Below are 44,587 nucleotides of genomic sequence, written 5' to 3' on the forward strand. Positions count from 1 at the left end.
AAAATTTCTTGTTTTAAAACTCTTCGACCTTAAACGCAGGAAAATTTTTAAGATTTTTAATGCGAAGGACGAAGTCAGGCTGACGCCTTACGAGGACGACAAATTAAAAAGATTGGAATTTAACAAGTTTAAGGCATATTGTGTTCAAGTACTACTGCATTATGGTAAATAATTACGGGGGTGAAATTATGACAGAAAGAGTTAAAGAACTTATTGCCGAACAGTTAGGATTACAACCTGAAGACATCAGACCTGAATGTTCACTTACTGACGATCTTGGCGCAGATTCACTGGATTTGGTTGAACTTCTTATGGCTTTCTCCGATGAATTCGATATAGAAATTGATGATGACCAGGCAGAAAATATTGTTACAGTCAGTGATATTTTAGATGCATTAAGAGAAAACGAATAATACTACATATAAAAAAACCTGAGTTTTTATCTCAGGTTTTTTTATTGTAGAGAAAAACAACAAGGTTCTTAGAAAAACTCGAACTTTAAGTTCGATAGTTTTTCGTGAGGTTCTTATTGTAGAGAAGCACAACAAGGTTCTTAGAAAATCTTAAGCCTTTGGCTTTTAGATTTTCGTGAGGTCCTTATTACTTATATATAACTTTTGCAAGAAAATGTTTTTTTAAATTACTCTCTCCCTTTATAAGATATTCTTTGTCATTTTTACATAAGAATATTTCAACACTGTCATCAGGCATAATTTCCTGAATATAGTCTATCTGAAGAAGGTCTATCTCCCCTGTAAACCCACCAAGAGCATCTTTTATAAATGTTGTATAATGCTTATTGTTTACATGAGAGTTTGAATCGATATGGTTTTTATTTATAGTTACAGAGTATACTTTTTCCATTATAGAAGTTTCTCTTAATCTTGGTATTTTTTTGCCAAAATTAAGTTCCTTTGAAAACTCCATTTCGGGAAATACCCTCTCCCCTATTTTTAACTTTCGATCATCACGCGATATTGTAAGCCAGTTGGCACTGCCCATAATAAGAGTTTCGCCTAAACTATCTAAAATTAAATATTCTCTTAAAAATCCTATTCCTGACGGTTCTATGGGCCATGTTTTTAAAACTACTCTGTCTTCTGGCTTAGGGTTTTTTATAACCTTATACTTTATCTGCGAGATAACCCAGAAAAGATTTTTTTCGCTCATAGTTTTCTCCCCTACGCCGAGCAGTTCTCCGTGAGTAGCTGCGCCATTTTCAAAAATATCAAGCACTTTAAAGGGCAAAAGATTTCCATAAAGGTCAAAATCTTTTTCTTCTAATAAAAATTCTTTAATGTAATACATTTTATCCTCTTATTTCTGCAATATCTAAAATTAAACGCTCAGTTTTTTCCCAGCCCAGACAAGGGTCGGTAATAGATTTTCCGTAGATACCCTCGCCTATTTTCTGAGCACCGTCTTCTATATAACTTTCAATCATAAACCCTTTTATAAGTTTATTTATCTTCTTACTTTCTTTGCAAAAAGTAAGCACATCTTTTGCTATTCTTATCTGCTCAAGATATTTTTTCCCTGAATTGGAATGGTTGGTATCTATTATTACTGCCGGGTTTTTAAGACCGGATTTTTCATATACTTTGCTTAAATATGACAAGTCGGAAAAAGTATAGTTAGGTACCGGCTCTTTGTTTTTATTAACATATCCTCTAAGAATCGCGTGGGCGTATGGGTTTCCATCAGTATTTACTTCATAGCCCCTGTAAATAAATGTATGTTTATGCTGAGCAAAATTAACAGAATTCATCATAACCGTTAAATCTCCGTTGGTTGGGTTTTTCATACCCACAGGAATATCAAGTCCGCTTGAGGTTAAACGGTGCTGTTGATTTTCTACTGAACGCGCCCCCACTGCAACATAGCATAAAAGGTCGTTTAAATAACTGTCATTCTCAGGATATAACATTTCGTCTGCACAAGAAAAGCCTGTTTGGCTTAATACTCTTAAATGCAGTTGTCTTGTTGCTATTAACCCTTTATACATATCAGGCTTTTCAACAGGATCGGGTTGATGAAGCATACCCATATAACCGTCGGCTGTTGTACGGGGTTTATTTGAATAAAGTCTTGGTATTATAAAAATATTATCCCTTACTTTTTCCTGAACTTTTCTAAGCCTTAAAATATAGTCGATAACACTGTCTTCATTATCGGCAGAGCAAGGGCCTATGATAAGAATAAGTTTATCTGACTTACCCAAAAAGATATTTTTTAATTCTTCCCCTCTTTTTTCAACTGTTTTTTTAAGTTCTTCCGATAAGGGATAAAGTGTTTTAACCTCATCAGGAGAAGGTAGTTTTCTTACAATATTTATACCCACTTAAATAAAACCTCTTTCACTTGTTATTTCGTATATAATAAAAAATGTATTGTTGAGCAAACCCTGAATAACTGCCAAAATTTAACCTGCTGTAATTGGGAATTTCCTTTTCTTTTACATTATAAAGCCCTTCCATAGCCTTTTTTATCCAGGTGTCTACCGGAAATGCCTCAAACTTGTTTAAGGAAAATAAAAGTACACAGTCGGCAACCTTATCCCCCACTCCGCTTATGGTCTTTAAAATTTTTTTGGCTTCAGTATATGGCATATTAAAAAGTTTATCTTCATCAATCTCTTTAGAGTTGACCTTTTTAATTGCGTCTATTATATATTTATCACGATAGCCGATTTTTAAAGGAGCAAGGTCTGAAACTGTAAGGTTTAAGAGCATATCAGGTGTTGGAAAAGTGTAATATTTCTTACCATTTAATTCCTCTTCTTTGCCAAAAAGAGTGCAAAACATTTCCACCGTTTTTTTAATTTTGGGTATACTGTTTTGCTGTGAGATAATAAAAGAAATAAGGCACTCAAAAAAGTCCTGCTTTAAAATTCTTATACCTCTGCCAAAATCAATGGCTTTTTTAATTATCTCATCCTGACTAAGTTCGTTTTTTATTTTAGTATAGTCCCTTTCTAAATCTAAAAAGTCAACCCACTTTTCTAAAAACTCGCTTTTTTTAAGATTAGTGATAACTATATCTTTATCTTCTTTATAAAGTTCCACTGCTCTCCCAAATGCAACGCCTTCAAAATGGTCTTTTTCTATCATATTAAAACGAAAACTCTGGCCGCAGTCAAAGGTGTGGCTTAAGGAAAAATCATTAACATTTTTTATGACTACTCTGTCATCTAAAAAAACATATTCCACCTTACACATCCTCCAGTTTTTTTGACGGTTTTTCAAATTCCCCGTTTAAAAATTGACTCGCCCTAAGAACTGTATCGCCAGGTGCTATGCAAGGTTTACCTGCGTTTTTATAATCAAAACTTTCTATAAAGGTTTTTATATCTGATTCGTATTTTTCAAATTTCTTCATCTGCACAGAATGTAGAATTTCGCCGATTTTTAAAAAATCTTTTTTAGATAATTTTTTCACACACGAATCTATAATCTTTTCATAATGAGGCATACAGAAACCGTCGCAGTTTTTAACTTTTTCTAAAAATTCTTTATCCTTTAGCATATCGACAAAGGTATCGACATATCGTAAAAAATGACGGTTGATTTTACTGCATATTGCACACTCTGAGTTTAGTTCTTTAAGTTCTTTAGCATATTCTTCTCTTTTATCATCACTTTTTTTAAATAAAGGTTTTTTATCCTTCATTTTAAAGTCAAATTTTAAAGTGTCTTTAACTTTTTCAAAATGAGATTCGATAACCAAAGAAAGAGCCAATGCTTTCGGAAGAGCGTTCACTTTATGCATATGACGCTCACAAAAACCTTTTTCATTGGTAACTGCACGGTAATCAGGCTCCATCATTGCAGGGCCTAAAGCATATTTTACTTCTTCTTCCTCAAGCCTTTTAAAAAGAGAGCAAAAAGGACAAAAGCACTCCTTAATAAACACTTCATTAACAGGAATTGTATATATCGTTTCTTTCATTAAAACCACCTTAAATTACGCATAATTACTAAGTATATTATACTTTAGAAGAAAGAAAAAAACAATATTAAATTGAAGTTTTGTAACTTTTGGTATATAATTAGTGCGAGGGGATGAAATGTATGAGTTTTAAAAGAGTATATATAGAAATAACAAATGTGTGCAATCTTAACTGCAGTTTTTGCTCACCAAGCACAAAACCTAAAAGGCATATGTCAATACCTGAAATTGAGCATATTTTAAAAGACTTAAGTTTTAAAGATGCTCATATCTACCCTCACATTAAAGGCGAACCTCTTATGCATCCCAAGTTCAAGGAATTTATAGGGCTTATAGATAAGTATAATTATAATTTAAATATTACGACAAATGGTGTATTTATCAGAAAATACAAAGATTTGCTCTTAAAATATGCAAGACAGGTAAATATATCTGTTCACGCTCTTTTAGACGGGCAGATAAAGGATAAAGAAACCTACATAAAAGATATTATAGATTTCGGGCTTTGTGCAAAACAAAAAGGTACGCCGAACGTAAGTTACAGATTATGGCTTGAAGAAAAAGACAAGGCATTTAGCGACGAAAGTTATGAAATTTTAAAGATTCTTGGCAATGCTTTTAATACGGAAATTACAAGAAACATTGAAAAAGGAAGAAATGCAGTTAAACTTGCAGATAATATTTATATAAGCCTTATGAATAAGTTTACATGGCCGACACTTTCGAAAGATAATGAGAGGAAATTCGGCAACTGCTTAGGCGGAAAAGATATGATAGGAATTTTATCGGACGGAACGGTTGTTCCCTGCTGTCTTGACAGTTTAGGGATAATAAATCTTGGAAATATATTTACAGATAATATTTCAGATATACTAAAGAGCGAAAGATTTATAAATCTCGTTGACGGGTTTTCGGGAAAGACAATATCGGAAAATCTTTGTAAAAAATGTACATTTTACGATACAAGAAAAAAATAACAGTGCAAAAACACTGTTATTTTTTTATGTATTATTTTTTAAGTAAATCTCTGATTTCAGTAAGAAGTTTAATATCTTCAGGAATTTCAGGTTCTTTAACTTCTTCTTTAACTTCTTCTTTTGGCTGTCTTTTTAATTTTGCTATAAATTTAATAAGCAGGAATAAAACGAAAGCAGTAATAAGGAAGTTAAATACCGCCTGAATAAGAAGTCCGTACGCAATAGATGTTTCCCCCACTGTAAATGCTAAAGACGAAAAGTCCTTGCCACCCATAAGAAACCCTATAAACGGCATAAAGATATCTTTTACCAGTGAATTGGTAATAGCGTTAAACGCAGTGCCTATCATTAAACCTATTGCAAGTTCAATCATATTGCCTTTTACTGCAAATTCTTTGAATTCTCTTAAAAACTTTTTCATTTTTTTCTACCCCTTTTTCTTTAGTTTATATTTTATTTAATTCCAAGCCAATATTCAAAATAAAGTTTTAAAATATGTAATAAGTTTCTTTTATTAACTTTAGAGTCAGATACAAGTTCTACCTCGCCCATAACGGTATCCCCTTTTTTAACACGCATTACACCTAATTTATGCCCTTTTTCAAACGGTGCTTTTATGGACTCTGCAATGTCAATTTCGGTAGTAAACTCGCCCTTTACATTCTTTATATCAAAAATAGCGCAATCATTTTTTGCAACAGCGTTAACTGTTTCCTTATTCCCTTTTATAACAGGGATAGTTTTAATAACATCGCCCTTATTTATCATTTCTTTAAATGTAAAATTTTTAAAACCGTAGTCAAATAAAATTTTTGCTTCATCAAATCTTAAATCTGAATTCTGTGCACCTAAAATAACAGTTACAAGCCCCACTTTATCTCTTTCGGCAGTAGCAGAAAGGCAATGAAGCGCACTGTCTGTATACCCTGTTTTAAGACCTGTTGCCCCCTGATAGCCGATAGTAGGTGCAGGAGACATAAGTTTATTGGTGTTTGATAAAAGAAGCTCTCCTCCTCTTAAAGAGTCCATCCAGATAGTTGTATATTTTTTTATGTCAGGATGGTTTTTCATAAGTTCTCTTGACATTAATGCAACATCTCGTGCAGTAGAATACTGATTATCTTCAGGAAGACCATTGGAATTTCTAAACATTGTATTATTCATTCCAAGTTCTTTTGCTCTTACATTCATTCTTTCAACAAAGGCTTCTTCACTGCCTGAAACGTGTTCTGCTATTGCAACTGCTGCGTCATTGCCTGAATTTATCATAAGCCCTTTTAGCATATCATCAACGCTCATTTGTTCTCCCACTTTTAAAAAAAGCTGAGAGCCTCCCATTGATTCAGCATATTCGCTTGTTGTAATCATATCGGTATATTTTATGTTCCCTTTATCTATCTCTTCCATAAGTAAAAGCGCTGTCATAATCTTTGTAACCGATGCAATTTCGCACTTAAAATCTGCATTTTTTTCGTAAAGCACCTTACCTGTAGCCTGGTCCATCATTATTATACTGCCTGACTCAAGATTGGAAATATCTTTGGAAAAAACACTTACCCAGTTAAAAATAAGCGTAAAAATAACAAGTGTGCAAATAATTTTTTTCATATTTTAAATCTCCTAATCTATCTTGCTTTTGGGTGGGCATTTTTATATATCTGCGTAATTCTCGAATTGGTAAAATTATTGTAAATCTGAGTGGTTGAAATGTCCGCATGGCCTAACATCTCCTGAATAGATTTTAAATCTGCTCCGTTCTGAATAAGGTGGGCAGCAAAAGAATGGCGAAGAGTATTAGGCGTAATCTCTTTTTTGATTTTCGCTCTTTTCGCATATTCTTTTATAATCTTCCAGAACCCCTGCCTTGAAATAGGGTTCCCCTCACTGTTTATAAAAATAAATTTACCCTTTTTAAATAATTCCTTATAGGTTTTAAGATAAACCTTCAGGATATCTATTGCCTCATCGTGAAGAGGAATAATTCTTTTAGTTCCCTTTTTATCGCAGGAGATATACCCCATTTTAACATTTATGTTTTCACTCTTTAAGCCTATAAGTTCAGAAACTCTTATCCCTGTTGCATATAACACTTCAAGCATGGCTTTATCTCTTAACCCTTTAAAAGAGTTTATATCCGGCTGGGAAAACAGTTTATCAATCTCTTTGCCTGTAAGTATGCCGGGAATTTTTCTTATATTTTTTTCATACTTTAATTCTTCGGCAGGATTTTTCGATATAACCGATGTATTATGTAAATATAAGTAGAACGCTCTTAAAGAAGCAACATTTCTTGAAATTGTAGATGTTGCCTTACCAATTTTCTTAAGATGCTCTATATACTCTAAAACTGTTTCTTTGCTTACCTTTGTATATTGTATTTTTATAACATCAAGATATTCAAAATATAACCTTAAGTCTCTTTTATAAGACATAAGCGTATTTTCACTTAAACTTTTTTCCTCATACAGATATTTTGCAAATGAGGTAAGAACCTTTTCCATTGTTAACCCTCTTTTATTACTGATTTATAAGTGTAAACCCTTTTTAAATACAAACCGCAAGTTCCTTTATTTTATGACAATTTCGGTCATTTGTCAAGTTATTATGTAAACTATTTTGTAAAAAACATATACTTTTTTAAAATTTATTTTATTGAAAAATACCATTTTAATATATTGCCTGTAAAATATGCTTCAACAAATGAATAGATAATTAAAACTATAATTGAAATTATTAAAATTACAAGGTATAAAAGCATATGATTTTTCAAGTTTAATTTATAGCGTATCTTCCCTCTTACCATTCTTATTAAAAGGTAGGATAAAGATATACTGTATGTTGATACTGCCATCATAAGAGGAATTAAGATTACAGTCTGCGAAAAAATAAGTATGATATCAAGAAGCAGTGAATTTTTAAAATTGGATAGTATAAAGTTTGAAATAAGCCCTAATATAAAACCTTTTTTTAGTATTATAAAAAACACAAGGGGAATTCCTAAAACGGTAAAGCCCATTATCCACAATAGAAAAATATTTTTAAAAGAGGATAAAAACGAGTTTTTAAAAATACTTAAATAGTTGACAGGGTTTTTAATATACACATCTTTTGCATCAAGAAAGAACTCATTAAGATAATTTACATCTTCTGTTTTATATAAATTAAATATGTATGCACCTCCGACTACCCCTAAAGAAAACATAACCACTAATATTATATAGGAAATCATATTTTCCCTTATATGCTCCCTCACCTTATCGGATAGTATCTTTAACATTTTTTTCATCCTTTCATTAAAACTCTAAGATATATTATGTAAAGAAATACCAAAATATGAAAAATAAGGTGTTAAAAAAGTCTGGAACGCAAAAAGTGGGAAATATTATGTATTTATATTTTATAATGTTTATAATAATTTTAATAAGGTAAAGAATTTTAAATAAATTAAAAATTCTTTGAAATTTAAAACTTTTTGCTATGAACAAACTTAGCCACTCGCTGTATCTCATACAGCTTCGGGTTACCCAAAGCAAAGCTTTGGCTAAGTTTGTCCATTCCAAACATTTTTACCTATCTTAATAAAGGGTATAAAAAAGTTAAGGTGTTTAAAAAAGTTTTACTTTTTTTAAACACCTTTTTTTATAATATCTTTTCCATCCATATATGAGGGCAGTTTTCTTCATATTCTACTGACGAATATTCTATAAAGCCTAATTTTTTATAAAAGTCTGTTGCGCTAAGTTGAGAATGAAGTATCAGGCGAAGAGCGCCTTTATTTTTTACATGGTTTAAGGCTTTATTAACCATTAAACTTCCAATGCCTTCCCCTCTTAACTCTTTTTTTACTGCAAGTCTTCCAAGGACATAACTTTTTTTATCCTCTCCTAAAAAGAGCCTTAGGGTAGCAACAGGTTCTCCCTTTCTAAAGGCAACAAAATGAGTGGCAATTTTATCAATATCGTCATACTCACTTACAAACCCCTGCTCTTTTATAAAAACTTCTTCCCTTATCTTTTTAGCATCAGGAGTAATCTTATCATATATGCTTATACTTATTCTGTTATCTGCCTCTTTTTTAGAATAAACACATCCGCAGTAGTTTTGCCTGTATAAGCCGAACTTTTTTGAAAGATCGCAGGACATTTTATATCCGTTATCCTTCTTAAAATCGGATACTAAGTATTTAACACCGTATTTTTCGGATAAGTTAACACCCAATTCATTTAAAAGATTTGCATTTTTATAAGGGCTTACAGACAAGGTGGTGGTAACAAAGTCAAAATTATTTAACCTTGCATATTCAAAGGTTTTTTCAAGCCTTAACTGGTAACACTTTTTACACCTTAGCCCACCCTCTTTTTCAGATTTTAGACCGTCTGCTATTTCTTCAAACTCGAAGTTATCATACTCTTTTAATGCAACCTTTATATCGGATAAATTTAATTTCTCTAAAAGCGCCTTAACCTCATTAAGCCTTAGATCAAACTCTTCTTTAGGGCTTATATTGGGGTTATAGAAAAATAAGGTAATATCAAAAAAATCTTTTATTTTATCTATTACACCGCTAAGACAGGGCGCACAGCATACATGCAGTAAAAGTTTTGGTTTGACACTTAAATTTGAAACTTTTTTAATCTCGTCTTTAAAGACTTTATTAAAATTTATCTGCATATGCCTGAACTGTTAATATATCTTTACAGGTTTTTAATACACTTTCGGTAGAATTTAGCGATTCTTCGCCTTTAATGTCTTTTAAGAATTCTTCTAAACCTGTTGTATTATAACCTTCGCCGTCATAAACTTCAAAACCGTTTCCACCGTCTAAGGCAACCTGTAATAAAGATCCGTCAGAACTGTCAATACCAACTTCTTTTTTGCCGCCCTTTAATTTATATTCAACAACGCCTTTTGTGCCCCAGATAGTAATTCTCCAGTATGTTTCAAGATTAAAACCGCAACTTGCAGGAGCAGCATAGGAAACATCGCCGATAAACCCTGCACCGTTATCAAGTTCTATCATAAACTGACCGCAGTCTTTAAAAGATTTCACTTCTTTTGAAAAATGGTTCCATGTTCTTGCGCATGTAACATTTTTAAGGCCATAGCCTGTTAAGAAACGAATTAAGTCTACACCATGAATTGCTATATCATTGATTGTTCCACCGTGTTTGCCTTCTTCAAAGTACCACATAGGGCGAACACCATACTGAAGAGGGTGTTGCGCTGTCATATTAACTGCACCGATTTCCCCTAATTTTCCGTCTTTTATAAGTTCACGGATAGTTTTCATACCTTTAGAAAATCTCATTGTAAAATAACATCCTACTTTAAGACCTTTTTCTTTTGATAGTTTTTCTATTTCGTAAAGTTCTTCTAACGATGTACAGATTGGTTTATCCCCGTAAACGTGTTTTCCTGCTTTAAGCGCTGCGATTGCTTCCTGACCTCTTTCGCCATAGCATCCGCCAAGGCAAATAGCGTCTACTCTTTCGTCGTTTAAAACATCTTCTAATGTTTCATAATTAAATTCAATGCCAAGCCCGTCTGCAAGTTTTTTACCGTCTTCGGTATCTTCCCATGCACCTAATACATTAATATCAGGGTTTGCCATTGCTTCGTGATAAATTTCTCCGGTATGTCTGTGTTTAAAACCAACAAATACTAAATTCATAGTAGTAACTCCTTTATATTTTTATATTAAAATCTGAAATCTCTTTCTCCCATTACAATTTTTCTGATATTTTCTTCTGCAATTTTTCTTGTTTTTTCGTTAGGGATATTTTTAAGTTCTTTTTCTATCATCTTATTTCCTGCCTTGATGGTATCGGCTGATGCATAATCTAAAAGGTATTCCTGTAAGGTCATTAGAGCATTAGGATGACAGCAGTTTTGAATCTGTCCGTTTTTTGCAAGGCTCATAAACCTGTCCCCTGTTCTTCCCTCTCTGTAACACGCAGTGCAAAAACTTGGGATATATCCTGCCTTTATAAGCCAGTTAACAACCTCGTCAAGAGTTCTGTTATCGCTTATGTCAAACTGGGCAGAATCTTCGTCTTCATGCACATTATCAAGTGAATATCCACCAACACTTGTTTTAGATGCTCCGCTTATCTGGGATACACCAAGTTTTAAAACCTTTTCTCTGATATTTTTGCTCTCTCTTGTGGAAATAATCATTCCTGTATACGGAACGGACACACGGATAAGAGCGCAGATTTTAGCAAAAGTATCATCGTCTATCCCATTGTCAAACTGAGTTGTATCAATGCCTGTTGCTTTTTTTATTCTCGGAACGCTTATTGTGTGAGGGCCTACGCCAAATACTGCTTCTAAATGCTCTGCGTGCATTAAAAGCGCTGCAAGTTCATATCTAAAAAGTTCAAGACCAAATAACACGCCAAGGCCGACATCGTCTATACCACCCTCCATGGCTCTGTCCATCGCTTCGGTATGGTAAGCGTAATTATGCTTAGGGCCTGTCGGATGAAGTTTCTCATAACTTTCTTTATGATATGTTTCCTGAAATAAGATATATGTTCCTATTCCCGCTTCTTTTAGTTTTTTATAATTTTCAACGGTGGTAGCAGCGATATTAACATTTACTCTGCGTATTGCACCGTTTTTATGCTTGATTTTATAAATTGTATCAATAGATTCTAATATATATTCAATAGGGTTATTAACAGGGTCTTCCCCCGCTTCTATGGCAAGTCTTTTATGCCCCATATCCTGAAGCGCTATAACCTCTTTTTCTATTTCTTCCTGAGAAAGTTTTCTTCTTGCTATGCATTTATTGTTATAGTGATACGGACAGTAAACACATCCGTTAACACAATAGTTGGAAAGATACAAAGGGGCAAACATAACTATACGGTTTCCGTATATTTCTTCTTTTATTTTCTTTGCCAGAGCATAAAGCCTTTCATTTACCTCTTTGTCTTCACACGCTAAAAGAACACTCGCTTCCCTGTGATTAAGGCCCTTTTTTTGTTCTGCCTTTTTTAAAATTTCGTCTATTAAATTAAGGTTTGATTTATTGTCATCTGCATACTTTAATGTTTCAATTATTTCTTCATGACTTATAAATTCTTCTGCTTTTTTAGATTTTACATTATACATAAATATTCCTCTTCTTACGCCCTGTGCTAAACTTTAAGTTCCATAACATAATCGTCCATAACAAACCCTGAGCCGATATCGGTTACTTCTTCTTTTGCCACTCTAAAGCCTAAATGGTTATAAACCTTTATAGACTCTTTGTTATTTTTATTAACTGTTAAGTATATTTTATCTAATTTATTTTTCTTTGCATATTCTAAGATAAAGTTAAGTACAGTTCTTGCTATTCCCTTTTTCCTATGCTCTAAAAAAAGATAAAGTTTACTTAAAAACAGCGCTTTTTCTTCTTTTTTTATTGCAAAATATCCGCAAGGCGTATTGGAATCTGACAGTTTATAATATTCATACCCCTCGTATAAAACCTGATGCTTTATATATTTTTCTGACTGAAAATTAAGTGTCATATAGTCTATCTGGTCTTTAGTAAGAATTTTAATATAATGCTCATTCCATATTATACGGGCATACTCTTTAATATCAAGAAAGTCTTTATCACTTTCTGCCTTTATAATTTCAACTGCCAATTATAATTCCTTCTTTACTTTTTCTATTATTCCGTCTTTTGAAAGACCGAATTCTTTAAGAAGTTCTGTTGCAGGTCCGGACTTTCCGAACACATCCAAAACGCCTACTCTTACAACCTTTACAGGATATTCTTCACATACTACCTGAGAAACTGCATCTGAAAGTCCGCCGATTATATTATGCTCTTCGCAGGTTACTAAAAATTTAGTTTCCTTTGCGGCTTTTAAAATCAGTTCCCTGTCAATAGGTTTAATTGTATGTATATTTATAACTCTTGCAGATATACCGTCTTTTTCAAGTTCTTCTGCTGCTTTTAACGCTTCGCTTACCATAAGGCCTGTAGCAATAATAGCAACATCATTTCCCTCTTTTAGGGTAATACCTTTACCAAGTTCAAATTTATATGAAGGGTTATCGTTTATAACATCAACTGCAAGTCTTCCGAATCTTAAATAACAAGGACCATTATGTTTATATGCTGCAATAGTTGCTTCTTTTGCTTCGATAGCGTCAGACGGTGATATTACAACCATTCCTGGAATACTTCTCATTATAGCAAAGTCTTCGTTACATTGATGACTTGCTCCGTCTTCCCCAACGGATATACCCCCATGAGATGCGGCAACTTTAACATTTAATTTTGTATAACCCAAAGAGTTTCTGATTTGCTCAAATGCTCTTCCTGCAGCAAACATAGCAAAACTTGAAGCAAACACTACCTTACCTGTTGAAGCAAGACCTGCCGCAACGCCAATCATATTGCCTTCTGCTATACCACAGTCAAAAAATCTTTCAGGGAATTCTTCTTTGAATTTTATTGTCTTAGTCGCTTCTGCCAAATCAGCATCAAGGACTATTAAATTATCATACATTTTGCCAAGTTCTTTTAAACCGTCTCCATAGCCTTCTCTTGTAGCAATTTTTTTAACTTCGCTCATTATAATTCAACCCCTTCCAACTCAGCCATTGCTAATTTATATTGCTCTTCATTAGGTGCTTTACCATGCCATCCGCAAACATCTTCCATAAATGAAACGCCTTTTCCTTTAATTGTTTTTGCTATGATGGCTGTTGGCTTAGTGTTACATTCACTAAAATTATTTAAAGCCTTTTCAATATCATAAAAATCATGACCGTCTATTTCTACTGTGTTAAAGCCGAACGCTTCAAATTTTTCTTTTAATGGGTACGGAGAGTTAACCTCGCTAAGTCTTCCGTCAATCTGTAAGTCGTTATTGTCAACTATAACGCATAAATTGCTAAGCCCTTTTGCCGATGCAAATAAAAGCGCTTCCCAAACTTGTCCTTCAGAAATTTCTCCGTCTCCCAAAACTGTATATACATTAAATTTATTATCGGAGATTTTAGAAGATAATGCCATACCTGCTGCCGCAGATATTCCCTGACCTAATGACCCTGTTGACATATCAACGCCTGGAACTTTATTCATATCAGGATGCCCCTGAAGATATGAGTTTATCTTTCTTAGAGTTTTTAAATCTTCTTTTGGAATAAAGCCTACCTCTGCCAATACTGCATATAAAGCAGGTGCACAATGCCCCTTTGATAATACAAAACGGTCTCTTTTATCCCATTTAGGCTCGTCCACCTTTATATTCATTTTTTCAAAGTACAGATAAGTTATAATATCTGCACAAGAAAGTGAGCCTCCGGGATGACCGCATTTTGCATTGTATGTGGACTCAATTATTCCTTTTCTTACTTCGTTTGCTGTTTTCTTAAGCGCATTAACATTCATCGTAGAATCCCCCTAATTCACTGTATTAATATCATATGGCGTGGTTTGATATACATAATAGTTAAGCCAGTTTGAGAAGAAAAGACTGGCATTTGCTCTCCATTTAAGCACCGGTTTTTTCAAAGGGTTATCCCCAGGAAAATAGTTTTTCGGAATTTCTATACTAAGCCCCCTGCTAACATCTCTTTCATACTCTAATTTTAAAGTATCTGCATCATATTCAAGATGACCGGTTATAAAAATCTGCCTGCCTCCCTTGTTTGAACAAAGAAGAACACCTGCTTCTTTAGACTCCGCAAGAATTTTTAATTCTTCATGCTTTTTTATATCTTCTTTCTTTATATAAGTGTGTCTTGAATGAGGGGCTAAAAAGACTTCGTCAAACCCTCTTAAAAGTTTATTATATTTTCTGTTTATCTTATGCTCAAATATGCCAAACATTTTTTTATTAAGCGGATACTTATCTATACCGTAATGATAGAAAAGCCCTGCCTGAGCACCCCAGCATATATGAAGTGTGGAATGAACATTGGTTTTTGACCATTCCATAATTTCGCAAAGTTCGTCCCAATAGTCTACCTTACAAAAATCCATCTGCTCAACGGGAGCGCCTGTTATAATCATCCCGTCAAACTTTTCATTCTTAAAATCGTCAAACGTTCCATAGAAATTTATAAGATGCTCCTGAGGAGTGTTCTTCGATTCGTAGGACTTAGTTGTCATAAAAGATACTTCTACCTGCAAAGGACTGTTCCCAAGCAGCCTTAAAAGTTGCGTTTCGGTAACAATCTTTGTGGGCATCAGGTTAAAAAGCAATATTTTAAGCGGTCTGATATCCTGCTTTAAGGCACGTTTACTGGTCATAACGAAAATATTTTCGCCCTCTAAAAGTTTTCTTGCAGGAAGATTATCAGGTATTTTTATAGGCATATAATCCCATCCTTATAATTAGTTAATTATATTATACTATAAAGAGACCCTTTTTTCAATATTAAAAAGAGAAAAGAATTGTATTTCTTTTCTCTTTTTTTTGGCAATTATTTTTTTATATTAAACACACACTCGCATCTAAAAATCGGAAAACCCTGTGAAGAAAAGTTTTCTTCATACTCGGTCATAATATTCCCCTCATATCCTGAATTATGAAGGTCTAAAGATATATTTTGCATCTTTAAAGGAAAGGCTGCAAAGGAATTTAGAGAAAACTCAAAAAGTTTTCTGTTATCTGTTTTAAAGAAAAGTTCTCCGTTTTCTTTAAGCAGTTTTTCGTATAATGACAGATAGTTTGCATGGGTAAGCCTTCTTTTTGCCTGACCGCTCTTTTTCCAAGGGTCGCAGAAATTAACATAGATTCTTGAAACTTCACTTTCATACCCTTTTTCTCTTAACTTTTCAACATCCCCTGCAAAGAATTTAACATTTGTAATGCCGCTTTCCTTAATCTTTTCCATTGCCATAATGATAACATCAAGGCTTTTTTCTATGGCTATATAGTTTATATCAGGGTTAAGTTTTGCAAGGTTTAACATAAATCTTCCCTTGCCACAGCCTATTTCAATATGTATAGGGTTATCATTATAAAAAATATCTTTAAGGCTTTTTATATTGTCAAAACTCTCTATTGCAAGGTCTATGCAATTTTCATACCTTTCGTCTCGGTGTTTTTTTCTTCTCATTCTCATAGGGGGTTACTTCCTTTTTAATCGTTTATAAATTTTTCGCCAACTTTTTCTTTTAATTTGTTTATAAGTTCGCTTGTTTTATGAATTTTTACGCTTTCTTCTTTATTTTGTCTTTTGTAGGTTAAAAACAGGCTTTCTTTTTCCCAGTTTTCTACACATTTAATATCTGCCTTTTTCTTTTTATCCGAAACAAATAAAATATCATCATACTTAACACTAAGCATTATCAAACTTCGATATCCGTTTTTTCTCTCTATTATAAGGGTTTCTTCGCCGAAGAAATAATTAAATTCAGAAAGAGTATATTTTAAAAGAAAATGACAGCATATAAGAGCATACACAAAGGGTAAAAAAGGCGAAACCAAAGGAATGTTAAGCCTTGGGAATACATATGCCGATATAACAACTGATAATACTATAAAAAAAACAGTTTTCTTCTTTTCTTTTTTACTTTTTAAAATTTTTATTTCCATAAATTTGCCTCACTGAGTAATTAAATAGGGTGTAAGAAATATAAGCGCTGTAAGAACACCTGAAAAAACCGTTGCAAAGATTTTAAAATACTGGCTTTTAATAGTTCTTAAATAAAGAGTTTTCATTCTCATAATACCTGCATGGGCAGATTTATAAATATCATAACATGACATTACAATTAGGATATACTCTAAAATAAGAAGATAAAGCCCTGAAAAGTTAAAAGAATATTTTAATATTATCTTTACAAATATACCTGTAAAAAAAACAAGTAAAAGAGTTGCAAGATAATAAAGATACCTTAAACTTGTAAAATCATAATTATAATTTTTAGAATAACTAAGGGCAACTATAAGCATTCCCCCAAGCAGAATAAGGCCTATTACTATGTATAAAATAAAGATTGGTTTACTATCCCATAAAGACACTAAAAGCGGAGTAAAAACCAATACCGTATTAACAACTCCAAACCTTGAGCCGATCAGGGCAGATTTATACAAACTGTTGGAATCGTCAGACTGATAATTTCTCACCTTTCGTCTTCCTTTCTATAATATAATTGAAAGCACATGGTAAACTACAGGCAATGTAATAATAGAAATAAGCGAGGTAATAAGCACATAGTTTGCACATTCTTCAGGATATGAATTAAAATTTTCTGCAAATATTACAAGATTAACTGCCACAGGGTTTGCAAGGATAATAGCAGGAACATATATGTAGTTTCCGCTAAAGCCTATAAGTTTTAAGATAAAAATTGCCGAAATCGGAATTATAATAAGCCTGAAAGCACTTGTTATATATATTTTAAAATTCTTAAAGTCTACCTTTCCTGCCTTGGCAATAACAAGCCCTGTAAGAAGAACTCCCAAAGGCGTTGTAGTAGCGCTTAACTGTGAAATAGTTGTTTTAATAAATGCAGGTATCTGTACAGGAATAAATAATAATATGAAACCTAAAATAAGCGCTAAAAAAGGAGTACTTTTTAAATCCTTCAATGTAAGACCCCTGTCTATATCATCACAGGACGCATTTTTAATAAGTAAAGTTCCTATAACAAGCACAGAAGCAAACATCACAAAGTTATACATAGACGCATAAAAAATTGAATCCTTGCCATAAAGCATCTCAAGTATAGGATACGCTGTAAATGTAAAGTTTGAAATCATTACACAAAATATTATAATATTTCTTTTTTTAGAGTTCTTTTCAATTACAAGCGACACAACTACCCCTAATATAAAGGTCAGAATAATAACCACAAGGGCAATAAGCGGAAAAACTGCTGTTTTTATAAGTTCAGAAAGTGTTATACTCTTCATCATAGAATCTAAAATAGAGCAAGGAAGAGAAACATTATATAAAAGAACTGATAAGCCCTTTATAAATGTTTTATCCACCATCTTTGTTCTGTAAAGAAAAAAGCCTATTGCCATAGGGATAAATAGCCCCATAAGAAGTTGCAATGTATCTAAAAATGTCAAACCGTTCATTCCTTCTAAAATTATTTTATATGGTTTATTATACATCTTTTGTAAAATTAAGTCAATAAATAACCTTAAAGGTATAATATAACAAATTAAGTTTATAATAAAATATATACTTACGAAAGGAATGATAAATAATGAAAGCATTTGCCATGCTTGAAATAGGAAAAATAGGCTGGATAGAAAAAGAAATGCCTGATTTCGGGCCTATGGACGCTATTATAAAGCCAATATGCGTTGCACCTTGCACATCAGATATCCACACTGCATTCAAAGGTGCAATCGGCGAGAGAAAAAATATGATTTTAGGGCATGAGTGCGTTGGAGAAGTTTATAAGGTGGGAGAACTTGTAAAAGACTTTAAAGTGGGAGATAAAGTTATAGTTCCTGCTATTACTCCTGACTGGGGCACTGTTGCAACTCAGGAAGGATATCCTATGCACTCTTCCGGTATGCTCTCAGGCTGGAAATTCTCAAACTATAAAGACGGAGTGTTTGCAGAGTACTGCCATGTTAACGAGGCAGATGCAAACCTTGCGCATCTTCCCGAAAATGTAGACCCGATAAGTGCAGTTATGCTCCCTGATATGGTGGTTACAGGCTTTCATGGTGCAGAACTTGCAAAGATAAACTTCGGCGATACAGTTCTTGTTATTGGTATCGGCCCTGTCGGTCTTATGGCAGTAGCAGGGGCAAACCTTAGAGGTGCATCAAAAATTATTGCAGTAGGCTCGAGAGAAATTTGCAAAAAGGTTGCAAGAGAATATGGTGCAACCGATATTATAAGTTATAAAGACAAAGATATAGTTTCTAATGTTTTTAAACTTACAAATAACAAGGGCGTAGACCGAGTTATTATTGCAGGTGGGGATAATGATACTTTCTCACAAGCAGTAAAAGTTGTTAAACCAGGAGGTATAGTTTCAAATGTAAACTATCTTGGCGAGGGCGAAACTATCAATATCCCAAGAGTTGAATGGGGCGTTGGTATGGGGCATAAAACAATAACAGGCGGCCTTACACCAGGTGGAAGAATGAAAATGGAAAAAATGGCAGCCCTTATATCAAACGGTAAACTTGATACTAAAAAACTTGTTACCCATGTTTTCCACGGTTTTGATAAAATCGAAGAGGCGCTTCTTTTAATGAAAGATAAACCACATGACCTAATTAAACCAGTTGTTGTGATAGATTAAAAAATGAGATGTTAAAAACGCTTGGATCGCAAAAAGTAAATTATATTACCTATTTAAATATTTAAAGCAGCATTTATAAGAACCTCACAAAATTCTAACGAACTAAAGTTCGAGAATTTTGGAGAACCTTGTTGCGTTAATTCTCATAAGGTAAAGATTTTTAAGAAACTTAAAAATCTTAAAATTTAAAAACTTTTTGCTATGAACATTTTTACCTATCTCCTAAAAAATTCCCATTTGGGTTAAACTCCAAATGGGAATTTTATTTAGTCAATATACTTATTCATTGGCTACTTGTTGGTTAGTGATATTTATTTTTTTCTGTTTTGAGTAACCTATAAAACCTAAAACAATCATTGGAATACAGAACAATGCGTACACCATAAACAATACAGTTGCTACACTATATAAAATTGCTGCAACCAACAAAGACCACGAAGCCTTTAAAAAACAACCTAACCATCCAAATACTGCTCCTAAAAGGAACACTGTCATATGAGGCATTACCAGCGCTGTTGCTATCGCTCCCCCTATTTGTTCTGTTCCTGACGAAGTTGCAACCCCTCCAACAAAATATGAGATTAAATAAACCGAATATAATGTTGATAAAATTGTCGCAACAAGTGCAACCTTACTGATTTTTTTCATAATGCTATTTCCCCTTCTTTATTTTGCAAGTGAAAAAGTTTTCTTAACCATATCGTCACTAAAACTTATAAGTTCTTTTACTTCTACTTCTATATTAGATGTTGTATCTTCTAACTCGTAAGCAACCTCTACATCTAAAGTAGCGCCTTTTTTAATTTCTTTGTTTTGATTATCACTGTTGTAATTCGCACTGTCAGAAACAAAGTAAGATTTAGGCAAACCAATTCCGTTTTGGAATGCTGAATCGTCAAATGTAAATGTAAACGCAGCAGGGTTTTCTGAATTATTTGTGTAACTGTATGTTACTATCACTATATCTTTTCCATCATAGTCTTTTGCTAAACGGCAACTTTTAATTTCTATATTATAGTTTCCTAATTTTGTTGAATCTGTTAAACTTTCTTCAACTGTTCCGTTCCCCTGATCTGTTGTTGTGCTTTCCCCACTACCAACAGCAAACAACAAAAATATTCCTAAAACAAATATACTTAATAATAAACTTAAAATTTTCTTTTTCATTTTGCTTTCCCCTCCTCCCTTGTTAATAAGATTATTAAAAAACCTGCTGACCAGTAAACTAAAATATCAACATAATCTCCTGTACCTCTCATAAAATGTAAAAATTGCATTGCCTCCCACAATGTACCAAATATACCTGTACAAAGTATACTCATCAATTTTCTTTTTTCAAAAGGTTTATAGACTATATATAAAAAGCATACCAAACTTAATGCCCATAAAAAATCAGCTAAATATATTTTGGCTATTTTTATAAATGCATTATCGTATTTCAATATATATAAATCATTAGATACAATAGAAAAAAACATTTTTGAAATATATGTATCAGGTCGCGCCAAAATATATATAAAAACACCTATAAGCAAAGCAAGAAACCCTATTATATATATTTTTATTTCAACTTTTTTCATTACATTAAATACTCTCGCTCTTTTTCATCTTATACAAGTCTTGAAAAAATTTAACAAACCTAAAGTTAGATATTTTTGAATAATATTATTATGTTGTAGCACAATAATATCACAAATTGAGATATAAGTCAATATCTCATTTTGTGATTTAATATAATACCTTTGGGGTGATATTAAATGAGATTAAGAGATTTAAGGGAAGATGCTGATATTACACAAAAAGAGTTAGCAAATTATCTTAATATAAAACAAAACACCTATTCCCAATATGAAAATGGACAACGCCAGATGCCCATTGACACTCTTATTAAATTAGCAAATTATTTCCAAACTTCCGTTGACTATATACTTGAACTTACTGATGATAGAAAACCTTACAGAAAAAGATAAAGTTAAAAAAACTAACTTATAAAAAGTTAGTTTTTTCTCTTTTATATATTATATTTTTCAAGAAATTTGTAAATTGAAATAAGAGATACATCTTGTTTTACTTTTGGTAAATCAACATTTTTAACAGAAATTATGTCATATAACTCTATCCTGTTTTATCCGTTGCATCAATCATTCATCAATCATTCATCAATCACTTTTATTATATTATTGTTCTTTCTGTCTATAAGATAAAGATATTTTCTACTTTCAAATTCAAAAATTTCAAAATCAATATATTTTATAAAATTATTATATTTATCAGAAACTTTTAAAATTTCCTGACCTTTTTCTCTTAAAAATTCATTTATTTTTGATATATTTTCTTTTGATTTAAAGTTTTTAAAAAATTGAGGTAAAGTGCCTCTTTCTTTTAGGACATAATCTAATTTTAAATATTCCATAAACTCTTTATCGTCTTTATAAAAAGTAGATAAAATATAAAATTTATCTTTTAAAGAAAGTTTTTCGTCCCCCATTTTTTCGCCTAACCTAAGATAAAAATCAAATGGTAAAATATCATAATTATTAAAGATATAGTTTAGAGAATTTTTAAAAATGCCACTGTTAAAATATGCATCCACCGATTTATCTACTTTTTTAATATCCATAAGTTCAAAAAAGGATAAACAATCATTCTTAAGAATTTCGTATGGTGCAGTGCTTCTAAACTTATAATTATACTTTTCTTTTTCTTCTCTTAGTTTTGAACCGTGAAGAAGTTTTAAAAACCCTACCTGAATAACTTTTGGGGAAATTAAATAAACCTCATTAAAACTTTTCTTAAAACTTTCATAATCTTCGTTCGGAAGACCTGCTATTAAGTCAAGATGAATTCTTACCTTAGAGTCTTTTAAATACAAAAGATTATTTTTAAGTTTTTCCATATCGGTTGCCCTGTCGCAAAGTCTTAAAGTTTCTTCGTTGGTAGACTGAATTCCCGCTTCAAACTGAATGGTATTATAATCTGCATTTTTTATAATATCCATAAGTTCTTTGTCAAGTAAATCTGCGCCTATCTCAAAGTGAAAACAAGTTTCCCTTTTTTTTGATAAAATGTAACCTATAATTTTTTTGGCTCTTTCTTTATCAAAATTAAAAGTTCTGTCTACTAATTTTACTCTCTTTATTTTCATATCGGAAAATAAATCAATTTCCTTAAAAACTCTGTCTAAAGGAAGAGTTCTTACCCCTTTTGTCAAAGAAGATATGCAAAAAGCACATTTAAAAGGACAGCCTCGAGATGTTTCATAATATACTGCACGGTTTTTAAGACTTTCGAGTTCTCCCTCGTAGCAAAAAGGAATGTTTGCCATATCCTCCATTTCGGAAAAAGAATATTCACTGTCGCTTTTTGAAACTCCGTCTATATTATCTTTACCTTCTAATAATTTTAATACAGGAATTTCTCCCTCGCCTCTTATTATAAAATCTATATGAGGAATTTCTAAGAACACATTTTTATTATAACTTACCTCTGGTCCGCCTAAAAAAATCTTTATATTCTCATTTATCTTCTTAATATCAAAAGTAAGTTTTTTTACAAGTTCAACATTCCAGATATATGTTGAAAAGCCTATTACCTGAGGGTTATCCTTTAATATGTTTTTTAAAAGATAAAAATACTCGTCATTAATTGTTCCCTCAAAAAAATCTATATTATTATATCCCTTATTTTTTACATAGGATACAATACTTCTTACAGATAAAGAAGTGTGCGAGTATTTAGCATTAAGTGCTACAAGCAGCCATTTTTCCATAACTATTATTTCTTTCTTTTTTCGTATACTATATTATCGTGTACCTTTGTTAAAGACCAGTCTTTTACGCTTAAAATATATGCAATATAAGATACTATAATCGGCAAGATACTTATAATTATAACCATTAAAAAGTTAAAACCCTTTCCGTCATATCCGTGGAAAAAATAAACAAAAGGAAAGTTTAAAAACCTTGCTATTATGCCAAAAATTGTACCTATCTTTGCATTTAGCGAGTATATAAGAAAATGAGTTGCAGATATTATAAAAATTATAAGACCTGATGCTCCGCCAATTTTAAGAGGCATAAGATAATCATATTTTTTCTTTAATATCTTATCAAGTTTCGGCTGATCAAATGTGTACGCATACACTCTTGACATATAATATATACTTGTTGCAACCGAGAATATAACTGTTGCATATTCCCATCTTTCAATCGCCCATGAAAAAACTATAAGATAAAGTAAAATACTAAGCACAGCACAAAGAAGATGATTTAAAATGGCTGTGGCAATTATTCCTCGTCTGTTTTCAACTACTGTGTCCATATTTATCCTCCTATAATGCTCGTTAGTGAATCAATAATAAATTTAAGTTCCTCATTTGTCGTTCCGTTTCCTGACGGAAGAAGAACAGTTTTTCTAAATAAATCTTCGGAAACATTATTTATAGTTATATAATCAAATGAATTAAATGCTTCCTGAGTATGCATAGGGTTAAACCCACGCCTTACTTCTATTCCCATTTCAATCATTTTATCGGTAACAAATTCTGCTTTACCATTTTCTAAAATAATACCGTTTTGCCAATAGGAAGAGCCTTCTTTATCGGATATAAGTTTTACACCCTTTAAGTTAGAAAAACCTTTTTTATAGGTATTAAATATTTCTCTTTTTCTGTCAAGTAAAAAATCAAGCCTTTTTAACTGGCTTACCCCAAGCCCTGCGTTAATATTACTCATAAGATAATTGTAGCCAACCTCTTTATGAATATATGCAGTTGATTTTGCTTTTGCCTGATTGGCAAGATATTTCATCTTTTCATAAAAACTTTCGTTTCGTGTTAAAACTGCGCCACCCATAGATGTAGTAACTATCTTGGAATAACTAAAGGATATAACTGATATATCCCCGTAAGACCCGCATTTTTTGTCCTTATACATTCCGCCTAAAGATTCTGCACTGTCTGAAATAAGAGGAACGCTGTACAAATCGCATATTTCTCTTATAGCATCATAATCGAAAGAGGCACCGTAAGTATCAACTGCCATAACACATTTTGGCAAATTATCCTTATACTTTTCAAATGTTTTTTTTAAACACTCTTCGTCCATTGTGCCATCTTCCTTACAGTCGATAAACACAGGAATTGCTCTTTCATAAATAATCGGATATATAGTTCCGCAGTATGTAAGTGTAGGGCAAAAAACAATATCAGAATCTGATACATCAAGTGCTTTTAAGGCAAGATGAATTCCTGCAGTACCATTTGCAAGAAGCAGAGCATATGGCATATCTGTTGCATCTTTAAGCATTGTAGTCATCTTATCTATATTGTCGCCTTTATATGAAATCTGGCATTTATCAAGTGCGTCTTGTATATATTTTCCCTCATCGCCAAAAAACAAGGGTTTTGAAATTTCTATTTTCATTTTGTCTCCTGTAAATTAAAGGGGTTGACAGTAATGCTACTTCAACCCCTCATAAATTATCCTATGTTATTTAAAAATTCACTGATTATTTTATCATAATCATATCCTGCCATTTTAATAACATACTTTGCTATAACAATAAAGTAATATTTACTCACAGATGAAGCAAGATAAAAGTCTTCTGAAAGTTCGGTGTCTATATGTGCGCCTCCGCATTTATTTGCAACTGCCTTTATCATCTTACCCACAGTAACCGAACGGCTGCCCTCTCTTTTTATAACTGTCTGATACAAAAATGCATCCAAAGTAAGTTTATCCTCTAAAGAAAAGAGAGAATCAGGATGAATAACATTATCTTCAAAAGATATTCTTCCTTTGTGGAATAAAGGCTCTCCTAGAATTTTTGGAAGAAGAGAATTTTCTCCGTCGCATAAAAGCATACGAAGGTTAATTGCCATAACATTTAAAAACTCATTTATCTTCTTTTTTTCAAAAAGATAACAACTGATTGCAAGAAGTTTTATACATTCTATAAATTTCTTTTTAAGTTCTTCAGGCGTAATTTCCATAATAATTGTTGCCTTATATTCTTCCATACCGCACTCAGGGCAAGAAAGAAGAATATCCTTTTCTTCTATAACCTGCTCTGTGCCACAGTTTAAGCAAATATAAGTACCCTTTGGAACTTCGCTGTTAGCAAATACTTTATGCATAAAAACACCTCAAACTTTGCAATTATTAAAACTAATCTCTGCAAACTCCTGTTTTTCTTGCTGCTTCGGCAACTGCTTTTGCAACTGCAGGGGCAACTCTTTCGTCAAATGCTGCAGGGATAACATATTCAGGAGTAATTTCTTCTTCTTTAATAATGTTAGCAATCGCTGTTGCAGCAGCAATTTTCATTTCGTCATTGATATCTGTTGCTTTAGCGTCAAAAGCACCTCTGAATATACCAGGGAATGCAAGAACATTGTTAATCTGGTTAGGGAAGTCGCTTCTTCCTGTACCCATAATTTTAACTCCTGCTTCTTTTGCAAGGTCAGGCATAATTTCAGGTGTAGGGTTAGCCATAGCAAATACGATAGGGTCTTTTGCCATTGTTTTAACCATTTCAGGTGTTAAACTTCCTGGAGCAGAAACGCCGATAAATACGTCTGCGCCAACGATAACATCTTCTAAACTGCCTTTTTTAAGTTCAAGGTTAGAAATTTCAGCCATTTCTGCTTTAATAGGGTTAAGATTATCTCTTCCCTTATAAATAGCACCCTTTGTATCGCAAAGGATAACCTTTTTAAGACCCATGCTCATAAGAAGTTTTGTAATAGCGATACCGGCAGCACCAGAACCGTTAACAACAACTTCTATCTTGGAAATATCTTTTTTAACATATTTTAGCGCATTCATCATAGCAGCAAGTGTAACAACTGCTGTTCCGTGCTGGTCATCGTGGAAAATCGGAATATCGCATTTTTCCTTTAATTTCTTTTCGATTTCAAAACAACGAGGAGCAGAAATATCTTCTAAGTTAACTCCGCCAAATGAACCTGCAAGTTTTTCAACAATAAATACAATTTCGTCAACATCTTTTGTTCTTACACATAGAGGAAAAGCGTCAACATCAGCAAATGCTTTGAATAATACACATTTACCTTCCATAACAGGCATACCTGCTTCAGGGCCGATATCGCCTAAGCCTAATACAGCAGTACCGTCTGTTATAACTGCAACCATATTGGAACGACGGGTATATTTATAAGATAAAGATACATCTTCAGAAATTTTTAGACAAGGCTCAGCAACACCTGGTGTGTATGCAACTGATAAATCGTCTTTATTTTCTACTTTTGCTCTTGATATAACTTCAATTTTACCTGCCCATTCTTCGTGGGCTTTAAGTGCTCTTTCTTTAATATCCATTATAAAACCATCCTTTTTATTATTTTACGCATTGAAATATGCATCGTAATCTAACCCAACAACCTGACCGATTTCTTTAAGTTCTGCAATAGTTTTTTCGTTAGCAGGAATACCTGTAACTAATTTTTCAGCCATAGATTCAACTTCTTTTTCACCGTGAGTGAAAATTCTGTCATGTCCGTCTGCTTTAGGGCTTTCTCTTAATTCTTTTAGAAGAAGGCTCATACGGTCTTTGATTTCTTTCTTATCTCCAAACATTCCGTAATCGATTGCCCAGAAACAGAATGAAGTATCAGCATTACCACTGTTTTTAACGTGTGGAGAAGTTGTTCCACCTGCGAAAATAGAAGTAAACATTTCAACAATGATTCCTAAACCGTAACCTTTGTGAGAACCGCTTTCTTCTGTGCATCCGCCAAGAGGGAAAATACCTCCGCCAAGTTTACCGATAATGTTTTTAAGAACTCTTGATGCTTCGTCACAGTCAGCACCGTTTTCGTCAGCAGCCCATCCCTGAGGAAGAGGAGCTTCTTTTTTATTATAAACTTCAAGTTTACCTCTTGTAACAACTGTTGTAGCAACGTCATACCAGAAGTCAACAGGGTCGGCAGGCATACAAACTGCGATAGGGCTTGTACCAAGCATTGCTTTTTTACCGTATGTAGGAATAGCGATAGCTTCAGTATTTGTCATACAGATACCAAGAAGGTCATTATCAGCAGCCATCTTTGTATAGTAACCTGCGATACCGTAGTGGTTAGAACCTCTTACAACAACTGCGCCTATACCATGCTCTTTTGCTTTTTTAATAGCAAGTTCCATACCCATTTTACCAACAACCTGACCCATTGATTTAGGAGCATCAAAAACTGCAGAAATAGGAGTTTCAAATACTAACTCAGGTTTAGCATCAACTGCTATTGAACCTTCTTCAATAGCTTTATGATAACGGATAAGTCTCTGAATACCGTGAGATTCTATTCCGTAAAGGTCTGCTGTAAGTAAAACATCAACAATAGTTTTACTTTCTTCAGCTGTAAAACCTCTTTTTTCAAATACATCTTCACAGTATTTTCTAACAATTTTAGCATCTAAATTTACATATGCCATTTTAAACCACCCTTTTTTAATCATATTTTTTTTAATTATATCACTTTAAAATGAAAGTTTCAACACCTATTAAGAACATTTTTTGCCTTTTTAATCATTTTAAGATACCCTGATACATAATTATAAACCAAGGGGGGAGTTTTTTATGAATAATATTAACGAAACAGTTTTTAACAGAGCAAAAAATAAAATCAATTCTATGCTCTCAGATAAACAAAAAGAAGAACTTATGGCAAAAATCAAGGATATGGATAAAGATTCCCTTAAGGGTATTTTAAAAAATATAAATCCTGATAAGGTAGACGACCCGGATTTAAGAGAATTTGTGAAAAATTTTAAGTCCGGTATATAGGAGGAATATATGGATAGCAATGATTTACTCTCTTCCATTACGGATATGTTTTCAAACCCTGAATCAAGAGATAAAATTCAGGGGGTAGCAGAGTTATTAGGGTCAAATAAATCAACAAACACTAATCAGGATATATTCGGGGAGGAAATGATGTCCCTTATGGGCAGAGTGATGCAGGGGTTTAACAGGCAGGATAACCGAATAGACCTGCTTAATTCCATAAGACCGTATCTTAAAGAAAAAAGAGCAGGAAATATTGATTTGGCAATAAGGCTTATAAGGCTTATAAATATTGCCGGTGATTTTAAGTTAAAGGATGTTAGTAATGTATCAGACATATCAGAGTGAACCAGTTAAAAAAAATGAAGAAAAACTTATTCCAAAAGAAATAATAAATGATAACTGTAATGTAAAACCCTGTAAAAAACAAAATACTTCCAGGAATTTATTTTCAGGAATAAACAATGAAGACTTACTTATTTTAGGACTTTTGTTTTTACTCTATAACGAAGACTGTCAGGATAATATGCTTCTTATGGTGCTTGTTGCATTATTATTTATCAAGTGATAACTATACAAAAAAGCCAAGTGTAAAAACACTTGGCTTTTTAATTTGGTTTTTTAATTATTCAGTAATATTGTAACCTGATGCAGCACCGTATACTACATATTCTTCCCCTGCATTTTCAGGATTTTTGATATCTTCGTATATAGCATATGGTCTGATATAATACTGTTTTTGTAATCTTAAATTGTGGAATAATACTCCGTATGCATAGAAGTCTGTAAGAGCGATTGCTCCCTGAACTTGTTCATCACAATTACCTATTGTAGCATTTGATGAAGACGAAGAGAATACAACGCCGTATTCTTTAATTCTGTAACCTGGGTATGTTGAAAGTCTTGTTGCAAGTGCTGCGTATGGAGTTGTAATGCTAAGTCTGCCTTCCTGGCTCTTTACTGTTATAGGGTCGCCAGCAGTTGCTACGCCTGAGAATGGACTTGTATATTCGATTGCTAACTTAGTAAAGTCAACTTCTTCATAGTTCTGGTAATCGTCATATGTAAGTCTTGTGTCATTGTTAAGCATTGTAACTTTATCCATAGAATATACACTCTGTAAATATTCGTGGTTATCGTATACTTTATTTACAATAACAAATCTGTCTGCAGATTTACATCCTTCATATCCGTCAATTGTCTGAGTTGCATAGATTTTATGAACACCGTCTGCTAAAGTAGCAGTATATTCAAATTTATTTGTTGTTGGATCTAATGGAGCATTATATGGAACGTTGTCTATATAAATTGTAACTTTAGTTGCTCCAAGCTGGTAGATACCTGAAATTTTAACCTGATTTTCATCAGTTTCTTTATCTGGTTTAGGATCTATAAGAATAGGAGCATTTGCTCTTGCGTTATTTATAGTTCCTGTATATCTTTCTGATAACTGTGCTTTAAATAATGATCTTGGGTTAACTGCACCTGTAACTGATTCTTTGTATGAATCACCTACGATAGATGTATTATTAGATGTTGCAAAGTTAGCAGCAGTAGGACCTACTTCCTGTCCGTTTGAGCCTACATATTTGTATGCAGCCTGATATGTTGCAATGTTTGCAGCTTTAGCAGAAGATGCAGCTGTGTCTGTATAATTTCCCCAGATACCAACTGCAAAGTTCTGATATGTTAGCGGTGGTTTATGAGAAATAATTGTAGATGCAAGTGAATTCCATACTACACAACCAACAGCAGACCATCCGTGAGATGCATCTGTACCATAGTAACCACGGTTTGCTACAGCAATCATACCGTAAGATGAGTTAGGTACCTGATAAACATTATCATAAAGAACCCCTGTTGACCACGCATAGTGAGTTTCAGAAGCAAAGTTAGCACTGTCTGCAATATTATCAACATATGCTATAGGACCTGTTATTGTTTTACTTGTAGCATAGTCATGTCTTGCGTCGTTAGAATAACAACCTGTGAATAATATCTGCTGAGTAGCCTTGTTGTTACCACCTGTAACATGGAAAGGATATCTTCTGTCCCCTGCCATTTTGGAAATAGGTTCTAAAGATGAGCAGTTTCTTACTGTTATCTGTTTTGAACCTTCATATAAGTCAACTACACTGTAGTAGAAATGTTTACCTGTTACATCTCTTACGAATACATTTTCAGCATATTTAACTTCGATTGCTGATTTAGCATGAGCTTCGTCAGTAGGTGTTCCGTTATAGTAAGATTCAAATCTCATATTTTCCACACCGATATCTGTTGCCTGTACTACAGTAGGTTGATGTGCTCTTATATATGTAGGTGTTAAACTTGTATTAATTGGAACATAGAAAGGAAAATCAACTGTAATCTGTGTTCCGTCAATAGCAGTTATAGTTCTTTCAGTATAGATTGTAAATTCAGGAACATAATATGTACCGTTATTGATATATTGTCCGTCCCATGAAGCATCTCCGCCATTATTGTTCTTAATTCCTGACATACCTAATGCTTCTGACCATGCTTCAGTAGAAGGCTGGGTTATAGTGATTTTCTGCCCAACTGATAATTTAGCTGCATTTGCAGCGCTTAGATTAAAAGTTCTGCTTCCTGATTTAACATAACTATCTGTTATATAATAATCTGCGGCTATATCATTTTGCCATGCACCAAGAATACTGATCATAACATATGATGCTGCATTATTAGCATAAAGAACTGTACCTGTAGGGCCCTGACCTTCACCGGAAAGCACAACCCCGCTCTTAAGATTAATTGTTGAGCCTATATAATATCTTCCTGCCTTAAGTTTTACAACACGCATCTTACCGTCCTGCTTATATAACTGAGTAGCAGTATCAATCGCAGCCTGAATATTTGCAGTATCATCTAACTGGTTGCCTCTTGCCTGAACAGTTGCTGCCACATCAAGGTTTTCAGTAACAGGAAGTTCATATTCTCCACCATAAAAACCTGCATAAGAGAAGTCAGACATTTTATCTCCCTGGCTGTTATATGTTTTATACTGAAGTTTTCCGTCAACAGGTTTTACAATATCTGCATCCACTGGTGCCTGCTGTGCAGGTGCTATAAATTCTACATCTGGAATTTCTGGTTCAAATTCGCCAGGATAAACTTCCATTTTATCTATATATGCTTCACCAACGATTGTTGAGTCAAATACTACCTGAACTCTCATTGAAGTTGCATTTGCAGGAACTGTTACCATACTCCATCCTGGATACCATCCACCTTTTGGTGATGGAGCGAAAGACATAACCCCAACCTGAGTTGAACCGTTAAAATATTTTACATAAACTGTTAGTTTACCACTTAAAATATTAAAATATCCGCTTACAGTGTAAGACTGTCCACCTGTTACGTTGATTGCAGGCGATCCAATACCGTACGCGCCACTTTCAGAAGTGTCAACTAAATATACACTGCTGTTTCCGTCATATGCTTCTTCATTTGTTACATATGCAGTATTTGCGTTTGCAGCACCAAAATATGCCCAATCACCAAGTCTGGAAGCAACATTCTCAAAAGAATACTCGTATATTGGAGTTGCAGCAGCCATTACACCCCCAAACGGTAAAGTTGATAAGATTAGTGCCAGTGTTAAAATTAAACAAAAAAATCTTTTCATGGTTTTCCTCCATACTGATTTATTAAGAAACTGTTTCGCATATTTGAAGTTTGCGCGGCCGCCTCTTTCGCCCTGATATTTATAAAGATTAAATTGAAAGTTATTGTCGGAATTTTCCGACCTTACATATAATGCCGAATATGGCAAAAATACGCGTTTATCCTAAATAAAAAACGCGTTCAAGTTAAGATTAGCACAAAATTTTTCAAAAATCAAGCATTTTTTGTAATAAATGTATAAATCTTGTTTGTATTTTGTAAAATTTTAGTTAAATATTTACTGAAAATAAAATTTCTGCCTTTCATATGCCCCTGTAAGATATGCTAATATAACACCAAAATTAGTTATAGGAATTCTTTTTTCTTTAACCGTTTTTATTCTTGATTCCATTGCTTTTTTAGTTATCATACAGCCTCCGCAATGAATAATAAGAGAGTATTTTTCTAAATCTTCGGGGAAAGAAAAGCCTGATGAAAATTCAAAGTTAATTTCTTTTCCTGTTTTCTTTTTTAATAGATTTGGAATTTTAACTCTTGCAATATCCTCGTGAGAAGTGTTATGAGTACATACCTCGCTTATTAAAACAAAGTCTCCGTCTTTAAGGCTGTCTATCGCTTGTGCACTTTTAAATAAGGTTTCAAAATCTCCCTTTTGTCTTGCAAGAAGCATTGAAAAGGATGTAAGCCTTAAATTTTTTGGCACAATTTCATTAACTTTTTTAAATGCTTGTGAATCGGTAATAACAAGCTCAGCCTTTATTTTATTTAAAAGATTTTCTAAATTATTTTCGTTGCATATATGGCAGTACGCACCAATATCAAGGCAACTTCTTATAGTCTGCACCTGAGGAAGTATAAGTCTTCCCTCCGGCGCTTCTGAATCAACAGGAATAACCAGCACTATATTATCATCTTTATTTACAAGTCCTGAAAGTAGTCCGTCTTCCTTTTTTTCCTCTTTAAGTTTAAGTATGAGAACTTCTTTTAATTTATCAACGCTTTCTTCATCAAATGATGAAACAAAATAAGCATTTTTAAATTTTGTTATTGCATCCTGCTTTTCGCAACTATCTAATAAATCTGATTTAGAGATAACGGTTAAAAACTCAGTATTATTTTTTTCTAAATTTTCTTTTAGGGTTTTATAAGTTTTCTCATTATAGTTTTTAAAGTCAACAACTATTATACCAAAGTCCACCTGATTTAAAATGTCATATGTTTTTTTGTTTCTTTCCTTGCCTAAAGTGGTAGTATCATTTGTACCTGCAGTGTCAATAAACACAACTGGGCCAAAACCAATAAGTTCCATCGCTTTTTTTACTGGATCTGTCGTTGTTCCTTCCTGGTCAGAAACTACTGCAAGGGGCTGATTTATAATTTTATTAAATAGTTGAGATTTTCCCGAATTGGTATCTCCGAAAATACCTATATGTTTTCTTAATGAATTTGGAGTATTGTTCATAAAACCACCTGTTTACTGTTTTTATACTATGTAACCGTAAATACCAGCACATCTCTTATTGTTTTTCTGTACTTGGCAGGGCTTACATTTTCCTGTTTATTAAAATATCTGCTAAAATAATGAATATCATTAAAACCCACTTTATAAGCAATCTCCCCTATCGAATAATCGCTTATTGATAAAAGTTCCTTTGCTTTTTCTATTCTTAAGTTATTTAAATATTTAATAGGCGAAAGTCCAAAGTTTTTTGAAAATTCCCTGCATAAGTGAGATTGGGATACTAAGAACATATCAGCCAGGTCTATGAGAGACACTTTTTTAGAATAGTTAAAATCAATATACGCCTTTATCTTAGATGCTAAAGAAGAATGACGCTCATAAGAAACAAGCATTTTTTCTTCGTCTTCTTCCATAAGGCTTTTCTGACGGGTAAGATATATTATTATCTGTGATATAAAGTTTTCAACGCTTTTTTTATAATAAGGCCTAAGTTCCTTACACTCGTCAATTATTTTTAAAATAAGGTTTTTTATTTTATTATCCTCTTCGTAGTGAATTACCCCTATTGTACGCGCTATCGCATCAATTTCTTCATCAAGAATGTCAAACTTTATTTCATAAGTGGTAATATTACTTGTGTTAAGGTCAACTCCGTGTTTAACATTAGGCTCTATAAACACAACATCCCCTTTTTTAACATTTAAAAGGTCTTCTTTGATTATAACATTCCCCTCGCCTGACGCAATGTACATAAGCTGATAAAAATTATGAGAATGAACATTTGTATTATTAGTCTGCTTCTCATATTTGTATTTTATTACCACATATGTTTTTATGTTTTGTTTTTCCATTCTTTATCACCACCGATAAAAAAATATTTTGATAAGCAAATTTTAGCATAACAATTTTAATATGACAATAGTATAAATGTCAAAAATGTGCAAATATTAAATTTGTAATAAAAAAATATAAAAAAAGGTTGACAAAGATTTATATATTTGTTATAATCAGTTCTGCTGATATGGAGAGGTGTCCGAGTGGTTTAAGGAGCTGGTCTTGAAAACCAGTGACACGAAAGTGCCAAGAGTTCGAATCTCTTCCTCTCTGCCAGATAAATGTGATGGGCAGGTTTTTTAACCTGTCCACTACAATTTAATAAACAATTTTTTTCGGTTATGGAGAAGTACTCAAGAGGCCGAAGAGGCGCCCCTGCTAAGGGTGTAGGTCGGGAAACCGGCGCGAGGGTTCAAATCCCTCCTTCTCCGCCATAATTAAAAGCCTTGATATGACAGTAAAACACAGTTGTATCAAGGCTTTTAATTGTTTTTCCAAGCAACAAATAATTTCATAAAATATCATAAAAATACATATTATTCGGTGTCAAATTTGGTGTCAAAATAAAAAATAATATAACTTTGAAAAGTAGAGTGTAAAAAAGGATGCAATTTTTCTTGCATCCTTTTAAATTTATTTGTTTTTTTCCTGACTATCAACATTATTGATAAACCAAACTCTTATATGTTGCGAATCAGGCATATCATGAAGAGGACTCATAGTATTTACATACTTTTCTCTTTCCTTTTTGCTAAGTATAGTTTTCCCGAGTTGTTTCTTATATTCCGAATAACCTTTAAAGGTATAGAAAATTTCATCTTGATATTTTCTACCATTATGAAGATTAAGCATTTGTTTAAAAATCTTTGTCTGCTTATCTCCTAAAGGTTTGAGTTTCTCAAGATATTCCTGACCCTTTTTAGTTGAATATGCACCAAACATAAGTGTTTTTGTTTTATCCCCAGCTGTAGTAATAGGAAATCTCAACTGCCCCTTATTCGTATACGAGCCTCCTGCAGATATATCCTTAACCCCTTTATATGTTCTTGCAATTTGTTTGCCACCATACGGAAGTAAATAGGAAGCAGCAAAATCAACAATATCATCTTCTTCGATAGTTCCTGCAATTGTTTTCGCAACCATATTTGTTATTTGTTCCAAACCAAATACGCCTACTCCATATCTCGAAGGGTCATCATCGCCGAATATTTCGCCTCTTAGCTCCTCATCAGGAATGACTGCAGAAGCAATTACACTTGCATAAGGCATTGAAGACATAATTCCTCCACTCGCACGAAGCGTCGCCTGACCAATATTCTTATGAATTGGTTCGTCATCTTTAAACTTATCTATCATATCTGATATTATATCTACAATGTCAGGAATAACTTTATCACCAAAAACCAATTCGGCGAGAGAATTAAGCGCCCATGCAGATGCAGAATAAAGCAAAAATGCAATTAAATCTCCTTGTTTGCCTTTTTCTTTCATTATCTCCCATGTGTTTGCTACCTCAACCTGGAACGGTGCTATTGCCTGGATAACTTTACTCTTTTGCATAAGAGGAAGTTCGCCAATTCCTCTACCTGCTACAGAACGTCTTGTTGTCCTGTCAGCATAGAGAACAGGGTTTTCAAGTTTTTTTCTAACTCCCTCAGAGTAAGCAGAATACCATATATAAGTTGTTGCCGCTTTATCCCCTGCAGTAAGCATTAAATTACAAAGTTTCGCAGGTGTGTATTTAATGCCTTTTTTAAATTTAGAAAAAACGTCATCAAGATATCTTTCTTTTAAAAATACACTTTGATTTATAATGTTGTTTCCACTCTTTATATCAAGGACCATAGTTTTAATACCATTTCCCCAGTCTAATGGATTCTTGATATACATTGCAGCATTTGGAAGATTGAATACTTGAACAACTGCAGTTCTCAAATTACCAACAATAGCATTTGCCCTGGCTCTGCCTCCTACCCATCCAACAACATTCATTATTTTTCTTGATAATTTATTCTGAACACTTCTATCTGAGGCATTGGTTTTACCTGCCAAGTCATTTGTCCACTCTATAAGGAATTGAATATATCCGTTAGCATTTTTTGTTAAAGTTGTATCTTTTATAAAAGAATTGATAACTTTTCTCATATGTCCTATAAATGGTTCTATATTAATTTTATATTCTGCATTTGGAATATAATTTAAAATCGCACCAACACCGTCAGCCTTATAATTTTTATCGCCTTGTCTATGTTGTAATGCTCCCCACCATTTGGTTAAAGGTTTTGTATTTTCAGAAATTTTAATTAAATCAGGAGATATTTGAATATCAGTTTTTAATATATTCATTAGGGATGATACACCCCCACCTTGTTCCTGAAAATGTCTATAATAATCCTTTCTTGGTCTCAAACGCCTATTTGTGTATAAATTATCTATTCTTTCTTCAAGTTCTTTAATCTTTTCATTGGCTTTTTTCCTGGTTTCTTTATCAAGGCTATCCTTCTTTTCATTAAGAGTGTCAATAGATTTTTGTAATTTTTCAACATCTTTCTCTACATTAGGATATATTTGTTTTAAAACTGTGTTAATTTCGTCTATGTAATCGTTATACATTTTGCGAAGCAACTTATCCGCCTTAACAATATCTTCCCATTTTTCAGGAAATTCCGTCTTTAAATCCTGAAGAGTATAAGAAACAGGGGTACCTTTCTTTTGTGGTTTCACTCCTTCTCCATACCACTGAACTGCTGCAGACTCTTTTGAACCCATTTTAATACCTAAATCCTTAACTATCGTATTATAAACATAGTTAACTTTATCCTTAAGCCTGTCAACATAATCTCCTTTAGCATCTTCCAAAGGTCTTTCAATTAAGTTGCCAAGCCAATTTCTTACCACTTTGGATTTATTTGAAACCATATCATTATTTCTATATATATCCTTGCCGTCAAAAGTCATTCCCAATTGATTACCTTTTATAAACTGTGCAGGAACTGTTTGGAAGTTCTCAAGAGTGTAACTATCAATATCGGGAACATCCTCAAAAAGTTCTATGTATTCGGTTGTATCAATGATATTATTACTTTTTTTGTCCACCATGTTTAAAATCTTTTCAACAGTGTCAATATCCTTATCATTCTTGAAATTTTCAATTTCTTTATTTAGTTTTGAATTATAATCATTCATTTCAAGTTCGGTAAGTTCGCTGTAAGGTCTTCCTGATTTTAATTCAATATATTTATGTTTCTGCTTGTTAGTAATTTTATCTGAACCTTTTCTTACCTCATTTTCAAAGTTAGAGATAAAATATTCATCAAAAGCAGACTTTAAAATACCTTCAAAATATTCTCGTGTCAAACCTTCCTTTTCTCCAGCTTCAATTACAGACATATTTTCCTTTGATATAGATTTTATAACATCAGAAATTTCTCTTAACTGGTCTGCAGAGTTTATAACTTCATCTGAAAATACATCTGGGTATGAATTACATAATTCCTGATAAAAATCATCTATTCCCCTACCCTCATTATGATTAAGTAACAATCTACCCATATTGGCCCTTCTAAAACTTTCTGCTTCCGGAAAGTCTCTTCTTACCTCTTCGGAAAAATGAAGTTTTGTTGTTTTAATAAGTTCTTTTAATTCTTTATACTCATTATATATACTGTCGTCAACAACCTTTGAATTTTTTTCAAGGAGATTAAATAAGGAACTTGTTATAACGTCAGAAGGAGTGTTTCCCTGCTCCACTTTCTTAAGTGCAGAATTTATTAAAGATTTCAATTCGGTTCTTTGGTTAACCGGGATAGAAAACTCTTTAAAAATCTTTTGCGATACCTTATGTCTTATATCTTCAATTTTAGAAACACTGTCGTTTCGGGAAATAAGCATCGTTCTATTTTGTGCTTCGAATTTCTCAACCGTTTTAGATTCTGATGTGCCAGAATCTTTTGTTATGGAATATTTTTTTGTATCTTGCATAGAATTATTATTGACAATAGGTTTCTTATGTGGTATATTGTCTTCAAGAGAGGTTTGGCCGTATTTTACAGGATAGTTTTTCAACTCGTCCTGATAGCCAACCTCTCTTATATTATTTAAATCATAAAAATAATCTTTGCCATTTTTGCTTTTTCTTACGACAACCGTTCCTCCATACACTATTCCCGTATTATCTAAACAAAAATGGGTTTCATAATAATCCCATCCATTAGATGCGTCATATCCAGCATGATTTTTTATTTTTCCATCTACTATTAAATCCTTTGAATGTTTTTTATTTCTCCCTATTTTCACTATATCGCTCAATATTTCTATCGCAGTTAACTTTTCACTGTATCTTTCTACTTTTTCTCCTGGATATAAATATTTGCCAATTTGGTCAATATTTACAACGTCCTTACTTTCTAAAATAGTAATTTCTTTATCTTTGAGATTATCTACAAAAAATTTTTTTATAGCCTCTTTGTGCGAATTAAAACTACTTGCATTTATCAGTTTTTTATCAAGGAAAACTATATCACCAAAGCCTTTAATATTATGGATAGAATATCTAATATAATCCTTACCTTTTACAACATCATTATCCCCTGCAAGTTCTCTGAACTTTCTTGCCATTTTCATAGCATAGGCTTTTTCACTGTTTCCGCTTAATTTATGGATTATTTCTTCAAAGAATTCCATAATATCACGGAACACCGCTTTTATACCTGTATCTTTATTGGCCAGGCGTTTTAAAGCGGCAGGTTCAGAGTTTATAAGATACTCACTTATCTTACCTGCAATTTCATAATCTATCGCTTCATTAAATTCTTCTTTTGAAAGATTGCTATATACTTCTTTATAATCTTTTTCCAGTTGGGTTCTGAATTCTTTTTCATCAGCATAATTATTTTCAATAAGAAATTCCTGATAGGCATTTGACTTTAAGAGACTCTTACGATATGCGCCATATCCTTTTTTGTTTTCTACAAAGTGAGTAAGTTCATGCACAACAGCATAATCAAGCGCTTTTTTATGTGCAGGATTTAACACTATTTTTTTGTTTCGGGCATCATAGAATCCTGCAATTTCTACAGGAAGAGTTACATCATATTCAAATGCAAGGCCTGTCTTATCTGATATGGCAGCGATAATAGAATTTGCTCGGGAATTTTCTTTTCTTTTAGTTTCTAAATAATTCCTTATAGTAGTCTCAGCATTACCTTTAATTTCAACGCCTGAATAGATTTCAAAAATTTCCGGATTTGCTATTAATGCTTTAATGTTAGTTTCAGAAATAACTGCACCGCCCATTACTCTGGAGAGCGAAGATATAATCTTTCTTGTTTCGGTATCGTTTTGAGAATTTTGCATATAACTATTATTGACAGTATTATCAGGTTGTGATAAACTGTTATTAATAGGAGTATTTGCAGTGGGCGTTTTGGACGTTTCTTCAGGAGTTATACTATTGGAGACCTGCGATACTCCATTTTTATTTATATAAGCACTCACTATTCTTAAAGTTTTGTTTTTTGTCTCTGGAACTGCCTGTACAACATAAAAAGTACCATTTATTTTTTTTGAATAAATTACTGTGTCAGCCAATCTTGTATTACCATTCTCATCTATAGTTGTAAAGGCACTGGATTTTCCACCATACTCAATATTATCAAAGTTATTAAGAACATATTGAATTCGTTCAAAATCTGATATATCTGCCATACTTTTATCGGCAAGACCGTCTTTCCCATGCCTTTTGATAATATGTTCAACAATATTCTTATCTAATGACACTTTATAATTTTCCACATTTAAATTAAGTAATTCTTTTATTTTTCCAACTGCCCTACTCGTTACATTTTCTAAGTAAATTCTTTTTCCAGCAGTACCCTGAATAACATTATTTATAAATTCTCTTATACGAGGATTTCCATATTCTACATAATCCTTTATAACAGTTTGCATATCGTATGGATATTCAGATATATCCTTAGATAATTCTACGGATGTTGAATTATTCTCTGCAGTTGTTTCGTTTAATTTGAAAATATTAACTCCGTCTTTTATAGCATTTTTTGCAAGTTTTCCTAAAGTTTCAGAGGATATATCTTTTATATCTTTTTCCTCTATTTGTGAGGCAAGACGGATATTTTCTTCCACACCGCTTGTTTTAGCATAATCCACTGCTTTTTTAATAACTTCTCCCGAGAACGACAAATCTTTTATAGTATTTCCCATATCTTTGTTATTTACCGTTTCTGCAATTTTGTTTGCAGTGCCAAAAGTTGCCGCTTTTACTCCGCCTGAGAAGATACCTATAACCATACCTGCTTTAAAGCTGTCATTCATCATACCGAGTTCTTCTTTTGTATAATGGGAGAAATCAAGACTTTTTTCAAAGATTTCAAAAACATTTAAAATTTTGCCTTGTTTTGCATATTTGGAAGATGTTATTTCCATTCCTGACTGAAGCCATTCTTCCGAGCCTTCGCCAAATGAATTTAAAAACAGTTTGCCGACATTTTTTGCAGATTCTACTGCAATTTTTGCACCTTTTTCCGACATGCCTCTTTTTACAAGTCCTTTAACTATTTTTGACGCAGTGTCTTTAACAGGTTCTTCTATAACTTCTTTACCTGTTTTGGTTATAACATTTTTAACTGCTTTTCCGCCTTTCCACAATTTGCTAAGTCCCCACTCAAGACCGAATTCAACAAGACCTGATGCAACAGCAGTATTATTTGCAAGAACTTTTGCATCATTTATATCAAGCTTATTTTCCTGAAGGTTTTTAACATATTCCTGACCTGCAGTTTGTTCATACATATAAAGTCCGCTTGTTGCAGCAGAGCCTATTCTGACACCTTCTACAACGTTGCCGACTGCATAACCTATAAGTCCGCCGACAATTGCACCAGGTATTTGTGCAATTGTCTGATTGATAAACTGAGGCGCATATCCGGATATGGATGCAACGCTTTGTTTGAATTCGGAATTTTCATTATTAAATGTTGCTTTACTGTTATTTACAATGTTATCCTGAAGTTTTTGATATACTTCGACTGCTTCCATATCGTCCGTTTTATTTGCAAATGCTTTATAACCTGCTTTGCCTATTCTTTCATTTATGTCGCCTGTTCTGTAGTTACCTGCTATCCATCCGCCCAAGTTATCATTATATGTATTATCATAATGTTTTTCGGCATATTTATATGCATCTGATTTACTTTGATGCAATTGGATTTGACCTGTTGTTTCTTTTGATTTTTCTCTGTATTCAGGAATAACATATCCTCTATGACTGTGTGGATTTTGTTTTCCTGCCCATTTATAATAATCATTCAGTTTGTCAAATTTAAAGGCAAGAGACCTGTTTTCCTCTATTCCCGACTGAAAGTCTATGCTTCCGTCTTCATTAAGATTAACACCTTTTGTATGCTTTGCAAGTTCAATAAGTATATTTCCGTATTCTTTTGCAATACTTTCTGCCTGTTCTTTGGTTATATCCACTTCATTGTAAGGCTTTGACAATCCTCTTTCCCTGAATGCTCTCGGATTATTTGATTTTGTTTGAGAACTTAAGAAACTATCAAGTTTTTGCCCTACTTCTTTTTCCTGTTCGGTATAGTATTCAAAACTGCCAAATTCGGGAAGAGAGGGATTATACGCTCTTTTTTGGTTATATTCATCTCTTTTTTTATCCTCATTGGCTTTTATTATAAACTGTTTCTGATATGCCACATTGTTTCTCGGGCCTTGTGTTATATCAAAATTTACATCAGTTGTTTTCGGCACTGTTACCAAAGCAGGAGAATTTTTACCCTGCACACCTAAATTATTAAACTTTGACTTTGATTCCTTATTTTCAATTATAGTTTTTTTCTTTTTATCCCAGTCGTAAATTTCATTTTTTTTAGCTCTTTCAACAAAAACATTAGCCATCAAAATCACCTTTATTCTTCTTTATTTTTGCCTTCTATTTTAAGAATCTGTTCATTAATATTTTTAACATACTCTTTAATCTTTTCATCAGCCTCTTTAGATGTATAACCTGATTCAATTAAAGCATCTTTAATATATCTTATGGTAGGGCCATGATTTATTTTATCACGTGCAGCATATATAGGATTAGTGTTTTCATCCCATCCATTATAGAAATAACCATCTCCATTTATATTCTCTGGGGAATAGAGCCAATGAGAAATATCTGTATCGATACGGCTTTTAAGCAGTTGTTTATTAACAGTTTCATTTCCCGAGCCACTTCCACCTGAATTCTTTGGCATAAAACTTTGTTTATATATATTTTCGTTAAAAGTCTTTCCGTCTTCAGTTACTATTCCAAGGTCTAAGTATGGATTGTAATTTCCCGCTGATGCGGCAAGTTGTGCTTTTGTTAATGTATTTGCTTCATTATCTTTATTTACTTGATATTCCCACTGCTTGTTGTTTTGTTCAACATTGTAGTCCCATTGTTTTTTCTGCCAGTCCATATTATCGTTATACTGTTTTTCTCCAAATTTAAGGTTTAGAAGTTGTAGAAATTCTGCAGGTTTATTTTGCATCAAACTACTATAATACTGTGCAATTTGCTGTGCACCCTGTTGCTTAACATTTTCTATCTGACTATCCAGGTCATAAACAGCATTATTTTTTGCCTCCATAAGAGATTTTAGTTGTTGACTGTATTCAGAAGTTATGTTAGAAACAGCAGTCTCTCCTGCTCCATTTCCATACAGTCCGAGTTTTGCCATTGTTTCGGGCAAATCTCTTAAGTTGTTATCTTTATCCTTTACAAGAGATTTATAAGCATCTTTATAACTGTTTTCAATATTTCTCCTGTTCTTGTTCAAAGAAGATACTGTACCCTCAACCTGCTGATTTACTAAATTTTTGTATGCATCATATCCGTCATTATGCATACTGTTAATTTTTTGTAACGTGTTTTCCCCATAAAATTCTTCTTTAGGCTCTGTCGCGGGGACAGAGCCTAAAGATGAGGTAACAGGTTTATAATTCAAAGAACTATCCTTTAGTTTATTAGCACCAACAATCAAATTACTTTGCTTCTTTTTATTATTTTCAGGTCCATAAGCATTAAATGTTGTCATAATTTCAACACCCTTTCATTACTAACTGTTAACATATTCTTTAAGTTTCACATTTTTTTCTATTTGTGCTTTCATTTCTACCAAAGCATTATCTATCATCTTCGAGAAAAGAGAAAATGGCAGTATTTTCGAAACAAAAGGGAATGCATATATAAATTCATCATATACTTGTCTTAATTTAAGTTGTCCCATTTTTGAGCCTAAATTCTTTTCCGCCTCAATAACTGCATAAAGCAACCATTCTTTTATATTTTTTCTTTCGTTTATTACGAAAAAGATAATACCAACTAGAGATAAAATTATTAAAATAATATTATGTAATTTATTCATTTTCTTTCCTACTTCCTTGTATCTTTATTTTTGCAAGTTGCCATAACTCCACAGTTGTAAAACCAAACCATGCACCAATTAAAGCAACAGGTTCTGAATTTGTTTTTTTAAATAAATATAAAACTCCAATTGTAAAGCAAGTGTTTGCTATTATTACAAACGCTACAACCAGTTTGGAAAATAAACCTTTTTTCATTTTAAAAACACCCCTGCTATATATCCGCCTATTGCCGCTATAATTGAGGTAAGAAGGCTAGTTATTACCAGTTCCCAGCGTTTGCCCGGTTTTGATTTAATTTCTTCAATATCATCTGTGTTCTTAGTTATTGAATTTTTCATATTTTCAAAGTCGTGTGTATGCTGGCAAGGTGGAGTCTGATGTGTTTTTTCTTCAAGTTTTTCCATCTTTTCGTTCATCTTATCAGTGCTTTCTTTTAATGAGTGAATTGCTTCTGTAAGAGAATATATGCTATTGACAACTTCCTTCATTTCATCAATTCTTTTATGCGCTGATTTAAGGCTGCTTTCAATTTCACCTAACTTATGCATTACTTCATTTTCCATTTTCAGTACCCCTCTTTACTTATTCGCAAGTTTATGGAAAACCCAGTATAATTTACTGTTTTTCTTTTTTTCAATGTCTAAAAGATTTATAAATTCCTTTTCATTTTCCACACTGTCAAAACTTATTCCATATTTCCATTTAAGAGCATAGTCTATATCATTGGCCGAAGAAATATTGTTTAACATAGTTTTAAACTCCTTCCATAATTCATCATTTTCAACAAATGGCGCGGGACAGTTTTTCCCGGTAACATCATAATGTCTTATAACATTCTCTGCAGAAATACCATATTGTTTCATCAGTTCTTTTGTAAACAAAACAGCATTTAAAACAGTCTCACGTTTAAAATAATAATTACCAAAATTAACATTCCCTATTTTTTTATCATTCCTTAAATTACCGTTATATCGAGAACACATCTCAATTCCTATACTGTTAGAATTTCTGCATTTATTATGCTTATATACTTTGCTTCCACAGTGCCATGCAGTATCCTTTTCTTCTACTGACTTACATATTTCTTTTTCATCTACAAAATAATGCGCAGAAGATGAAAGGTTGGGAGTATTGGAATAATAGTCTATATTATCTTTGGCAGTATCACCGTTATTTGCTGTATAATGGATAACTATGTATTTTATTTTCTCGCTTCTTCCCTTTTTGAAATTTGTATGATTAGCCTCT

At 32.9% G+C, this 44,587-nt stretch carries 44 protein-coding genes and 2 tRNA genes; 9 read left to right on the forward strand and 37 right to left on the reverse strand.

Annotation, left to right across the window (positions count from 1 at the left end; translation table 11 throughout):
• The first annotated feature begins 188 nt into the window (after positions 1 to 188).
• The gene (gene acpP, locus IKZ35_02025) at positions 189 to 413 is read left to right on the forward strand and encodes an acyl carrier protein (GenBank protein MBR4892741.1); all 225 of its coding nucleotides are present in this window, start codon (positions 189 to 191) and stop codon (positions 411 to 413) included.
• A 187-nt stretch (positions 414 to 600) separates the two neighbouring features.
• Here acpP and IKZ35_02030 read toward each other — a convergent pair whose 3' ends face one another.
• The 4 genes from IKZ35_02030 to IKZ35_02045 are packed head-to-tail and all read right to left on the reverse strand — an operon-like array spanning position 601 to position 3,948.
• Positions 601 to 1,308, reverse strand: coding sequence for a hypothetical protein (locus IKZ35_02030; GenBank protein MBR4892742.1), 708 nt, complete (start codon positions 1,306 to 1,308; stop codon positions 601 to 603).
• Between the two features lies 1 nt (position 1,309).
• Entirely contained in the window at positions 1,310 to 2,341 is a 1,032-nt protein-coding gene (locus IKZ35_02035) for a 3-deoxy-7-phosphoheptulonate synthase (protein MBR4892743.1), read from the reverse strand.
• Positions 2,342 to 2,357: 16 nt separating this feature from the next.
• Positions 2,358 to 3,209, reverse strand: a complete 852-nt coding sequence (locus tag IKZ35_02040; GenBank protein MBR4892744.1) for a DNA-3-methyladenine glycosylase 2 family protein — start codon at positions 3,207 to 3,209, stop codon at positions 2,358 to 2,360.
• A 1-nt stretch (position 3,210) separates the two neighbouring features.
• Entirely contained in the window at positions 3,211 to 3,948 is a 738-nt protein-coding gene (locus IKZ35_02045; protein ID MBR4892745.1) for a hypothetical protein, read from the reverse strand.
• 122 nt (positions 3,949 to 4,070) lie between these two features.
• Here IKZ35_02045 and IKZ35_02050 point away from each other — a divergent pair, with 122 nt between their 5' ends.
• Positions 4,071 to 4,925 carry a radical SAM protein gene (locus IKZ35_02050; protein ID MBR4892746.1) on the forward strand — a complete coding sequence of 285 codons (855 nt, stop codon included), beginning with the start codon at positions 4,071 to 4,073 and terminating at the stop codon, positions 4,923 to 4,925.
• Between the two features lie 31 nt (positions 4,926 to 4,956).
• Here the strand turns inward: IKZ35_02050 and mscL are convergent, their stop codons facing one another.
• From mscL to IKZ35_02125, 15 genes are all read right to left on the reverse strand, one after another.
• The gene (mscL, locus tag IKZ35_02055) at positions 4,957 to 5,346 is read right to left on the reverse strand and encodes a large conductance mechanosensitive channel protein MscL (protein MBR4892747.1); all 390 of its coding nucleotides are present in this window, start codon (positions 5,344 to 5,346) and stop codon (positions 4,957 to 4,959) included.
• Between the two features lie 32 nt (positions 5,347 to 5,378).
• Positions 5,379 to 6,533: a D-alanyl-D-alanine carboxypeptidase gene (locus IKZ35_02060; GenBank protein MBR4892748.1), complete on the reverse strand. Its 1,155-nt coding sequence runs from the start codon at positions 6,531 to 6,533 to the stop codon at positions 5,379 to 5,381.
• A 17-nt stretch (positions 6,534 to 6,550) separates the two neighbouring features.
• Positions 6,551 to 7,426: a site-specific tyrosine recombinase XerD gene (gene xerD, locus IKZ35_02065; protein MBR4892749.1), complete on the reverse strand. Its 876-nt coding sequence runs from the start codon at positions 7,424 to 7,426 to the stop codon at positions 6,551 to 6,553.
• Positions 7,427 to 7,569: 143 nt separating this feature from the next.
• Positions 7,570 to 8,202 carry a stage II sporulation protein M gene (gene spoIIM / locus IKZ35_02070; GenBank protein ID MBR4892750.1) on the reverse strand — a complete coding sequence of 211 codons (633 nt, stop codon included), beginning with the start codon at positions 8,200 to 8,202 and terminating at the stop codon, positions 7,570 to 7,572.
• Between the two features lie 362 nt (positions 8,203 to 8,564).
• The gene (locus IKZ35_02075) at positions 8,565 to 9,596 is read right to left on the reverse strand and encodes an epoxyqueuosine reductase QueH (protein ID MBR4892751.1); all 1,032 of its coding nucleotides are present in this window, start codon (positions 9,594 to 9,596) and stop codon (positions 8,565 to 8,567) included.
• Complete coding sequence (locus IKZ35_02080; GenBank protein ID MBR4892752.1) at positions 9,580 to 10,596, reverse strand: Gfo/Idh/MocA family oxidoreductase; 1,017 nt, start codon at positions 10,594 to 10,596, stop codon at positions 9,580 to 9,582. Before IKZ35_02080 ends, IKZ35_02075 begins: the two co-directional genes overlap by 17 nt.
• Positions 10,597 to 10,622: 26 nt before the next feature.
• The gene (gene hydG, locus IKZ35_02085) at positions 10,623 to 12,044 is read right to left on the reverse strand and encodes a [FeFe] hydrogenase H-cluster radical SAM maturase HydG (GenBank protein ID MBR4892753.1); all 1,422 of its coding nucleotides are present in this window, start codon (positions 12,042 to 12,044) and stop codon (positions 10,623 to 10,625) included.
• A 26-nt stretch (positions 12,045 to 12,070) separates the two neighbouring features.
• Positions 12,071 to 12,568 carry a GNAT family N-acetyltransferase gene (locus tag IKZ35_02090; GenBank protein ID MBR4892754.1) on the reverse strand — a complete coding sequence of 166 codons (498 nt, stop codon included), beginning with the start codon at positions 12,566 to 12,568 and terminating at the stop codon, positions 12,071 to 12,073.
• Positions 12,569 to 13,507 carry a transketolase family protein gene (locus IKZ35_02095; protein MBR4892755.1) on the reverse strand — a complete coding sequence of 313 codons (939 nt, stop codon included), beginning with the start codon at positions 13,505 to 13,507 and terminating at the stop codon, positions 12,569 to 12,571.
• On the reverse strand, positions 13,507 to 14,328 hold the full coding sequence (locus IKZ35_02100) for a transketolase (GenBank protein ID MBR4892756.1): 822 nt from the start codon (positions 14,326 to 14,328) through the stop codon (positions 13,507 to 13,509). Before IKZ35_02100 ends, IKZ35_02095 begins: the two co-directional genes overlap by 1 nt.
• Positions 14,329 to 14,340: 12 nt before the next feature.
• Positions 14,341 to 15,258 carry a homoserine O-succinyltransferase gene (metA, locus tag IKZ35_02105; protein MBR4892757.1) on the reverse strand — a complete coding sequence of 306 codons (918 nt, stop codon included), beginning with the start codon at positions 15,256 to 15,258 and terminating at the stop codon, positions 14,341 to 14,343.
• 107 nt (positions 15,259 to 15,365) lie between these two features.
• On the reverse strand, positions 15,366 to 16,010 hold the full coding sequence (trmB, locus tag IKZ35_02110; GenBank protein ID MBR4892758.1) for a tRNA (guanosine(46)-N7)-methyltransferase TrmB: 645 nt from the start codon (positions 16,008 to 16,010) through the stop codon (positions 15,366 to 15,368).
• A gap of 17 nt (positions 16,011 to 16,027) precedes the next feature.
• Complete coding sequence (locus tag IKZ35_02115; GenBank protein MBR4892759.1) at positions 16,028 to 16,483, reverse strand: hypothetical protein; 456 nt, start codon at positions 16,481 to 16,483, stop codon at positions 16,028 to 16,030.
• A gap of 9 nt (positions 16,484 to 16,492) precedes the next feature.
• On the reverse strand, positions 16,493 to 17,017 hold the full coding sequence (locus tag IKZ35_02120; GenBank protein ID MBR4892760.1) for a hypothetical protein: 525 nt from the start codon (positions 17,015 to 17,017) through the stop codon (positions 16,493 to 16,495).
• A 15-nt stretch (positions 17,018 to 17,032) separates the two neighbouring features.
• On the reverse strand, positions 17,033 to 17,977 hold the full coding sequence (locus IKZ35_02125) for an AEC family transporter (protein ID MBR4892761.1): 945 nt from the start codon (positions 17,975 to 17,977) through the stop codon (positions 17,033 to 17,035).
• A gap of 131 nt (positions 17,978 to 18,108) precedes the next feature.
• On the opposite strand from IKZ35_02125, the gene IKZ35_02130 reads away from it, so the two are divergent.
• Positions 18,109 to 19,167, forward strand: a complete 1,059-nt coding sequence (locus IKZ35_02130; protein ID MBR4892762.1) for an NAD(P)-dependent alcohol dehydrogenase — start codon at positions 18,109 to 18,111, stop codon at positions 19,165 to 19,167.
• Positions 19,168 to 19,446: 279 nt separating this feature from the next.
• On the opposite strand, the gene IKZ35_02135 is transcribed toward IKZ35_02130, so the two are convergent.
• The 3 genes from IKZ35_02135 to IKZ35_02145 are packed head-to-tail and all read right to left on the reverse strand — an operon-like array spanning position 19,447 to position 20,747.
• Positions 19,447 to 19,815, reverse strand: a complete 369-nt coding sequence (locus tag IKZ35_02135; GenBank protein MBR4892763.1) for a hypothetical protein — start codon at positions 19,813 to 19,815, stop codon at positions 19,447 to 19,449.
• An 18-nt stretch (positions 19,816 to 19,833) separates the two neighbouring features.
• Positions 19,834 to 20,334 carry a DUF5067 domain-containing protein gene (locus tag IKZ35_02140; protein ID MBR4892764.1) on the reverse strand — a complete coding sequence of 167 codons (501 nt, stop codon included), beginning with the start codon at positions 20,332 to 20,334 and terminating at the stop codon, positions 19,834 to 19,836.
• Positions 20,331 to 20,747, reverse strand: coding sequence for a hypothetical protein (locus tag IKZ35_02145; GenBank protein MBR4892765.1), 417 nt, complete (start codon positions 20,745 to 20,747; stop codon positions 20,331 to 20,333). Before IKZ35_02145 ends, IKZ35_02140 begins: the two co-directional genes overlap by 4 nt.
• A gap of 177 nt (positions 20,748 to 20,924) precedes the next feature.
• On the opposite strand from IKZ35_02145, the gene IKZ35_02150 reads away from it, so the two are divergent.
• Positions 20,925 to 21,137, forward strand: coding sequence for a helix-turn-helix transcriptional regulator (locus tag IKZ35_02150; protein ID MBR4892766.1), 213 nt, complete (start codon positions 20,925 to 20,927; stop codon positions 21,135 to 21,137).
• Between the two features lie 182 nt (positions 21,138 to 21,319).
• Here IKZ35_02150 and IKZ35_02155 read toward each other — a convergent pair whose 3' ends face one another.
• From IKZ35_02155 to IKZ35_02180, 6 genes are read right to left on the reverse strand one after another with little or no spacing between them, the layout of a single operon-like run.
• Positions 21,320 to 22,936: a DUF4080 domain-containing protein gene (locus tag IKZ35_02155; GenBank protein ID MBR4892767.1), complete on the reverse strand. Its 1,617-nt coding sequence runs from the start codon at positions 22,934 to 22,936 to the stop codon at positions 21,320 to 21,322.
• Between the two features lie 5 nt (positions 22,937 to 22,941).
• The gene (locus tag IKZ35_02160) at positions 22,942 to 23,487 is read right to left on the reverse strand and encodes a hypothetical protein (protein ID MBR4892768.1); all 546 of its coding nucleotides are present in this window, start codon (positions 23,485 to 23,487) and stop codon (positions 22,942 to 22,944) included.
• A gap of 2 nt (positions 23,488 to 23,489) precedes the next feature.
• The gene (locus IKZ35_02165) at positions 23,490 to 24,590 is read right to left on the reverse strand and encodes a DegT/DnrJ/EryC1/StrS aminotransferase family protein (protein ID MBR4892769.1); all 1,101 of its coding nucleotides are present in this window, start codon (positions 24,588 to 24,590) and stop codon (positions 23,490 to 23,492) included.
• A 56-nt stretch (positions 24,591 to 24,646) separates the two neighbouring features.
• A complete protein-coding gene (locus IKZ35_02170) occupies positions 24,647 to 25,303 on the reverse strand; it encodes a hypothetical protein (protein ID MBR4892770.1) in 657 nt (218 codons plus the stop codon).
• Positions 25,304 to 25,334: 31 nt separating this feature from the next.
• Positions 25,335 to 26,507: an NAD-dependent malic enzyme gene (locus IKZ35_02175; protein MBR4892771.1), complete on the reverse strand. Its 1,173-nt coding sequence runs from the start codon at positions 26,505 to 26,507 to the stop codon at positions 25,335 to 25,337.
• A 24-nt stretch (positions 26,508 to 26,531) separates the two neighbouring features.
• Positions 26,532 to 27,617, reverse strand: a complete 1,086-nt coding sequence (locus tag IKZ35_02180; GenBank protein ID MBR4892772.1) for an Ldh family oxidoreductase — start codon at positions 27,615 to 27,617, stop codon at positions 26,532 to 26,534.
• 145 nt (positions 27,618 to 27,762) lie between these two features.
• Here IKZ35_02180 and IKZ35_02185 point away from each other — a divergent pair, with 145 nt between their 5' ends.
• The 3 genes from IKZ35_02185 to IKZ35_02195 are packed head-to-tail and all read left to right on the forward strand — an operon-like array spanning position 27,763 to position 28,537.
• Positions 27,763 to 27,969 carry a hypothetical protein gene (locus IKZ35_02185; GenBank protein MBR4892773.1) on the forward strand — a complete coding sequence of 69 codons (207 nt, stop codon included), beginning with the start codon at positions 27,763 to 27,765 and terminating at the stop codon, positions 27,967 to 27,969.
• Between the two features lie 9 nt (positions 27,970 to 27,978).
• Positions 27,979 to 28,317: a hypothetical protein gene (locus tag IKZ35_02190; GenBank protein ID MBR4892774.1), complete on the forward strand. Its 339-nt coding sequence runs from the start codon at positions 27,979 to 27,981 to the stop codon at positions 28,315 to 28,317.
• Entirely contained in the window at positions 28,295 to 28,537 is a 243-nt protein-coding gene (locus IKZ35_02195) for a hypothetical protein (protein MBR4892775.1), read from the forward strand. Before IKZ35_02190 ends, IKZ35_02195 begins: the two co-directional genes overlap by 23 nt.
• Positions 28,538 to 28,594: 57 nt before the next feature.
• Here IKZ35_02195 and IKZ35_02200 read toward each other — a convergent pair whose 3' ends face one another.
• The 3 genes from IKZ35_02200 to IKZ35_02210 all read right to left on the reverse strand — a co-directional run bounded on the left by IKZ35_02200 (position 28,595) and on the right by IKZ35_02210 (position 33,930).
• Complete coding sequence (locus IKZ35_02200) at positions 28,595 to 31,618, reverse strand: hypothetical protein (GenBank protein ID MBR4892776.1); 3,024 nt, start codon at positions 31,616 to 31,618, stop codon at positions 28,595 to 28,597.
• A 276-nt stretch (positions 31,619 to 31,894) separates the two neighbouring features.
• The gene (gene hydF, locus IKZ35_02205) at positions 31,895 to 33,079 is read right to left on the reverse strand and encodes a [FeFe] hydrogenase H-cluster maturation GTPase HydF (GenBank protein MBR4892777.1); all 1,185 of its coding nucleotides are present in this window, start codon (positions 33,077 to 33,079) and stop codon (positions 31,895 to 31,897) included.
• A 26-nt stretch (positions 33,080 to 33,105) separates the two neighbouring features.
• Positions 33,106 to 33,930: a helix-turn-helix domain-containing protein gene (locus IKZ35_02210; protein MBR4892778.1), complete on the reverse strand. Its 825-nt coding sequence runs from the start codon at positions 33,928 to 33,930 to the stop codon at positions 33,106 to 33,108.
• A gap of 172 nt (positions 33,931 to 34,102) precedes the next feature.
• On the opposite strand from IKZ35_02210, the gene IKZ35_02215 reads away from it, so the two are divergent.
• Positions 34,103 to 34,189, forward strand: a tRNA-Ser gene (locus IKZ35_02215).
• Between the two features lie 67 nt (positions 34,190 to 34,256).
• Positions 34,257 to 34,347: transfer RNA gene (locus tag IKZ35_02220), tRNA-Ser, on the forward strand.
• Between the two features lie 199 nt (positions 34,348 to 34,546).
• On the opposite strand, the gene IKZ35_02225 is transcribed toward IKZ35_02220, so the two are convergent.
• From IKZ35_02225 to IKZ35_02250, 6 genes are all read right to left on the reverse strand, one after another.
• Positions 34,547 to 41,839, reverse strand: coding sequence for a hypothetical protein (locus IKZ35_02225; GenBank protein MBR4892779.1), 7,293 nt, complete (start codon positions 41,837 to 41,839; stop codon positions 34,547 to 34,549).
• 11 nt (positions 41,840 to 41,850) lie between these two features.
• Entirely contained in the window at positions 41,851 to 43,008 is a 1,158-nt protein-coding gene (locus IKZ35_02230) for a hypothetical protein (protein ID MBR4892780.1), read from the reverse strand.
• A 21-nt stretch (positions 43,009 to 43,029) separates the two neighbouring features.
• Positions 43,030 to 43,338 carry a hypothetical protein gene (locus tag IKZ35_02235; protein MBR4892781.1) on the reverse strand — a complete coding sequence of 103 codons (309 nt, stop codon included), beginning with the start codon at positions 43,336 to 43,338 and terminating at the stop codon, positions 43,030 to 43,032.
• Positions 43,331 to 43,534 (reverse strand): hypothetical protein, encoded by a 204-nt coding sequence (locus IKZ35_02240; protein ID MBR4892782.1) that lies wholly within the window; start codon positions 43,532 to 43,534, stop codon positions 43,331 to 43,333. The genes IKZ35_02235 and IKZ35_02240 overlap by 8 nt, the downstream gene beginning before the upstream one ends.
• A complete protein-coding gene (locus tag IKZ35_02245) occupies positions 43,531 to 43,902 on the reverse strand; it encodes a hypothetical protein (GenBank protein ID MBR4892783.1) in 372 nt (123 codons plus the stop codon). The genes IKZ35_02240 and IKZ35_02245 overlap by 4 nt, the downstream gene beginning before the upstream one ends.
• Positions 43,903 to 43,917: 15 nt before the next feature.
• On the reverse strand, positions 43,918 to 44,587 hold a 670-nt coding region (locus IKZ35_02250; protein MBR4892784.1), incomplete at its 5' end, for an N-acetylmuramoyl-L-alanine amidase.

It is taken from the genome of Clostridia bacterium (assembly GCA_017554615.1).
Taxonomy (GTDB): Bacteria; Bacillota; Clostridia; order UMGS1840; family HGM11507; genus SIG450.

Coding starts and splice junctions, on each gene's coding strand:
- IKZ35_02060 (MBR4892748.1), bottom strand. CDS start 6,533: ATGAAAAAAATTATTTGCACACTTGTTATTTTTACGCTTATTTTTAAC.
- IKZ35_02240 (MBR4892782.1), bottom strand. CDS start 43,534: ATGAAAAAAGGTTTATTTTCCAAACTGGTTGTAGCGTTTGTAATAATA.
- IKZ35_02170 (MBR4892770.1), bottom strand. CDS start 25,303: ATGCATAAAGTATTTGCTAACAGCGAAGTTCCAAAGGGTACTTATATT.
- IKZ35_02095 (MBR4892755.1), bottom strand. CDS start 13,507: ATGAGCGAAGTTAAAAAAATTGCTACAAGAGAAGGCTATGGAGACGGT.
- metA (MBR4892757.1), bottom strand. CDS start 15,258: ATGCCTATAAAAATACCTGATAATCTTCCTGCAAGAAAACTTTTAGAG.
- IKZ35_02230 (MBR4892780.1), bottom strand. CDS start 43,008: ATGACAACATTTAATGCTTATGGACCTGAAAATAATAAAAAGAAGCAA.
- hydF (MBR4892777.1), bottom strand. CDS start 33,079: ATGAACAATACTCCAAATTCATTAAGAAAACATATAGGTATTTTCGGA.
- IKZ35_02045 (MBR4892745.1), bottom strand. CDS start 3,948: ATGAAAGAAACGATATATACAATTCCTGTTAATGAAGTGTTTATTAAG.
- IKZ35_02200 (MBR4892776.1), bottom strand. CDS start 31,618: ATGAAAAGATTTTTTTGTTTAATTTTAACACTGGCACTAATCTTATCA.
- IKZ35_02100 (MBR4892756.1), bottom strand. CDS start 14,328: ATGAATGTTAATGCGCTTAAGAAAACAGCAAACGAAGTAAGAAAAGGA.
- IKZ35_02115 (MBR4892759.1), bottom strand. CDS start 16,483: ATGGAAATAAAAATTTTAAAAAGTAAAAAAGAAAAGAAGAAAACTGTT.
- IKZ35_02135 (MBR4892763.1), bottom strand. CDS start 19,815: ATGAAAAAAATCAGTAAGGTTGCACTTGTTGCGACAATTTTATCAACA.
- IKZ35_02165 (MBR4892769.1), bottom strand. CDS start 24,590: ATGAAAATAGAAATTTCAAAACCCTTGTTTTTTGGCGATGAGGGAAAA.
- IKZ35_02195 (MBR4892775.1), top strand. CDS start 28,295: ATGTATCAGACATATCAGAGTGAACCAGTTAAAAAAAATGAAGAAAAA.
- IKZ35_02080 (MBR4892752.1), bottom strand. CDS start 10,596: ATGAATTTAGTATTTGTTGGTTTTAAACACAGACATACCGGAGAAATT.
- IKZ35_02145 (MBR4892765.1), bottom strand. CDS start 20,747: ATGAAAAAAGTTGAAATAAAAATATATATAATAGGGTTTCTTGCTTTG.
- IKZ35_02130 (MBR4892762.1), top strand. CDS start 18,109: ATGAAAGCATTTGCCATGCTTGAAATAGGAAAAATAGGCTGGATAGAA.
- IKZ35_02185 (MBR4892773.1), top strand. CDS start 27,763: ATGAATAATATTAACGAAACAGTTTTTAACAGAGCAAAAAATAAAATC.
- IKZ35_02155 (MBR4892767.1), bottom strand. CDS start 22,936: ATGGAAAAATGGCTGCTTGTAGCACTTAATGCTAAATACTCGCACACT.
- hydG (MBR4892753.1), bottom strand. CDS start 12,044: ATGTATAATGTAAAATCTAAAAAAGCAGAAGAATTTATAAGTCATGAA.
- IKZ35_02225 (MBR4892779.1), bottom strand. CDS start 41,839: ATGGCTAATGTTTTTGTTGAAAGAGCTAAAAAAAATGAAATTTACGAC.
- IKZ35_02190 (MBR4892774.1), top strand. CDS start 27,979: ATGGATAGCAATGATTTACTCTCTTCCATTACGGATATGTTTTCAAAC.
- IKZ35_02140 (MBR4892764.1), bottom strand. CDS start 20,334: ATGAAAAAGAAAATTTTAAGTTTATTATTAAGTATATTTGTTTTAGGA.
- IKZ35_02235 (MBR4892781.1), bottom strand. CDS start 43,338: ATGAATAAATTACATAATATTATTTTAATAATTTTATCTCTAGTTGGT.
- IKZ35_02150 (MBR4892766.1), top strand. CDS start 20,925: ATGAGATTAAGAGATTTAAGGGAAGATGCTGATATTACACAAAAAGAG.
- IKZ35_02210 (MBR4892778.1), bottom strand. CDS start 33,930: ATGGAAAAACAAAACATAAAAACATATGTGGTAATAAAATACAAATAT.
- spoIIM (MBR4892750.1), bottom strand. CDS start 8,202: ATGTTAAAGATACTATCCGATAAGGTGAGGGAGCATATAAGGGAAAAT.
- mscL (MBR4892747.1), bottom strand. CDS start 5,346: ATGAAAAAGTTTTTAAGAGAATTCAAAGAATTTGCAGTAAAAGGCAAT.
- IKZ35_02160 (MBR4892768.1), bottom strand. CDS start 23,487: ATGGACACAGTAGTTGAAAACAGACGAGGAATAATTGCCACAGCCATT.
- IKZ35_02075 (MBR4892751.1), bottom strand. CDS start 9,596: ATGCAGATAAATTTTAATAAAGTCTTTAAAGACGAGATTAAAAAAGTT.
- trmB (MBR4892758.1), bottom strand. CDS start 16,010: ATGAGAATGAGAAGAAAAAAACACCGAGACGAAAGGTATGAAAATTGC.
- IKZ35_02245 (MBR4892783.1), bottom strand. CDS start 43,902: ATGGAAAATGAAGTAATGCATAAGTTAGGTGAAATTGAAAGCAGCCTT.
- IKZ35_02180 (MBR4892772.1), bottom strand. CDS start 27,617: ATGGCATATGTAAATTTAGATGCTAAAATTGTTAGAAAATACTGTGAA.
- IKZ35_02175 (MBR4892771.1), bottom strand. CDS start 26,507: ATGGATATTAAAGAAAGAGCACTTAAAGCCCACGAAGAATGGGCAGGT.
- xerD (MBR4892749.1), bottom strand. CDS start 7,426: ATGGAAAAGGTTCTTACCTCATTTGCAAAATATCTGTATGAGGAAAAA.
- acpP (MBR4892741.1), top strand. CDS start 189: ATGACAGAAAGAGTTAAAGAACTTATTGCCGAACAGTTAGGATTACAA.
- IKZ35_02050 (MBR4892746.1), top strand. CDS start 4,071: ATGAGTTTTAAAAGAGTATATATAGAAATAACAAATGTGTGCAATCTT.
- IKZ35_02030 (MBR4892742.1), bottom strand. CDS start 1,308: ATGTATTACATTAAAGAATTTTTATTAGAAGAAAAAGATTTTGACCTT.
- IKZ35_02125 (MBR4892761.1), bottom strand. CDS start 17,977: ATGAACGGTTTGACATTTTTAGATACATTGCAACTTCTTATGGGGCTA.